This window comes from Cupriavidus sp. DB3 (assembly GCF_020418465.1).
GTDB classification, from domain to species: domain Bacteria; phylum Pseudomonadota; class Gammaproteobacteria; order Burkholderiales; family Burkholderiaceae; genus Cupriavidus; species Cupriavidus cauae.
In genome coordinates this window covers 283,675-341,058 of record NZ_JAIZPL010000005.1, presented here as the reverse complement: position 1 = coordinate 341,058, position 57,384 = coordinate 283,675, and the positions used below count along the sequence as shown (strand labels likewise).

Annotated in this window: 48 protein-coding genes, 1 tRNA gene and 2 pseudogenes (2 of these 51 cut by a window edge); 12 read left to right on the top strand and 39 right to left on the bottom strand. The window is 67.4% G+C overall.

Going from position 1 to position 57,384, the window contains the following annotated elements; translation table 11 throughout:
* Window positions 1-608 carry the 5' portion of an exopolysaccharide biosynthesis polyprenyl glycosylphosphotransferase gene (locus tag K7G19_RS17940; protein ID WP_223819792.1) on the bottom strand. It extends 709 nt beyond the left edge of the window, so 608 of the gene's 1,317 nt are visible here — the first part of the coding sequence; the start codon lies at window positions 606-608; its stop codon lies beyond the left edge, outside the window.
* Between the two features lie 10 nt (window positions 609-618).
* Window positions 619-1,830 (bottom strand): glycosyltransferase family 4 protein, encoded by a 1,212-nt coding sequence (locus K7G19_RS17935; RefSeq protein ID WP_226108394.1) that lies wholly within the window; start codon window positions 1,828-1,830, stop codon window positions 619-621.
* A 370-nt stretch (window positions 1,831-2,200) separates the two neighbouring features.
* Between K7G19_RS17935 and K7G19_RS17930 the strand changes: the two genes are divergently transcribed.
* From K7G19_RS17930 to K7G19_RS17915, 4 genes are all read left to right on the top strand, one after another.
* Window positions 2,201-3,586 (top strand): phosphomannomutase/phosphoglucomutase, encoded by a 1,386-nt coding sequence (locus K7G19_RS17930; protein WP_226108393.1) that lies wholly within the window; start codon window positions 2,201-2,203, stop codon window positions 3,584-3,586.
* A 70-nt stretch (window positions 3,587-3,656) separates the two neighbouring features.
* The gene (gene waaC, locus K7G19_RS17925; RefSeq protein WP_226108627.1) at window positions 3,657-4,697 is read left to right on the top strand and encodes a lipopolysaccharide heptosyltransferase I; all 1,041 of its coding nucleotides are present in this window, start codon (window positions 3,657-3,659) and stop codon (window positions 4,695-4,697) included.
* 2 nt (window positions 4,698-4,699) lie between these two features.
* Complete coding sequence (gene waaA / locus K7G19_RS17920; RefSeq protein WP_226108625.1) at window positions 4,700-6,082, top strand: lipid IV(A) 3-deoxy-D-manno-octulosonic acid transferase; 1,383 nt, start codon at window positions 4,700-4,702, stop codon at window positions 6,080-6,082.
* A gap of 175 nt (window positions 6,083-6,257) precedes the next feature.
* Window positions 6,258-7,133, top strand: a complete 876-nt coding sequence (locus tag K7G19_RS17915) for an META and DUF4377 domain-containing protein (protein ID WP_226108391.1) — start codon at window positions 6,258-6,260, stop codon at window positions 7,131-7,133.
* Between the two features lie 165 nt (window positions 7,134-7,298).
* Here K7G19_RS17915 and K7G19_RS17910 read toward each other — a convergent pair whose 3' ends face one another.
* The 6 genes and pseudogenes from K7G19_RS17910 to K7G19_RS17885 form a co-directional block, all read right to left on the bottom strand.
* Window positions 7,299-8,693, bottom strand: a complete 1,395-nt coding sequence (locus K7G19_RS17910; protein WP_226108623.1) for a TolC family outer membrane protein — start codon at window positions 8,691-8,693, stop codon at window positions 7,299-7,301.
* A 198-nt stretch (window positions 8,694-8,891) separates the two neighbouring features.
* Entirely contained in the window at window positions 8,892-9,218 is a 327-nt protein-coding gene (locus K7G19_RS17905; protein WP_149317758.1) for a rhodanese-like domain-containing protein, read from the bottom strand.
* A gap of 14 nt (window positions 9,219-9,232) precedes the next feature.
* Window positions 9,233-9,886: a protein-L-isoaspartate O-methyltransferase gene (locus K7G19_RS17900; protein ID WP_149317759.1), complete on the bottom strand. Its 654-nt coding sequence runs from the start codon at window positions 9,884-9,886 to the stop codon at window positions 9,233-9,235.
* 175 nt (window positions 9,887-10,061) lie between these two features.
* Window positions 10,062-13,337, bottom strand: a complete 3,276-nt coding sequence (locus K7G19_RS17895) for an efflux RND transporter permease subunit (protein ID WP_226108390.1) — start codon at window positions 13,335-13,337, stop codon at window positions 10,062-10,064.
* 18 nt (window positions 13,338-13,355) lie between these two features.
* Complete coding sequence (locus tag K7G19_RS17890) at window positions 13,356-14,408, bottom strand: efflux RND transporter periplasmic adaptor subunit (protein ID WP_226108621.1); 1,053 nt, start codon at window positions 14,406-14,408, stop codon at window positions 13,356-13,358.
* A 265-nt stretch (window positions 14,409-14,673) separates the two neighbouring features.
* Window positions 14,674-15,540: pseudogene (locus K7G19_RS17885) on the bottom strand (TetR/AcrR family transcriptional regulator); the annotation flags it as partial.
* Window positions 15,541-15,662: 122 nt separating this feature from the next.
* On the opposite strand from K7G19_RS17885, the gene K7G19_RS17880 reads away from it, so the two are divergent.
* The 3 genes from K7G19_RS17880 (at window position 15,663) to K7G19_RS17870 (ending at window position 17,613) form a co-directional block, all read left to right on the top strand.
* Complete coding sequence (locus K7G19_RS17880) at window positions 15,663-15,953, top strand: YkgJ family cysteine cluster protein (protein ID WP_149317761.1); 291 nt, start codon at window positions 15,663-15,665, stop codon at window positions 15,951-15,953.
* 20 nt (window positions 15,954-15,973) lie between these two features.
* Window positions 15,974-16,546, top strand: a complete 573-nt coding sequence (locus tag K7G19_RS17875) for a DUF1439 domain-containing protein (protein ID WP_149317762.1) — start codon at window positions 15,974-15,976, stop codon at window positions 16,544-16,546.
* A 185-nt stretch (window positions 16,547-16,731) separates the two neighbouring features.
* Window positions 16,732-17,613, top strand: a complete 882-nt coding sequence (locus K7G19_RS17870) for an undecaprenyl-diphosphate phosphatase (protein WP_150084329.1) — start codon at window positions 16,732-16,734, stop codon at window positions 17,611-17,613.
* 40 nt (window positions 17,614-17,653) lie between these two features.
* On the opposite strand, the gene trmB is transcribed toward K7G19_RS17870, so the two are convergent.
* Together trmB and K7G19_RS17860 are read right to left on the bottom strand one after the other, a co-directional pair.
* Entirely contained in the window at window positions 17,654-18,421 is a 768-nt protein-coding gene (gene trmB / locus K7G19_RS17865) for a tRNA (guanosine(46)-N7)-methyltransferase TrmB (protein ID WP_149317764.1), read from the bottom strand.
* 225 nt (window positions 18,422-18,646) lie between these two features.
* Window positions 18,647-19,135, bottom strand: a complete 489-nt coding sequence (locus tag K7G19_RS17860) for a cupin domain-containing protein (RefSeq protein WP_150084325.1) — start codon at window positions 19,133-19,135, stop codon at window positions 18,647-18,649.
* A gap of 133 nt (window positions 19,136-19,268) precedes the next feature.
* Between K7G19_RS17860 and K7G19_RS17855 the strand changes: the two genes are divergently transcribed.
* Window positions 19,269-20,201 (top strand): LysR family transcriptional regulator, encoded by a 933-nt coding sequence (locus tag K7G19_RS17855; protein ID WP_226108389.1) that lies wholly within the window; start codon window positions 19,269-19,271, stop codon window positions 20,199-20,201.
* A gap of 309 nt (window positions 20,202-20,510) precedes the next feature.
* Entirely contained in the window at window positions 20,511-21,650 is a 1,140-nt protein-coding gene (locus K7G19_RS17850) for an ISNCY family transposase (protein ID WP_226108388.1), read from the top strand.
* Window positions 21,651-21,853: 203 nt separating this feature from the next.
* Here the strand turns inward: K7G19_RS17850 and K7G19_RS17845 are convergent, their stop codons facing one another.
* The 10 genes from K7G19_RS17845 to K7G19_RS17795 form a co-directional block, all read right to left on the bottom strand.
* Entirely contained in the window at window positions 21,854-22,762 is a 909-nt protein-coding gene (locus K7G19_RS17845) for a LysR family transcriptional regulator (RefSeq protein ID WP_226108387.1), read from the bottom strand.
* A 232-nt stretch (window positions 22,763-22,994) separates the two neighbouring features.
* Complete coding sequence (locus tag K7G19_RS17840; RefSeq protein WP_226108386.1) at window positions 22,995-24,146, bottom strand: S1C family serine protease; 1,152 nt, start codon at window positions 24,144-24,146, stop codon at window positions 22,995-22,997.
* A gap of 24 nt (window positions 24,147-24,170) precedes the next feature.
* Window positions 24,171-25,124, bottom strand: a complete 954-nt coding sequence (locus tag K7G19_RS17835; RefSeq protein ID WP_226108385.1) for a zinc metalloprotease HtpX — start codon at window positions 25,122-25,124, stop codon at window positions 24,171-24,173.
* Window positions 25,102-25,602 carry a phosphate-starvation-inducible PsiE family protein gene (locus tag K7G19_RS17830; protein ID WP_226108384.1) on the bottom strand — a complete coding sequence of 167 codons (501 nt, stop codon included), beginning with the start codon at window positions 25,600-25,602 and terminating at the stop codon, window positions 25,102-25,104. The genes K7G19_RS17835 and K7G19_RS17830 overlap by 23 nt, the downstream gene beginning before the upstream one ends.
* Before the next feature lie 183 nt (window positions 25,603-25,785).
* A complete protein-coding gene (locus tag K7G19_RS17825; protein WP_304524170.1) occupies window positions 25,786-28,389 on the bottom strand; it encodes an EAL domain-containing protein in 2,604 nt (867 codons plus the stop codon).
* Window positions 28,386-30,269 (bottom strand): ATP-dependent zinc metalloprotease FtsH, encoded by a 1,884-nt coding sequence (ftsH, locus tag K7G19_RS17815; RefSeq protein WP_226108383.1) that lies wholly within the window; start codon window positions 30,267-30,269, stop codon window positions 28,386-28,388. Before ftsH ends, K7G19_RS17825 begins: the two co-directional genes overlap by 4 nt.
* A gap of 27 nt (window positions 30,270-30,296) precedes the next feature.
* Entirely contained in the window at window positions 30,297-31,727 is a 1,431-nt protein-coding gene (cls, locus tag K7G19_RS17810) for a cardiolipin synthase (RefSeq protein ID WP_226108381.1), read from the bottom strand.
* A gap of 16 nt (window positions 31,728-31,743) precedes the next feature.
* On the bottom strand, window positions 31,744-34,596 hold the full coding sequence (gene clpK, locus K7G19_RS17805) for a heat shock survival AAA family ATPase ClpK (RefSeq protein ID WP_226108379.1): 2,853 nt from the start codon (window positions 34,594-34,596) through the stop codon (window positions 31,744-31,746).
* Between the two features lie 96 nt (window positions 34,597-34,692).
* Window positions 34,693-35,262 carry an Hsp20/alpha crystallin family protein gene (locus tag K7G19_RS17800; protein WP_226108377.1) on the bottom strand — a complete coding sequence of 190 codons (570 nt, stop codon included), beginning with the start codon at window positions 35,260-35,262 and terminating at the stop codon, window positions 34,693-34,695.
* Window positions 35,263-35,364: 102 nt separating this feature from the next.
* Window positions 35,365-35,610, bottom strand: coding sequence for a helix-turn-helix domain-containing protein (locus tag K7G19_RS17795; protein ID WP_226108375.1), 246 nt, complete (start codon window positions 35,608-35,610; stop codon window positions 35,365-35,367).
* Between the two features lie 200 nt (window positions 35,611-35,810).
* Here K7G19_RS17795 and K7G19_RS17790 point away from each other — a divergent pair.
* Window positions 35,811-35,922 (top strand): annotated as a pseudogene (locus tag K7G19_RS17790) (IS5/IS1182 family transposase); the annotation flags it as partial.
* A gap of 116 nt (window positions 35,923-36,038) precedes the next feature.
* Entirely contained in the window at window positions 36,039-36,353 is a 315-nt protein-coding gene (locus K7G19_RS17785) for a DUF3085 domain-containing protein (protein ID WP_370639570.1), read from the top strand.
* 191 nt (window positions 36,354-36,544) lie between these two features.
* Here K7G19_RS17785 and K7G19_RS17780 read toward each other — a convergent pair whose 3' ends face one another.
* The 7 genes from K7G19_RS17780 to ubiD form a co-directional block, all read right to left on the bottom strand.
* Window positions 36,545-36,700 carry a hypothetical protein gene (locus K7G19_RS17780; RefSeq protein ID WP_226108373.1) on the bottom strand — a complete coding sequence of 52 codons (156 nt, stop codon included), beginning with the start codon at window positions 36,698-36,700 and terminating at the stop codon, window positions 36,545-36,547.
* A gap of 77 nt (window positions 36,701-36,777) precedes the next feature.
* Window positions 36,778-38,703 carry an integrase arm-type DNA-binding domain-containing protein gene (locus tag K7G19_RS17775; RefSeq protein ID WP_226108371.1) on the bottom strand — a complete coding sequence of 642 codons (1,926 nt, stop codon included), beginning with the start codon at window positions 38,701-38,703 and terminating at the stop codon, window positions 36,778-36,780.
* Window positions 38,704-38,941: 238 nt separating this feature from the next.
* Window positions 38,942-39,016 (bottom strand) — tRNA-Gly (locus K7G19_RS17770).
* Window positions 39,017-39,062: 46 nt separating this feature from the next.
* Complete coding sequence (locus tag K7G19_RS17765; RefSeq protein WP_226108369.1) at window positions 39,063-39,992, bottom strand: aldose epimerase; 930 nt, start codon at window positions 39,990-39,992, stop codon at window positions 39,063-39,065.
* A 157-nt stretch (window positions 39,993-40,149) separates the two neighbouring features.
* Window positions 40,150-42,240 carry an acetoacetate--CoA ligase gene (locus K7G19_RS17760; protein ID WP_226108367.1) on the bottom strand — a complete coding sequence of 697 codons (2,091 nt, stop codon included), beginning with the start codon at window positions 42,238-42,240 and terminating at the stop codon, window positions 40,150-40,152.
* A 112-nt stretch (window positions 42,241-42,352) separates the two neighbouring features.
* Window positions 42,353-43,834, bottom strand: coding sequence for an NAD-dependent succinate-semialdehyde dehydrogenase (locus K7G19_RS17755; protein WP_150084243.1), 1,482 nt, complete (start codon window positions 43,832-43,834; stop codon window positions 42,353-42,355).
* 177 nt (window positions 43,835-44,011) lie between these two features.
* A complete protein-coding gene (gene ubiD / locus K7G19_RS17750; RefSeq protein ID WP_226108365.1) occupies window positions 44,012-45,547 on the bottom strand; it encodes a 4-hydroxy-3-polyprenylbenzoate decarboxylase in 1,536 nt (511 codons plus the stop codon).
* A gap of 651 nt (window positions 45,548-46,198) precedes the next feature.
* Between ubiD and K7G19_RS17745 the strand changes: the two genes are divergently transcribed.
* Window positions 46,199-47,320: a lytic transglycosylase domain-containing protein gene (locus K7G19_RS17745; RefSeq protein WP_149317771.1), complete on the top strand. Its 1,122-nt coding sequence runs from the start codon at window positions 46,199-46,201 to the stop codon at window positions 47,318-47,320.
* A gap of 156 nt (window positions 47,321-47,476) precedes the next feature.
* Here K7G19_RS17745 and K7G19_RS17740 read toward each other — a convergent pair whose 3' ends face one another.
* From K7G19_RS17740 to K7G19_RS17685, 12 genes are all read right to left on the bottom strand, one after another.
* Window positions 47,477-48,661, bottom strand: coding sequence for a pyridoxal phosphate-dependent aminotransferase (locus K7G19_RS17740; protein ID WP_226108363.1), 1,185 nt, complete (start codon window positions 48,659-48,661; stop codon window positions 47,477-47,479).
* Window positions 48,662-48,819: 158 nt separating this feature from the next.
* Window positions 48,820-49,314, bottom strand: a complete 495-nt coding sequence (nusB, locus tag K7G19_RS17735) for a transcription antitermination factor NusB (protein ID WP_226108361.1) — start codon at window positions 49,312-49,314, stop codon at window positions 48,820-48,822.
* Entirely contained in the window at window positions 49,307-49,807 is a 501-nt protein-coding gene (ribH, locus tag K7G19_RS17730; protein WP_149317774.1) for a 6,7-dimethyl-8-ribityllumazine synthase, read from the bottom strand. Before ribH ends, nusB begins: the two co-directional genes overlap by 8 nt.
* Before the next feature lie 69 nt (window positions 49,808-49,876).
* The gene (gene ribBA / locus K7G19_RS17725; protein ID WP_226108359.1) at window positions 49,877-50,986 is read right to left on the bottom strand and encodes a bifunctional 3,4-dihydroxy-2-butanone-4-phosphate synthase/GTP cyclohydrolase II; all 1,110 of its coding nucleotides are present in this window, start codon (window positions 50,984-50,986) and stop codon (window positions 49,877-49,879) included.
* 282 nt (window positions 50,987-51,268) lie between these two features.
* Window positions 51,269-51,898, bottom strand: a complete 630-nt coding sequence (locus K7G19_RS17720) for a riboflavin synthase (RefSeq protein WP_226108357.1) — start codon at window positions 51,896-51,898, stop codon at window positions 51,269-51,271.
* A 92-nt stretch (window positions 51,899-51,990) separates the two neighbouring features.
* Window positions 51,991-53,109: a bifunctional diaminohydroxyphosphoribosylaminopyrimidine deaminase/5-amino-6-(5-phosphoribosylamino)uracil reductase RibD gene (ribD, locus tag K7G19_RS17715; RefSeq protein ID WP_149317777.1), complete on the bottom strand. Its 1,119-nt coding sequence runs from the start codon at window positions 53,107-53,109 to the stop codon at window positions 51,991-51,993.
* A 202-nt stretch (window positions 53,110-53,311) separates the two neighbouring features.
* Window positions 53,312-53,980, bottom strand: coding sequence for a pilus assembly protein (locus tag K7G19_RS17710; RefSeq protein WP_226108355.1), 669 nt, complete (start codon window positions 53,978-53,980; stop codon window positions 53,312-53,314).
* Window positions 53,962-54,420, bottom strand: coding sequence for a prepilin-type N-terminal cleavage/methylation domain-containing protein (locus K7G19_RS17705; RefSeq protein WP_226108353.1), 459 nt, complete (start codon window positions 54,418-54,420; stop codon window positions 53,962-53,964). Before K7G19_RS17705 ends, K7G19_RS17710 begins: the two co-directional genes overlap by 19 nt.
* Before the next feature lie 126 nt (window positions 54,421-54,546).
* Window positions 54,547-55,500, bottom strand: a complete 954-nt coding sequence (locus tag K7G19_RS17700) for a pilus assembly protein (protein WP_226108351.1) — start codon at window positions 55,498-55,500, stop codon at window positions 54,547-54,549.
* Window positions 55,494-56,630 (bottom strand): PilW family protein, encoded by a 1,137-nt coding sequence (locus tag K7G19_RS17695; protein WP_226108349.1) that lies wholly within the window; start codon window positions 56,628-56,630, stop codon window positions 55,494-55,496. Before K7G19_RS17695 ends, K7G19_RS17700 begins: the two co-directional genes overlap by 7 nt.
* Window positions 56,627-57,055, bottom strand: a complete 429-nt coding sequence (locus K7G19_RS17690) for a prepilin-type N-terminal cleavage/methylation domain-containing protein (protein WP_226108348.1) — start codon at window positions 57,053-57,055, stop codon at window positions 56,627-56,629. Before K7G19_RS17690 ends, K7G19_RS17695 begins: the two co-directional genes overlap by 4 nt.
* Window positions 57,048-57,384 carry the 3' portion of a hypothetical protein gene (locus K7G19_RS17685; protein ID WP_226108347.1) on the bottom strand. 59 nt of this gene lie beyond the right edge of the window, so only the last 337 of its 396 coding nucleotides appear in the window; the start codon falls outside the window, past its right edge — the gene reads right to left on this strand; its stop codon occupies window positions 57,048-57,050. Before K7G19_RS17685 ends, K7G19_RS17690 begins: the two co-directional genes overlap by 8 nt.

The following is a 57,384-nucleotide window of genomic DNA, read 5'->3' as shown; positions in this document are numbered from 1 at the left end:
AGCCGGGTCCGTTCCGGATCGGCCGCGGCACTGCGGTCGAGCATCAGGCCGTCGCAATGCACCGCTTCCTCGATCGAGCCGATCGGCTCGAAGCGGGTGCGTCCCGGCGGCAGTGCGCCCGGCATCGCCAGCAACTGCTGCAGTTGCGCCAGCGCGGCGGGATCGGTGTAGCCGAACACCGGCACGTAGTTCTGCACATAGCGCCGGTAGCCGGCCCAGATCCACGCCAGCGTGGTCAGATAGCCGAGCAGCAGCGCGCCGCGCGAGTAGGGAATCTGGAAGGCGGCGAAGGCGAACAGCAGCGCGACGAAGGGCAAGGTCGCCGCCAGGCCCACCAGGCTGTTGCCCTCCATCGCCGGCAGATGCAGCGAGCGGTGCAGCAGCACGAAGGCGAGCAGGTAAGGCGCGATCGACCACAGCAGCGTGCGCGGGAACACGTGGGTCACATAGCCGGCCTGATGGGCGGCCTCGGCCAGTCCCATGTTCAGCGCGAACGGCAGCAGGCCGAGCAGGGCCCAGCCGAGCATACGGCTGGCGCGGCGCATCGTTTCGGAGCCGCGGGCGCGGATGGCCAGGGCGGGGCGGGCGGTGCCCGATGCCTTGTTCATGCGCATCCCCTCAGGCCCGGTCCCGCGCGAGCGGGGCGTTGGCCGGCGCGGTGGCGGGCAGCTGCTCGCGGTAGATCGCCCAGGTCGCATCGGCCATCGCCGTCACGCCATATTGCAGCGCCCAGCGTTCGCGTGCGGCCGTGCCGAGCGACGTCCGCAGCGTGGCATCGCCGGCCAGGCGCGCCAGCGCATCGGCCAGCGCCGGCACGCTGCCCGGCGCGCACAGCAGCCCGCAACGGCCCTCGTCGAGTTGTTCGCGAATGCCGGGCAGATCGCTGGCGACGACCGGCAGGCCGGCGCGCATCGCCTCGAGAATGGACAGCGGAAAGCCTTCGTGGTCGGAGGCCAGCACGAAGGCCTGCGCCGATGCCAGCAGCGCGGGCACCGCGGCGACGTTGCCGGTGAACACCACGCGGCCGGGAGCGAGGCGTTGCGCGAGCGCGCGCATGGCCGGCAGTTGCGGGCCATCGCCGGCGATCACCAGCTCGCAGCGGGCCAGCGCGCCATCGCCAGGTTCGGCGCGTTCGGCGGACTCGGCCATCTCGGCGAGTTTGGCGAAGGCGCGGATCAGCAGATCGGGCCGTTTCGGGGCGGCAAAGCGCGCAACCATCACGATGCGATGCATCGGCGCGCCAGGCTCGGCCCGCTCGGGGACATCGCCAATGCCGTTGTGGATCACCGCGATCCGCCGCGCGGGCAGCGGCAGGCTGCGTGCCAGTTCGCGCTCGGCCTCGGACACGCAGATCAGCCGTGCGGTCAGCGGGGCCAGCAACCATTCCGCGACGCGGGCGGCGAGCCGTTGCCGGCGCGGCGCGGCCGGCTTGAAGCCGAAGCCGTGCACGGTATAGACGACCGGGATGCCGAGCAGCCAGCCGGCGATGCGGCCCAGGGCGCCGGCCTTGGCGCTGTGCGCGTGGATCAGATCCGGATCGGCCTGCCGCAGGGCCTGGATCAGCTCGCGCAAGGCCGCGATCGCGCGCAGCGGCGACAACGCGTTGTCGAGCCGGGAGAGCCGGACCGTGCGCGCGCCCAATGCCCCGGCGGCCGGCAGCAGCGGACCGTCGCCGCCGGCCAGCACGATCGCTTCCACGCGCTCGCCCAATGCCTCCAGCAGCGTGGCCACATGGGCCTGCGCGCCGCCGATCTCCGAATTGGTGATCAGGTAGGCGATGCGGGGCCGCTCGGCCTGTCCCAGGTCCGCCGCCGAGGCGGAGGCAGGCAAGCGCTCGGGTTCGGCGCAACGCGGGGACCAACGCAAGGACCAACGCAGGGACCAACGCAGGGACCGGCGCTGAGACCGGCGCGCCGGAGAATGGGGAAACGAGCGCGGCGACAGGGGCACGGTGGCAGGAGGGCGCGATATCGGAATGGCGGCGGGAATGGCGGCGGGCGGCGCAGCAAATCGTGCGTGCGATGGCGTGTGTCAGGACACCGAACTGCCCGGCCGAACCGATTATAACTGCCGTGCCTGATCGCAATCCGGCAAAATACAGGTTTTGGCGCGCCGTTCTGGGCACATGGCGGGATCACGAAGTCCCGCGGTTCCATGCCCCGCGGCGGGGCGCCCGCTCCCTTCACTTCCAGGAAGCTGCATGCAAATCGACTCCTCCATCTTCAAGGCTTACGACATCCGCGGCATCGTCGGCAAGACCCTGACTCGCGACGTCGCCCGTGCCATTGGCCTGTCCTTCGGTTCCGCTGCCGCCGAGGCCGGCGAGACCGCGGTAGTTGTCGGCCGCGACGGGCGCCTGTCCGGACCGGATCTGCTGTCGGCGCTGGTCGAGGGCCTGCGCGCCGCCGGCATGGACGTGATCGACCTCGGCATGGTCGCCACGCCGATGGTGTACTTCGGCACCAATATCGAACTCGCCGGCCGTCGCGCGACCTCGGGCATCATGGTCACCGGCAGCCATAACCCGCCCGACTACAACGGCTTCAAGATGGTGCTGGCCGGCAAGGCGATCTACGGCGAGCAGATCCAGGGGCTGCGCCAGCGCATCGTCGACGAGCGCTTTGCCAGCGGCGCGGGGGCCTATCAGCAGGTCGACATCCGCCAGCTGTATCTGGACCGCATCGCCAGCGACGTCAAGCTGGCGCGGCCGATGAAGATCGCGCTCGATGCGGGCAACGGCGTGGCCGGCGCCTGCGTCGGCGATCTGTTCCGCGCGCTGGGCTGCGAAGTGACCGAGCTGTTCTGCGACGTCGATGGCACCTTCCCCAACCACCATCCGGACCCCGCGCATCTTGAAAACCTGCAGGACCTGATGCGCTGCCTGCGCGAGACCGACAACGAGCTGGGCCTGGCCTTCGATGGCGACGGTGACCGGCTCGGCGTGGTCACCAAGGACGGCCAGGTCATCTTCCCCGACCGCCAGCTGATGCTGTTCGCGCAGGAGATCCTGTCGCGCCATCCGGGCCAGCAGATCATCTACGACGTCAAGTGCACCGGCAAGCTGGCCCCGTGGATCCGCGAGCATGGCGGCGAGCCGCTGATGTGGAAGACCGGCCATTCGCTGGTCAAGGCCAAGCTGAAGGAAACCGGCGCGCCGATCGCCGGCGAGATGAGCGGCCACGTGTTCTTCAAGGATCGCTGGTACGGCTTCGACGACGGCCTCTATACCGGCGCACGCCTGCTGGAGATCCTGTCGCGGCACGACGATCCCAGCGCGGTGCTGAACGCGCTGCCCAATTCGATCTGCACGCCCGAGCTGCAGCTCAAATGCGCCGAGGGCGAGCCCTTCACGCTGCTCGACAAGATCCGCGCCAATGCGAAGTTCGAGGGCGCGCGCGAGGTCATCACGATCGACGGCGTGCGCGTCGAATACCCCGACGGTTTCGGGCTGGCCCGCCCGTCGAACACCACGCCCGTGGTGGTGATGCGCTTCGAGGCCGATAACGACGCCGCGCTGGCCCGCATCCAGGCGGAGTTCAAGCGCGTGATCCTGGCCGAGAAGCCGGATGCCCAGCTGCCGTTCTGAGCGGATGCCGGTCGATCCGGCAGTACCGTTGCAGGACAGCGCCGCCCCCGAGGCGATCGAGACCGCCGGCATGCCGCGCCCGCTGGGCGTGCGCATGCCGGAGCGGCCGCGCATCCTGGTGGTCAAGGTGTCCTCCCTCGGCGACGTCGTGCACAACATGCCGCTGATCCACGATCTGCGCGCGCGCTGGCCCGGTTGCGAGATCGACTGGGTGGTCGAGGAGGGCTATGTCGAACTGGTGCGCCTGCTGCCGCAGGTGCGGCGCGTGATTCCGTTCGCGCTGCGGCGCTGGCGCAAGGGCCTGTTCTCGGGCGCGGTGTGGACCGAGCTGGGCGCGTTCCGCCGCGCGCTGCGCGAGGACGCCTACGACGCGGTGATCGAGACGCAGGGGCTGCTGAAGACCGCGGTGGTCTCGCGCATCGCGCGCCGCCATGCGGGCGCGCCGGTGATCGGACTCGCCAATGCGACGCAGGGCTCGGGGTACGAGCCGGCGGCGCGGCTGTTCTACACCGATCCGATCCAGGTCCCGCTGCAGACCCATTCCGTTCGTCGCTCGCGCCTGCTCGGGGCCGCGCTGACCGGCGTCGCCCCGGCCGAGCCGCCGCGTTTCTTCGGCGACGAGGCGCGCGTGCTGCATGCCAACGATCCGCTGTGGTCCGACCTGCCGACGCGCTACGCGGTCTGCTTCCATGCGACCGCCGGCGCGAAGAAGCGCTGGCCGCTGGAGCACTGGCATGAGCTGGGCCGGCGCCTGTTCGCCGAGGGGCTGGCGGTGATGCTGCCCTGGGGCAACGAGGCCGAACGGCATGCCGCCGAGCGCATCGCCGCGGGCGTGCCGGGCTCGCGCGTGCTGCCGCGCTTCACGGTGATGCAGGGCTTCGGCCTGATCAATCGCGCCGAACTGGTGGTCGGCGTCGACACGGGGCTCGTGCATATCGCCGCGGCGCTGTGCCGGCCGACCGTTGAAATCTATACCGCGACCTGGCGCTGGAAGACCGAGGGCTATTGGTCGCCGCGCATCGCCAATGTCGGCGACGACGGCGAGGCGCCGACTGTCGAGGAAGTCCACGCGGCGGCGCGCCGCGTGCGTGGGCTCGGACGGGAAGGCTGATGCTGTTGCGTGTTTTGTACAACCTGGCCTGGGGTTTGATCCTGCCGGCCGCGCTGGCGCGGCTGGCATGGCGCGCGCGCAAGGAGCCCGGCTATCTGCAGCATGTCGGCGAACGGCTCGGACGCTACGACGCGCTGCCGAGGCAAGGCCCCTGGATCTGGGTCCATGCGGTCTCCGTTGGCGAAACGCGCGCCGCGCAGCCGCTGATCGCGCGGCTGCTGGCCGCCTATCCCGGCCATCGCATCGTGCTGACCCATATGACCCCGACCGGCCGGCAGACCGGCGCCGAACTGTTCGGCAAGGAGCTGCGGCTGGTGCAGTGCTACCTGCCGTACGACGTGCCGGCGCTGGTGCGGCGTTTCCTGGCGCATTTCCGGCCGGAGGCCGGCATGCTGATGGAGACCGAGGTCTGGCCGAATCTTGTGCGCGGCGCGCGCCTGGCCGGCGTGCCGCTGTATCTGGTCAATGCCCGGCTGTCGCCGCGCAGCTTTCGCCGTACCGCCCGCTTCGGGCGCGCCGCGGCGGCGATGTATGCGGACTTCACCGAGGTACTGGCGCAGACCCAGGCCGATGCCGAGCGCTTTCGCGCGCTGGGCGTCGCGGCGGTGCGCGTGACCGGCAACCTGAAGTTCGACATGCAGCCATCGGACGAGCAGATCGAACGCGGACGACGGCTGCGCCGGGCCTTCGGCACGCGGCCGGTGCTGGCGGCGGCGAGCACGCGCGAGGGCGAGGAGGCGATGCTGCTCGACGCGCTGTCGCGCTGGCGCAAGCTGTGCGGCGAGGTGTGGGACCAGGGTTCGGACACGGCGCGTCCGCCGGCGCTGCTGCTGGTGCCGCGCCATCCGCAACGCTTCGATGCGGTGGCGGCGATGGTCACGCAGACGGGCTTCACATTGCAGCGCCGCAGTGCACTGGGCGAGGACGGGCTCGATCAGCCCATCGAGGCCGACGTGCTGCTGGGCGATTCGATGGGCGAAATGGCCATGTATTTTGCGGCATCGGATGTCGCCTTTATCGGCGGCAGCCTGCTGCCGCTGGGCGGCCAGAACCTGATCGAGGCCTGCGCCGTCGGCACGCCGGTGCTGATCGGCCCGCATACCTTCAACTTTGCCCAGGCCACCGACGATGCGATTGCCGCGGGCGCCTGCCTGCGCGTCGACAGCGCCGAGCAGCTGATGCATACCGCCGCGGTGCTGCTGTCCGATCGCGAACGGCTCGCCCGCATGCAGACGCAGGCCCGCGCCTTCGCCGGCGAGCATCGCGGCGCCACCGCACGCACGGTCGAGGCGCTGGTGCCCGCGCTGCCTGCGCCGGCCGCCCCGGGCAAGGCCGGCGACGCCGCCGATGGGCCGGCCCCGGCGGACAGCCCGGGCACTCGCTGATCCCGGCTGCGTCAAATCGATTGCGTACACTTGCCGGGCGTCCCCCTGTGGCGTCCCCTGTGGCGTCCTCCGTGGCGTCCTCCGTGGCGTCACCTTGTGGGTGCGTCCGGCACTCTCTTTGCTTCGGGACGCATCATCGTCGTCGATGCATCCCGCCAACTCGAGGAGCGAACCGATGTCCCTGTCCTTCCGCATGGGTACCGCAGCCGCGGCCGCAGCGCTGCTTGGTGCCGCGATGTCCGGCTGCGTCACCGCGCCGGCCCCCGATTCGCCGTCGGCGACGCCGACCCTGAGCGAGACCCGGCCCGGTGGCCCCAGCCGCTGGGAGCTGGTGCGCTGGCAGATGCCGGACGGCTCGCTGAAACAGATCCCGCATGGCGATAACGGCGAGCCGGTGCTGTTCGAGTTCAACGCCGGCATCGACGCGGCGCAGGGCACGGTCACCGGCAACACCGGCTGCAATCGCATGACGGGCAGCTATGGCAAGACCGACAGCGGCATGCGCTTCGATCGCGTCGCCAGCACGCGCCGCGCCTGTCCGCCGCCGTTGATGGAGGTGGAGAACAGCCTGCTGAAGGCGATGCAGTCGCCGTTTACGACGGTCGGCACGCAGCCGTCGGCAGGCTCCACGGGCCGCCAGATCATCTGGAAGACCGCCGATGGCGATCTGCTGCATTTCGTCGAACGCGAGGGCGTGGGCCGCCGCGGCGATCGGCTCGATGGGCAGCAAGGGCAGGGCCAGCAAGGCCAGTCGGGGCAGACGGGCCAGGGCCAAGGCCAGGCCGCCGCGTCGGGCGTCGAGAAGACCGTCTATGTGGATTCGCAGCGCGTCGAATGCACCGGCGTCGGCAAGCAGACCTGCTATCGCGTCCGCGACGATCCCAACGCCCCCTGGCAGCTGTGGTACGGGCCGATCGAAGGGCTCGATTTCGAGCCCGGCATCGCCTACACGCTGCGCGTGCGCGAGTACCGCGTGCCCAATCCCCCGGCCGATGCGTCCGCGATCCGCTGGGAGCTGCTGGAGGTACAGCGGCGTACGCGGGTGAATTGAAGGCAAGCAGGATTTACCGATGGGGAGAACCCCCTCTCCCCGGCGGCGCGCACGCCCATGGCGGATTGAATCGCGAGAGGGAGGGGATCGCCCCTTTGCCGATGCGGCGCGAACGGAAGGAGTTCGGCCATCGGCATTGCACCGATGGCCGTGGATCGATTGGCGCTAGCCGCGCTTTGCCATCCGCGCCGGCTTCGCCGCCGGCGCTGCGGCCTTCGGCGGCTCCGGCAGCTTGTACATCGAGCCCGGTGGCAAGGTCAGCAGCGTGTTGATCTGCACCAGGTCCTCTTCGCTCAGCGAGCCGGTGGCGGCCTTCAAACGCAGGCCGTTCATGATGGTGTCGTAGCGCGCGCGGGCGAGGTCGCGGCGGGTCGAGAACAGTTGGGCCTCGGCGTTCAGCACATCGATGTTGATGCGCACGCCGACCTCGTAGCCGAGCCGGTTCGATTCCACCGCGGTCTGCGCCGAGCGTTCGGCCGCCTCCAGCGCGCGCACCTGGGCCAGCCCGTTGGAGACGCCGGAGAAGGTCTGCCGCGCGTTCTGCGCGGCGGTGCGGCGCGCGAATTCGAGATCGCTGGCGGCGCGGTCGGCCAGCGCCAGCGTTTCGCGCGCACGGGACTGGATCTGGCCCCCGGCGTAGATCGGAATGGTCAGCTGCACGCCGATCTGCGCACTGTTGTAGCGGCTGGCGACGTTGACCTGCTGCTGGATCAGGCCCGACGAGTCCTGATAGCCGTAGGAGGCGACCAGGTCGACCGACGGCAGGTGGCCGGCGCGCGCCTTGTTGTATTCGCGCTGCGCCGTTTCCAGGTTGTAGCGGGCGAGGCTGACCTGCGGGTTGGTCTGTTCGGCCTGCTGGGCCCAGAGGTTGACGTCGGCCGGCTGCGGACCCGGGATATCGGCAGCGGGGCGCAGCCCCATCAGTTCGTCGACCGGCCTGCCGGTGATCTGCTGCAGCGTCGCGCGCCGGACTTCGAGCTCGTTCTGCGCGGCGATCTCGGTCGAGACCGCGAGGTCGTAGCGGGCCTGCGCGTCGTTGGTATCGGTGATGGTGGCGGTGCCGACCTCGAAATTGCGCTTGGCCTGTTCGAGCTGCTCGGCGATCGCGCGCTTCTGCGCGCCGGCCAGATACAGGTTGTCCTGCGCGGCCAGCACGTCGAAATATGCCTGCGCGGTGCGCGTGATCAGGTCCAGCTGCGCCTGGCTGAAGGTGACTTCCCCCGCCAGCGCGGCCAGTTCGCCCTGCTTGTAGGTTTCCCAGCGATCCCAGCGGAACAGCGGCTGGGTCAGCTGCAGCGCCCAGTTCTTGTTGTTCAGGAAGCGGTTGGCGTCGATCGGCGCGCTCTGGTCGATCTTGGTTCGGGTGACACCGGCCACGCCGTTGATCTGGGGCAGCAGGCCGGCGCGGCCCTGCGGCAGGCGTTCCTGCGAGGCGGCAAGCTGGGCGCGCGCGCTGGCGAACTGGGCGTCGTTGGACTGCGCTTCGCGATAGACCTGCAGCAGGTCGGCCGCGCTGGCCGGAAGCGGCAGCAGGGCGGCCAGGCACAGCGCCAGCGCCACGCCGGAGGCGGCGCGCGAAGGCGCGTGCGGAAGGCGGCCGCGCCGACCCTCGCTCAGAGCATCCGACACACCGATCGGCACACCATTCGACGCAACATTCGACGCAACAGCATGCGCGGCACTCCGCGCGGGACACAGCGCAAACCTCATGACGTCTCCAGCTTGTCGGACGCGGCGCGGCCGACGGTTAGCGTCCGCTCAGTACTTCGGCATCGCGGGATCGACCTGCTCGGCCCACGCATGCACGCCGCCGCTCAGGTTGTAGACCTTGCCGAAGCCATGCTGCCGTTCCAGGAAGTTGGCTACCTGCATGCTGCGGCCGCCGTGATGGCAGACGCAGACGACCTCGGCGTCCGGGTCCAGCTCGGCCGCGCGGGCGACGATCTGCCCCATCGGGATATGCGTGATGCCGGGCAGCGCGCAGGTCTGGACTTCCCAGTCCTCGCGCACGTCGAGCAGCACCGGCTTGGCGCGGCTGGCGTCGCCCAGCCATTGGGACAACTCGGTGGCGGTAATCTGCTGCATGGTGGTTTTCCGGCTCAGAACTGGAAGCGCGACGGCGCCTTGGCGCCGGTCAGCGGGGCGACCGCGGTCTCGAACAGATTGACGGTCTGGTATTCGGTGTCGGACACGCGCGTGATCAGCTGCGCCTCCATCACCGGCAGCGTGCCGACGAAGGCGGCGATGCGGCCGCCGACCTTGATCTGCGACAGGATCGCCTCGGGCACCACCGGCAGCGAGCCGGAGATGCAGATCACGTCGTAGGGGGCGCCGGCGGGCCAGCCTTCGGCGGCGTTGCCCTCGGCGACCTCGACATTGACGATGCCGGCCTTGGCGAGGTTATCGCGGGCCAGTGCGGCCAGCTCGGGGCGGATGTCGACCGTCAGCACGTGGCGGGCGCGATGGGCCAGCAGCGCGGCCATGTAGCCGGACCCTGCGCCGATCTCCAGCACGTTCTCGTGCTTGCGCACGCCCAGCTCCTGCAGCACGCGGGCCTCGACGCGCGGGGCCAGCATGTTCTGGCCGCCCGGCAGCGGGATTTCCGTATCGACGAAGGCCAGCGCCTGGTACGCCGTGGGCACGAATTGCTCGCGCTTGACCACGGCCAGCAGGTCGAGGATTTCCTGATCCAGCACGTCCCAGGGCCGGATCTGCTGTTCGATCATGTTGAATCGGGCTTTTTCGAGGTCCATCTTGCCTTCCTTGCTATGCCAACCGCTATCTGTTTCGTGTTCCGGCCGCGCGGTGCCAGGGGCCGGGGAATTCCGTCAAACCCGACATTTTAACTCCCCGGCGTGACGCCGGGGCATCCGACCGGAGCGGGGGCCGGGCGCCCGGCACCGCCGGGCCGGGCCGTCATTCCGCGCGTCATTCCGCGCTCGCCGGCCGCCCTGAGGCGGGCAGGGCGGGCTTGGTGGGCTCGTGGCCCTGGTCGTGGCCTCGCTCGTGGTCCTGCCGGGGGGCCGCCGGGGCCACTGCCTCGGCCCCGCCGTGCGTGCCCTCAGTTGCCGCCTTGCCGCGCCAGCGGCGGGCCAGCCAGCCGCCAAAGTCGTCCAGGTAGGTGTAGATCACCGGCACCACGACCAGCGTCAGGATCGACGAGGTGATGATGCCGCCGATCACCGTCTGCCCCATCGGCGCGCGCTGCTCGGCGCCCTCGCCGAGGCTGAAGGCCAGCGGGACCATGCCGAAGATCATCGCCAGCGTGGTCATCAGGATCGGGCGCAGCCGTACGCGCGCCGCCTCGACCAGCGCGGCCTCGCGCGACAGCGGGGCCTTGCCGTGCTCGCCGCGCCGCGCCTGGTTGGCGAAGTCGACCAGCAGGATCGCGTTCTTGGTCACCAGCCCCATCAGCATGATGAACCCGATGATCGAGAACATGTTCAGCGTCGAGCCGAACAGCAGCAGCGCCGCGAACACGCCGATCAGCGTCAGCGGCAGCGAGGTCATGATGGCGATCGGCTGGAAGAAGCTGGCGAACTGCGAGGCCAGGATCATGTAGATGAAGATCACCGCCAGCGCGAGCGCCGACACCGCATAGCCGAACGATTCGTTCATCGACTTGGTCGAGCCGCCGAAGCGGTACTTGTAGCCGACCGGCCACGTCATGCCGTCGAGCGCCTGCTTGATGTCGCGCGCGACCTCGCCCTGCGAGCGGCCCGCGGTATTGGCGGTCAGCTCGACCTCGCGGTTCAGGTCGCGGCGGCTGATCTGGTTCGCGCCGGTGGTGGGCACCAGCTCGGCGATCTGGCGCAGCGGCACCATCCGGGGCGAACCGTCGGGGTTGGTCTGCGTGCTGGCGATCATCAGCGCGGACAGGTCCGCCATGCCGGTGCGCGCGTCCTTCGGCAGCCGCACGCGCACGTCGTAGTTCTCGTCGTCCGGCGCGCGCCAGCTGCTGATGGCGTCGCCCGCCAGCAGCGGCCGCAGCGCGTTGCCGATCTGCGTGATGCCGATGCCCAGGTCGGAGGCCAGCTCGCGGCGGATGCGCACTTCCACCGTGGGGCGATCGTCCTTCATGCTCGAATCGAGATCGACCAGGCCGGGAATCGCCCGCATCCGGCGCGACGCTTCCTCCGACAGCCGCTTCAGTTCGCCCAGGTCATCGCCCTGCAGCGACACCTGGATCGCCTTCTGCCCGCCGGCGCCATCGGGCATGCCGACCATCGTCAGCGTGATGCCGGCGATGCGGTTCATCCGCTCGCGGATCAGCGGATTGAGCTGCGTGGTGGTTCGCTCGCGCTGCTTGCGGTCGACCAGCCGCACCGACACCAGCGCGTTGTTGCGGCCCGAGGTATTGCCGGCGTTGATGGTGGCGTAGGTGTAGGCCACTTCCGGGAATTCGCGCAGCGCGGCCTCGACCTGCCGCACCTTGGCCTCGGTGACCTCGAGCGCCGTGCCGACCGGCGTGGTGAAGCCGATCTGCGTCTCGCCCAGGTCCGCGTTGGGCACGAACTCGGTGCCGATCAGCGGCACCAGCGCGAAGCTGCCGAAGAAGGTCACCACGGCGATCAGCGCGGTGGCCAGCCGGTGTTTCAGCGCCCAGCCGAGCATCGCGCCATAGCCGTGGCCGAGCGCGTCCATCCGCGCCGAGAACCAGTCCAGCAGCCGGCCGATGCTGCGCCCGTACCAGCTGCGCTTGTTGCCGGTGCCGTGCAGGTCCGGATCGTGCCAGACCGACGACAGCATCGGGTCCAGCGTGAACGACACGAACATCGAGATCATCACCGCGGCCACCACGGTGATGCCGAACTGATGGAAGAAGCGGCCGATGATGCCGCCCATGAAGCCGACCGGCAGGAACACCGCGACGATCGAGAACGTCGTTGCCAGCACCGCCAGGCCGATTTCCTCGGTGCCGTCCAGCGCCGCCGCGCGGTGGTTCTTGCCCATCAGGTTGTGCCGCACGATGTTCTCGCGCACGACGATCGCGTCGTCGATCAGCAGGCCGACGCACAGCGACAGCGCCATCAGCGTGATCACGTTCAGCGTGAAGCCGAACAGGTACATCACGCCGAAGGTGCCGATCAGCGCGATCGGCAGCGTCAGGCCGGTGATCACCGTGCTGCGCCACGAGCCGAGGAACAGGAAGACGATCGCCACCGTCAGGAAGGCGCCTTCGAGCAGCGTCGAGCGGACCTCGTCGACGCTGCGCCGGATGCCGCGCGCGCTGTCGTTGATCACGGTCAGCTGCACGCCGGCCGGCACCAGCTTGCGCACCTCGTCGGTCATGCGGACCAGGCCGTCCACCGTATCGACGGTGTTCTGCCCCTGCGCCTTGACCACCGACAGGAACAGCGCGCGCTTGCCGCCGAGCAGGGCCAGGCTCTCCTGCTCCTGCTCGCCGTCGCGCACCTCGGCCACCTGCTCGAGCGTGACCGGCTGATTGCCGCGCCGCGCGACGATGATCTGCCTGAAGGCGGCCGGATCGACCACGCGGCCCTTGATCTGCACCACGGTCTCGGTCGCCGAGGAACGCAGCTCGCCCGCCGGCAGTTCCTGGTTCTCGTTGCGGATCGCGGTCATCACCTGGTCGACGCCGATGCCCAGCGCCTCGAGCTGGGCCGGCCGGATGCGGATCTCGATCTCGCGCTTGGTGCCGCCGACGATGCTGATCGCGCCGACGCCGCGCACCGTCTCCAGCCGCTTGCGCACGATCTGGTCGGCGATGGTGGTCAGCTCGCGCTGGCTGCGCGCGGAGCCGGGGGCGTTCGATACCGACAGATGGAAGATCGGCGCGTCGGAGGGGTCGTAGCGCAGCACGCGCGGTTCCTCGACCTCGTCGCGGAATTGCGGCCGGATCAGCGCGATCTTGTCGCGCACGTCCTGCGCGGCCTGGGCCACGTCGACGCTCAGGTCGAACTTGATCACGACCACCGAGGTGCCCTGGTACGAGTGCGAGAAGATCTCGTCGATGCCGGAGATCGTATTGACGATCTCCTCGACCTTGCGCGTGACATCGGACTCGACCGACTCGGGCGGCGCGCCCGGGTACTCGGTCTGCACCACGACGATGGGGAACGTGATGTCGGGAAACTGGTCGACCGGCAGCCGCTGGTACGAGAACAGCCCGATCACGATGAAGGCCATCATCATCATGGTGGCCATCACCGGGTTGCGGATCGACAGACGCGTGAACCACATATCGGGCGCTCCGCTCGTTCAGGCCTTGACCAGGCGAACCTGACTGCCGACCCGCAAGGTGCCGAGATTGCTGCGCACGACCTGCGCGCCGCTGGCAAGGCCCCCGGCGATCTCGACCAGCCCGGCGCTGTCGTCGCGAATGCCGAGCTCCACCGGCCGCTCGGCCAGCATGCCGTTCTCGATCACATAGACGAAGGCGCGCTCGCCTTCGGTGCGCACCGCGGTGATCGGCACCGACACCACGCCGGCGCGCTGTCCCAGCACCAGTCCGCCTTGCGCGAACATGCCGGCGCGCAGCCGGTGCTCGGGGTTGTCGACGCGGACATAGACCATGATGCTGCGCGTGCCCTGCGTGACGGCGGGATTGATCCGCACCAGCTTGCCCTCGAATTGGCCCGCGCCCTCGACGTCGAGCTGCACCGGCTGGCCGATCGCCACGCGGCCAACATCGGCCATCGGCACCGGCGCCTCCAGCTCGAGGATGCGCAGGTCCACCACCTCCAGCAGCGCGGTGTCGGGTGAAACCTTCTCGCCGGGCTGCACCGAGCGCACAGCGACCATGCCGTCCAGCGGCGACTTGACCACGGTGTCGGCCAGCGCCTTCTGCGCGACCGCCAGCCCGCCCTCGGCCGCATCGAGGTTGGCCTTGGCCACGTCGAGCTCGGACTGGAACTTGTCGAAGGCGGTCTTCGAGATGAAGCCGCGGCCAACCAGGTCGCGATTGCGCTCCCAGGTCTGGCGCGCGTTCTCGTACTGGCCGCGCTGCGCCAGCATCTGCCCGCGGGCCTGCGTGACCTTGGCCTGGTATTCGGTCGGATCGATGCGCACGATCACCTGGCCGGCGCGCACCGGTTCGCCCTCGCGCACCAGCACGTCGCGCACCTCGCCCGAAACCTTGGCCTTGACGGCGGCCTGGTTCAGCGCGCGCAGGCTGCGGGACAAGGGCAGGGTTACGCGCAGGTCGTACGCCGCGGCGGCGACCACATCGGTCTGCAGCAGCTCGATGACGTTGGCCGCCGGGGCAGCGGCCACCGCGGCGGGCTGCTTGCTGCCGCTGGCCTTGCGCACCATCGCGCCGGCGCCGGCCAGTACGGCCAGGCCCAGCACCACGAGCAGCAGCTTGTTACGCGAGATCTTCATCGTCAGGGGCGCGGCCGGTGCGGCGGCGCTTCGGTTTCGGTTCGGGAGTGGCCGCCGGAGCAGGGCGGCCGTTTGCGCGTGCGGTGGGCCGGGGGTGGGTGCGTACCTTGGCGCTGGCTTTGGTGCCGGCTTTGGTGCTGACTTTGCTTCGTACGGTGCTGTGACCGGCGGTACGTCCGGCGCCATGTACCGTGATGGGCGTCGTGCCGTCGGCGGGCGCGTCGCCCTGCAAGCGGGCTTGCTGCTGCATCTCGTCGCGGATCTGTTCCCAGACGTAGGGACCGGCCTGCGGCGGCAGCGGGGTATCGCGCGCGGCCCCGGCGGTCAGGCCGAACAGCAGCACCTGCAGCAGGTTGTCGAGAAACGCCTCGGGGTCGATGTCGACGTCAGAGCCGATGCGGAACGCACGCTGCCACAGCATCAGGAAGACCAGCGGGGCGCAGATCAGCGTGGTGGTCGGATTGGCCGGCAGCGCGCGGAACTCGCCCCGTGCGACGCCGCGCGCCAGCACGCGCGCGAACAGCTCGTCGCCGGGCACCATCACTTCCTCGTGGTAGAAGCGCGCGATATCGGGGAAGTTGGCCGATTCGGCCATGATCAGCTTGGTCAGGCCCGCCACCGGCGTCGCGCCGATCAGGCCCCACCAGCCGCGCAGCAGTTCGCGCAGCAGCTCAGGGGTCGAACCCTCGTAGCTGTCGACCAGATCGGTGCCGCGCACCAGCGCCGGCACCAGGTTCTCGCGCACCACGGTCTTGAACAGTTCCTTCTTGTTGGCGAAGTACAGATAGACCGTGCCCTTCGACACGCCGGCCGCCGCGGCGACGTCCTCCAGCCGCGTGGCCGCGTAGCCGCGCTCGACGAAGAGGTCGAGCGCGCCCGCCACCAGCTCCTGCGGGCGGGCGGACTTGCGGCGCGACCAGCGTCGCGCTTCGGGGGCGCCGTCGTTGGCACCGTCGTTCGCACCTTCGTTGGCGCCAACGCGGGCATCGAGGCGTGGGACTTGGGGTGGATTCACTGCAGGGGGAGCGCCGGGCCAGGACGGGCGGCGAAATAAATAACCGATGGGTCAGTAATGTAGTGTGCGCCTCCGGAGCGGTCAAGCGCGCCGCCCGGATGTGGGCGGGAACACAGGCCATGGCGGTGCGGTGGTGCACAATGGCGCCAAAGCCGTTCTGAACCATTGCGATGTCCTGCCAGTCTGACGTTTCCTGCCGTGCCGGTTGCGGCGCTTGCTGTATCGCGCCGTCGATCGCCTCGCCGCTGCCGGGCATGCCGCACGGCAAGCCGGCCGGCGTGCCGTGCGCGCAGTTGCTGCCCGACATGCGCTGCGCGGTGTTCGGCCGCCCCGAGCGGCCCGCCTTCTGCGGCGGCCTGCGGCCGTCGGCCGAGATGTGCGGCGAATCGCGCGAGGCGGCGCTGCACTGGCTGACGCAACTTGAGGTCGCGACCGCGCCGGCATCGGCCCGCGGCGCCTGACCGAATCTGGAGACCTGTGGATGGCCACGATTTCTCGCCGGCGCTGGCTGGCGGCCTGCGGCACCGCCGCACTCACCGTGTCCGTGACGGCCTGGCTGGCCGGCTGCGGCTGGGTGGGCAATGAATACACCTTTTCGCAGAGCCAGCTGCAGGCGGCGCTCGAGCGCAAGTTCCCGTTCAGCCAGCGCTACATGCAGCTGTTCGACATCCAGCTGGCCAACCCGCAGCTGCTGCTCGATCCGCAGCGCAATCGCGTCAGCATCACGTTCGACGCCACACTGGACAACCGGCTGTTCTTCCGCGAGGCGATGAAGGGACGGTTCGCGCTGGACAGCGCGCTGCGCTACGACCCGTCGACCCGTTCGCTGGTGCTGCAGGACCCCGAGGTCAAGCAGTTCGACGTGGCCGGTCTGCCGCAGCAGTACTCGCGCCAGTTGAACGCGCTCGGCGGCATTCTGGCCGAGCAGCTGCTGCAGGACTATCCGCTCTACACGTTCAAGCCCGACGAGCTGAAGTTCGGGGGCACGCGTGTCGAGCCCGGTACAATCACCGTGCTGCCGGACGGCATCAACGTCAAGATCAATCGTCCGTAGCAGCGCAGAACAATCCATGGCGAGGCCGGCGTTCGCCCGGCCATCGCGGGGCGGCATGGTCGTGCCGCCCAGGGTCGTCCCCCGGTATCAACGCAATTTGCCAATTACGCGTGCTCGTGTGGCTGCGCCAATGCGCCGGCCGGCGAGCGCCTTGTCCCTGAATCGCTCCAATCGTCCGCCATCGCATGGATATTGCCATCGCCCTCAAAGCCCTGATCCTCGGCATCGTCGAAGGACTGACCGAGTTTCTCCCGATCTCCAGCACCGGACACCTGATCCTGGCTGGCGAGTTGCTGAACTTCAACGACGAGAAGGGCAAGATCTTCGAGATCGTGATCCAGTTCGGCGCGATCCTGGCCGTCTGCTGGGAATTCCGCCGGCGCATCGTCGACGTGGTTGGCGGGCTCGCCACCGAGCCGCGCGCGCAGCGTTTCGCGATGAACGTGATCATCGCCACGGTGCCGGCGATCGTGCTCGCCTTCCTGCTCGGCCCCTGGATCAAGGCCTATCTGTTCAACCCGATCACCGTGGCGACCGCATTTATCGTCGGCGGGCTGGTGATCCTGCTGGCCGAATGGCGCGAGAGCCGGCGCGGGCAGGTCTCGCATCCGCAGGGCAATGCGCTGCTGGAAGCGGCCAAGGCGAGCGCTCCGCGCATCGAATCGGTCGACGACATGAACTGGCGCGACGCGCTGAAGGTCGGCATCGCGCAGTGTTTCGCGCTGGTGCCGGGCACTTCGCGCTCGGGCGCCACCATCATCGGCGGCATGCTGTTCGGCCTGTCGCGCCAGGTGGCGACCGAATTCTCGTTCTTCCTGGCGATCCCGGTGATCTTCGGCGCCAGCGTCTACGAACTGTACAAGGCGCGCAACCTGCTGTCGGCCGACGACATCGGCGTGTTCGCGGTCGGCTTCGTGTTCGCCTTCCTGTCGGCCTTCCTGTGCGTGCGCTGGCTGCTGCGATTCGTGGCGACGCACGACTTCAAGCCGTTCGCCTGGTATCGGATCGTGTTCGGGGTGCTGGTGCTGGCGACGGCGCAGCTGGGCATCGTGGCCTGGCACGGTTGAAGATTCTCCCCTCTCGCTTGCGAGAGAGGGGAGTGCAATCTCATCCCCGCTTGCGGAACACCACGTCCCACACGCCGTGCCCGAGCCGCAGCCCGCGCCGCTCGAACTTGGTCACCGGCCGGTAGTCCGGCCGCTGCGCGAAGCCGCCGGGCGCCTCCGAGGTATTGGCCAGCGTCGGCTCGCCCGACAGCACCTCGACCATCTGGTGCGCGTATTCCTCCCAGTCGGTCGCACAGTGCAGATAGCCGCCGGGCTTGAGCCGGCTCGCCAGCAGCTTGACCAGAGGCGGCTGCACCAGCCGGCGCTTGTTGTGGCGCTTCTTGTGCCAGGGATCGGGGAAGAAGATATGCACCCCATCCAGGCTTTCCTCGGTCAGCATGTGGGCGACCACTTCGACCGCGTCGTGCTGCAGGATGCGGATATTGTCGATGCCCCGTTCGCCGATCAGCTTCAGCAGCGCGCCCACGCCGGGCTCGTGCACCTCGCAGCCCAGGAAGTTGTCCTGCGGCCGCAGCTGCGCGATATGCGCCGTCGTCTCCCCCATGCCGAAGCCGATCTCCAGGATCGACGGCGCCGCGCGCCCGAACGCGGCCTGCCAGTCCAGCGGCTGGCCGGTGTAGGGCAGCACGAAGCGGGGCCCGAGCTCGTCGATGGCGCGCTGCTGGCCGGTCGAGGTCCGTCCCGCACGGCGCACGAAGGAACGGATGCGGCGGGGATGGGCGACGTTGGCGGCGGGATCGCCAGCCGTGCCGGCCGGCTCGTCGTCGGGCACGGTGGCCTCGGTCGGAATGGGATCGTCGGGAAACATGGCAACAAAAAGGCTGCCGGGCGATTCACCGTTCGGAATGACCCGGTGTCGGAGGGGCGGCCAGAGAATGATGGGTTCCGTGGGCCAGTGGCCGGTGCCTGGTGGTGCCGGGCGGCCAGCGGCAAGCGCGTATTCTAGCGCAGTGCCTCCCCATACGGAGCCGCGCCGCGGGTCGCCACTAGTAGTGACGATATGGGCGCTTCCACGCAGGCAACGCCCAATACCTTAGCGGCCCTGGTATTGCGCATCGCTGACCTTCTCCATCCACTCGACGTTCTTGCCGTCCCTGGTGCCGCTGACCGCAAGATGCGTCATCGCGGTCGTCGGGGACGCGCCGTGCCAGTGCTTGACCCCGGGCGGGCACCAGACCACGTCGCCGGGCCGGATCTCCTGCACCGGCTTGCCCCACTCCTGCGTCAGCCCGACACCCGAGACCACCACCAGGCGCTGCCCGGCCGGATGCGTGTGCCAGGCCGAGCGCGCGCCGGGCTCGAAGGTCACCATTGCGCCGGAGGCATGGATGTCGTCGCCGGCTGGCCATAGCGGGTCGATACGCGCGCGCCCCGTGAAGTACTCGGCCGGACCGGCGGCCGAGGCCTGGCTGCCGACGCGGGTGATGCGCTGCCCGTCCGCCGCCTTCGGCTCGGCCGCGCCGGCGACCGCGGCCTGAAGCGCGGCGGCGCACAGGGCCGTTCGTGTCAGGGATCTCTTCATTGCGATGCTCCTCGGTCATTGATCGACGGGCGCCACCGCTCAGGCGTCCGCCACCGTCCGCGCCGACTTTACGCGCCTGCCGTTGACCGAAAAAGATGCTAGATTCGCACGCGGTTATAAGGAGGGCTTATCAATGCCGCGCACGACCTTCGACGATCTCGCCGCCTTTATCGCCGTCGCGCGGGCGCGCAGCTTTACCCGTGCGGCGGCGCAACTGGGCGTATCGCAGTCCGCCTTGAGCCAGGCGGTCCGCGGTCTGGAGACGCGGCTCGGCGTCCGTTTGCTGACGCGCACGACGCGCAGCGTCTCGGCCACCGAGGCCGGCGAGCGCCTGCTGGCGACCGTGGCGCCTCGCCTCGAGGAGGTCGAGGCCGAGCTGGGCGCCATCGCGGAATTGCGCGACCAGCCGCGCGGGACCATTCGCATCACCGCCACCGAGCACGCCGCCAATTCGGTGCTGTGGCCGCGTCTGGGTGATTTCATGCGGACGTATCCCGATGTCCGCGTCGAACTGATCCTCGATAACGGGCTGTCGGACATCGCCGCCGACCGCTATGACATGGGCGTGCGATTGGGCGACCTGGTCGCGCAAGACATGGTCGCGGTGCGCATCGGTCCCGACGTGCGCTTCGCCGTCGTCGGCTCGCCCGCCTACCTTGCCGGCAAGCCACACCCCAGGACGCCGCAGGAGCTGACCGGGCATCGCTGCATCAATCTGTATTTGCCGACCTACGGCGGGCTGTACGCGTGGGAGTTCAGGAAGGGCAAGCGCGAACTGAATATCCGCGTGGATGGGCAATTCGTGGCCAACGACAGCGACCAGATGGTGACCGCCGCCCTGGCCGGCATGGGACTGGCCTTCGTTCCGGAAAACATGATCCTGCCCCACGTCGAGCGGGGCGACCTGGTGCCATTGCTCGAGGACTGGTGCCCGGTTTTTCCTGGCTACCATCTCTACTACCCGAGCCGCCGGCATTCGTCGCGGGCGATGACCTTGCTGATCGAGACGCTGCGTTATTCGGGGAAGCCGCCCGCGGACCGTAGCGCAAGACGAGCGCGGCCTTGACCGTTCGCATGCTTACGGACAGCGCTTTCGGATCGGACCAGGGGATGGACTGCAGGGGAGGGTGGAGCGGGCGATGGGAACATCATCGTGTTCCCAACTCGTTGATTGATAACGAGTTTTCCGCACTCAGCGAACCGAGATGGACATAATTATGGACTGAAAAACCACGCTTGGTCAACGTGCGCTCCGAGCAAGTGTCGCGAGTTCTTGAGTTGTCCGGATTTGTAGCACGCGATCTGTCCGGTCGTCATAGTTGCCTCAGGGAGGTGACTGATGAGGCCGACGGAGCTGCTACAGGAGATCCGGAAGATGAGGTTTGGAGAGGCTTATGAGGGATGGAACGCTGGCCGGCTGACGCAAGCGGAGGCGGCCCGGCTGCTGGGGATGTGCGAGCGCAGTTTCCGCCGCTACCTGGTGCGATTCGAATCCGAGGGGTTGGATGGCTTGATTGATCGGCGCCTGGAGCAGGTGTCGAACCGGCGCGCTCCGGTGGATGAAGTGGTGGCGCTGACCGATCGGTACCGCAGCCGCCATCGTGGCTGGAACGTTCGGCACTTTCACGCCTGGTACCGGCGCGAGGGCGGCACGCGCAGCTACAGCTGGGTCAAAAAGCGCCTGCAGGAGGCGGGGCTGGTCGAGGTGGGCAAGCGTAAAGGCGCGCACCGCAAGAAGCGCGAACGCATGCCGCTGGCGGGCATGATGATCCATCAGGACGGCAGCCGGCATGAATGGGTGGCCGGGCACCTGTGGGATCTGATCGTGACGATGGATGATGCGACCAACGAGCACTACTCGATGTTCTTCGTCGAGGAGGAAGGCACGGCAAGCAGCTTTCGCGGGGTGGGCGAGGTCATCGGCGCCCGGGGGCTGTTCTGCTCGTTCTACAGTGACCGGGGCAGTCATTATTGGACCACCCCCGAGGCGGGCGGCAAGGTCGACAAAGATCACCCCACGCAGTTCGGGCGGGCGATGAAGCAATTGGGCATCGAGATGATTGCGGCCTATTCGCCCGAGGCGCGGGGACGCTCCGAGCGCGCCTTCGCCACCCATCAGGACCGGCTGCCCAAGGAGTTGGCCTTGGCGGGCATCACCGACATGGCGCAGGCCAACCGCTACCTGGCTGAGGTCTATCTGCCGGCGTTCAATGCCGAGTTTGCCGTGCCGGCCCGCGAGGAAGGCAGCGCATTCGTACCCTGGATCGGCGCCAATCTGCAGGACATTCTATGCGAGCAGATCGAGCGCACCGTAGGCAACGATAACTGCGTGCGCCTGGACAACCTGTCATTGCAGATTCCCGCCGACCGGCACCGGTGCAACTACGTCAAGGCGAGAGTACGGGTGCATCGTTATGCCGATCGCAATCTGGCGGTGTTTCACGGGCCGCGCAAGCTCGCCGCGTATTCCCCCGACGGCAAGCTGATCGCCAAGGAGCTGAAACAGGCCGCCTGAACCGTCCGCCAGGCGCGCCGCCGGGTGGCGGGAACCGGCTCCGGGCTACGCCCTCCGCCGCTCCCCGCCACCCGGCAAAAAAGCGGACAATTCATGTGCTACAAAACCGGACAGATCTAAAAACCCGCGACACGTGCGCTCCGAGCAAGTCCAGTGCGAGCCATGGACAGCCAGCAGTAGCCAATGTACCCGAGCGCTCAACGTCACGAGGCCGGTTCATCTCCCTTTGGCAGGAACTCCTCGCGGGCGCGCTGCAGAAACCGCTTCATGGGCTCAGAGGGTTCGGCGCTGCGGCGCAGCAGGTAGGTGGACAGCATGGGCGGCGTGCCGGCCAAGGGGCGAACGGTTATGTCGGGGCGGTTCAGGGTCTGCACCTGCGAGGCAATGGCGAAACCTAGGCCATAACCGGCACCGACCAGAGTCAGCATCACGCCTAGGCTCGTCACCTGATCTACCAGCTTGAGCGGCTCGGACGCACCTTGAAGCACCGCCTGGATCTGGTGGTGGCAGCCCGATCCCGCGTCCGGATGGCACAGTACCAACGGAAACTTCAAGGCTTCATCCAATGGCACTTCCGCGTGCGCCAACAAGGGGTGGCGCACGGGCACGATCACCGACAGAGGATCGGTCCACACGGGCTCGGCGACAAGGCCTTCGCTCACCGCGTCCGACAGCGCAAAGCCGATGTCCAGCAGATCGTTGTGCAGGCCCTTGAGCTGCTGCGCGAAAGGCAGCTCGAAGACGCGAATCTCCAGTTCGGGCTCTTCCTCGCGGCTGCGCGCCAGCAAGGTGGCAATGTGGGGCTGCGCCAAGCTGGCGCAGATGGCGATGCGCAGATAACCCTGATAGCCCTGCGCCGCCGCCTTTGCGGCACTCACCGCCTGCTCCACGGTGGCCAGCACACGCCGGCACTCACCGAGGAACACTTGACCGGCCCAGGTCAGTCGCGTCTGGTGCGCGCTGCGGTCGAACAACTGCACGCCGAGCGTGGCTTCGAGATTGCGCATTGCGCGCGACACAGGCGATTGTTCTACGCCAAGGCGCTCGGCCGCTCGCGCGAAATGCAGTTCTTCCGCGACCGCAACGAAATAGCGCAGTAGTCTGAGTTCCAATGCGGCCTCCTGTTTGCCTCGTTCCTGGCCTGCGTCCACCTCATGCGGATTGCGCCTCGCTTTCTCCTTCGATGATTGGCAAGAGGTTCCGGCGTTGCATGCTTGCCTATTCGGATAGGCAGATCGCATCCGAAAATTACGGAGGTTGAGGCGGAACGCTACCTGGCCGAAGACCTGAGAACCTCAATCGCCGCGACGCTGCACTACCGCCTGATCCACAGGTTCAGTTCAATCAATTCCCGGGTTGCAGCTCCACACGCACCTCGCGCGATTTGCCGGCCCGTTCCACTGACAAGACCACCACATCGCCGACCTTCCTGTCGTCTAGCCGCGCGAGCAGCTTGGCCACATCGTCCGTCGCCTTGCCATCAACATCGATGATGCGGTCGCCCGGCACGATGCCTTGCGGCGTGACTTCGACACCCGCGAGCCCGGCTTTGTGCGCTGCAGAGCCGGGGGTGACACGCAGCACGAACACGCCCTTGCTTCCGGTCAGTGCAAGCAGGCGCTGATTGAGCTGTTCGTCCACCTCGATGCCAAGCGCCGGGCGGATGTATTTGCCGGACTTGATGAGTTGCGGCACTACCCGCATGACGGTGTCCACCGGCACGGCAAAACCGATCCCGGCCGAGGCGCCGGAGGGACTGTAGATCGCCGTGTTGATGCCGATAAGCCGCCCGGCCGAATCGAGCAGGGGGCCGCCCGAGTTGCCGGGGTTAATGGCGGCGTCGGTCTGGACCAGGTGATCAATTGTCGGGCCGCCCGCTTCTCCCGGTAACGAGCGGTCGAGCGCGGAGACGATGCCGGTGGTGAGCGTCCAGTCCAGGCCAAAGGGGTTGCCGATAGCAAACACCTTCTGTCCCACCTTGAGGTCGGTGCTGGTGCCGACAGGCACAGTAGGCGGGCGTTTGAAGCCGACGCCGATCTTGAGTACGGCGATGTCGTGCGCTGGGCTCGCCCCCACCAGCGCGGCCTGGTAGTCGCGGCCGTCGGCAAGCTTGACGGTGGCTTCGGACGCGCCCTGGATGACGTGGAAGTTGGTGACGACATGGCCGGCGTCGTCCCAAATGAAGCCCGATCCCGTGCCACGGGGCACGGAGAAGACATTGCGCGTCCAGACGTCGCGCACCAGCTGCGCGGTGGTTATGTAGACCACCGAGGCGCGTGATTTTTCGAACAGTTCGATGGTGGCCTTTTCGTCCGCCGCCAAGTCGCCGCGCGCCGTCACGGTGCGCTCTGCCGCCTCGCGCGGACTGAACCATGCCTCGATGGCGGGCAGGAACTGCCACAGCAGCATGAGCGCAGCAATGCAGGCGGTGATGAAGAGCCACCGCCGGATGAAGGGATCCGGTGCGGGGCGTGGATACGGGTTAGGGTAGGCCATGAGAAGTCTCCTGTTGATAGGCAATCAGCGCCATAGCCCGCTCGGGCGCCAGCGCGGCGGGCGCGGCGTCACAGCGGATTCCGGCAAGAAATGGGGCGCGTGAAACGGCAAGGCTGTTGCTGGTCCAGGCGCCAACGTCAGCAGGCGTGAGATGCGATCTTGCGTTGCCGGATGCGTGCGCAACCAGGAAGGCTCGGGATTGCCCCATCCCGGCCACAGCCAGGCACGCCAGGAGCGGCTGACCCGCTCGATCTTCGCCAGTGCGGACGCCAGCCCTTGCGGGTCGCCGGTCAGTTCCGCCGCGAGGCGGTCGGCGTCGAACTCACGCACGCGAGACAAACCGAGCTGTGCGAGCAGGGCCAGCTGGGGCGAGGCGGCCAGCAGAAGCAGTCCAGGCCAGTTGACCGCCACCGCGCCGGCCAGCAGTGCGGGCAAGCTGAACACAATAGCGATCTGTCCGACCATCGCCAGCAGGCTCGTGAGGCGACTGACGGAATCCGCCATCCCCATGACACGCAGATCCTCATTAGCGATGTGCGCGAGCACACCCGCCAGTTCGCGCGGACTCAGGTTGCGCAGCAGGCCATCGGTGAGGGCGATCGATGCATGCTGCTTCGAGCCGATAGCGAAGGCGTTGACGACGGCACTGGGCACGTAGTGCGGCACCGGCGTGGCGGACAAACCGGCACGGGCGGACAGTTCGCGCAACATGGCCCAAATCTTGGGCGCTTCGTGCGGGTGCAGGGCCCGCGCGCGGTACAGGCGCAAGGTCAGCGCCGACGCGGCTGTCGGCTCCAGCAGCAGCGCGCCAGCAACGGCAAACAGCGCGAGCCAAAAGCCGCCTTCGCCGAACAACAGGCTCCCCGCAGCGGTCGCAATCCCGACCAGGGTCAGGACCAGCAACCCCGTCTGCAGGCGGTTGAGCCGGCGATGTTGCAACAACGCAGCACGCAGGTCACTGGGATGATGACGGTTCATGCCCAGATGTCTCGGCTGCGCGGTTGTCGCGATCGCGCAGCAGCCAGTAAGTGATACTAAGCGCCAGCGTGGCGCCTGCCAGCGCGGCGATTTTGGCGGGACTCGTGTCGGGGTCGAGGACCACGAACTTGCGTGCCAGCGCGATCAGGCCGATGACGATCACGGTCTTGACCTGGATGATGCTGTCCCGACGCAGCGCCACGCGCACGATGGAATGCTTGAACTCCATCGCGATCAAGAGCGTCATGATCATGCCAAACACGCTCTGGAATACCTTGTGGTCCATGGGATTGAAGGCATCGAGGATCAGCAGTGTGAAGACTATAGAGATGAGCTGGAGAAGCGACACCACGATGATGACGGCAATCACCGCCGACAGAACGAGGGCGACGACCTGCTCGAAGCGCTCGTAAACCGTCATCAACCGCCACTGGGAGCGCATCTCGTCAAGGGCCGTGTGGCCAGATTCTTTATGCATAAGCGTTGCTCTCTCTTTCAATGAAACGTTAATGGAACGGGGAGTCCGAGAAGACGACTCGATTACACCTGGATTGCCGAGGCAATTGCGAAGCCACCCAGCGCATAATGTCCTGCGCGCCCGTGGCGCCGCCGATGGGTGGATCAGCCTCTTGCACGTCAACCCTTTGTCCCATGCATGGCATCAATCCGGCTTCTGGTCTGGCGGCAGCAATCCCAGCAGATCCGCCTGCAAATGTTGCAACCTGTCGATGCCAGCCCTCAATGCCTCGACACGGCCGGCATTTTTCATTTCACTCAGGGTGTGAGCCAACTGCTGGATGCTCTGATGCAGGACATCGACCTGATCATTGGGATCCTTGCCGAAGAACGTAGGGCGACCACTTTGATCCCGCCAGTATTGGAGTGTTTCGGATTGAGGAGGCACTTGGGTCTTGCCTGACAGATAGTCGATCATCTGGGAAATCCAGACCCGGTGGTCGGCGTATGTGAACGGCACGGGCAGCGCGGCGCGACTGTCAGGTTTGAAACCCATCCAGGATACGGGTACCTGCCAGGTGTGTAGCCATTGCTCGAATTCATGCACCGGCATCGGATGCCCGATGGCATAACCCTGGCCCCACTCGCATCCCAGACGCAGCAGAATTTCACCATGCTTAATGGATTCGACTCCCTCCGCGATGCAGTTCCTGCCAAACGACCTTGCCAGTGCCAGTAGCGCATCCAGGATGGCGATATCGTCCGGATCCTCGAGCATGTCGCGTATAAAACCTTGGTCGATCTTGAGCAGGTACGCGGGCAGGCGCTTCAGATAGGTCAGCGATGAATAGCCGCTGCCGAAATCGTCGATGGCAAAACGCAATCCCATCCTCTCGCACAGCGCCATCAACTGAGACACTTGAACGAAGTCCTCCACGGCGCTGGTTTCGAGGATTTCCAGTTCAAGGTCTTGCGGCTGGGCGCCGGGATGTCGTGACAACATACCCCGTAGATGCATGATGAAGTCCGGTTGCAGCAAGTGCTCGGCACCGATATTCACGCTGATCGGGACATGTAGGCCGGCCTTGCGCCAAATTTCGATCTGGGTCAGCGCAGCCTCGATGGTCCATTTCCCCACGTCAATCCCGAGCGGATGATTCTCAATGAGGGGTATGAAGGAGGCAGGAGATAACAAGCCACGCGCCGGATGTTGCCAGCGGATCAAGGCTTCGGCGCCCAGCACCTCACCGGTGCGCATGTTGACCTTAGGTTGGAAGTAAAGCAGAAACTGCCCATTGGCAAGTGCATTCTTTATGCTGTCCAATCCTTCGTGACGGGTGCGCAGCGTACGATCCTTCTCCGTATCGAAAACGTGATACCGATTCTTGCCAGCTTGCTTGGCGAAATGCATGGCCTGATCTGCCTGCCGCAGTAGTTGGTCGGCGTCGATGTCTTCGACTTGCGGGTAGTAGCTCACACCGATACTCGCGCTCACCTCGCACAGTGCGTCACCAATCGGTACGGGCTGCGCAGCTACCTCGATCAGGCGATCAAGAATCGGTACGCTGATGGAAATATCCGGCAGGTCGACCAGAACAGCGACAAACTCATCACCACCAAGACGGGCCAAGGTATCGCCTTCGCGCAACACTTGCGTCATACGCCTGGACAGGACGGACAGCAATTTGTCGCCGACTGCGTGGCCGTGCTGGTCGTTGACCTTCTTGAATCCATCCAGATCGATGAAGACAACCGCCAGGTGCATGCCACGCCGACGTGTCTGACGAATGGCCTGCTTAAGGCGGTCTCCAAGCAATAGTCGGTTGGGCAAGCCGGTGAGCAGGTCGTAATGAGCAACGCGTTCAAGCTGTTGCTGGTTCTCCTTCAGCGCTGTGATGTCGGAGAACATGGCTGCGTAATGCTCGATATGGCCCTGCATATCCGGGACTGCACTGATCGTCAGCAGCGCGGCAAACTGGCTGCCGTTCTTGCGTCGGCACCAGAGCTCTCCGTGCCAGTAGTCGTGCTCACGCAGAGCCTGCCAAACGGTCTGATAGAACTCATCGTCATAGCGATCGGACTGGAGCAGACGGGGTGTCTGGCCCAATACTTCCTCCCGCGCATAACCAGTGATCACGGTAAACGCCCGGTTGACGTTGACAATGTGGGCCTGAGCGTCGGTAACGAGGATGCCCTCTCCTGCGTGCGCAAAAACTTTAGCCGCAAGGCGAAGCTCTTCCGCGGATCTTCTGCGTGAGGTGACATCATGGATATAGCCGTGCCAGAGGATGCTCCCATCAGGCATGGCTTCAGGCGACGCCTCGCCTTCGACCCAGATCACCCGACCGTCTGGAAACTGCACCCGGTACTCGTCATGCCAAAGCGCGAGTGACCTCCCCGACGCCTGTATGGTTTCATGCACACGGTTGCGGTCTTCAGGATGGAGCGCCGCGAACACAGGAGTGGCATCTTCGACAACATCCTCCGGTGCAACCCCGTATATTTCCCGTATCTTCGCGCTGGCATAAGGGAAGTGCGAGCTGCCGTCCGGACGAAGACGGTATTGGTAAAGCATACCGGGAACGTGGCTGGCCAACTCTTCTCGCTGTAGGCGCATAGAGTTCAGCGCCTGCTCGACCCTCTTGAGATCGGTGATGTCCTCTACCGTCGCTGTGGTCAGCTCGATGGGTTCTCCGGCGAACAGCGGGTACTGGCACCGCCCGCAATTGGGCTGCTCAGCCAGTTTGTTGGCTGGAACGCGATTGATGGATTGGCAGTGTGGGCAGACGATATGAAGGCTGTCACTCATGAGGTGGCTCTTTGGGACACAGAGGAAGTAATGGCTCCGGCAGTTGGGCCGCTGTGACATGGGGATTCGAGCAGTAGCCCTTGCGTCAGTTGTCGGATGCTGTGTTCATCCAGCGTTTCCCGTGCGAGCAGTTCGCGCGCGCACCGCTCCAGCACTTCTCGGTTAATTTCGAGAATTCGGTATGCACGATCAAACACACCCATCACGATGTCACGGATGGCTTGGTCGATGCGTGCCTGAGTCGATTCGGCTACCCGGCAGCCACCCTGTACCAGTTCAGGCGCATCAAGAAAACGCGGCCTCTGTGCCTCAAAAGCGACGTACCCCAAGCCCTCATCCATGCCGAAGCGCGTAATCATGTCGCGGGCGATGTCGGTGGCCCGCGCGAGATCGTCTGCCGCGCCCGTGGACAGTTCGCCGAACACCAGTTTCTCGGCGGCGCGCCCGCCCAGCAGCACGGCGATCTTGTGCTCCAGGTCGGCCCGTGTCATCAGGAAACGGTCTTCGGTTGGGCGTTGCAGCGTGTAGCCGAGCGCGCCGATGCCACGCGGAACGATCGACACCTTGTGCACGGGATCGGTCCCCGGCAGGGCCAGTGCCACCAGCGCATGGCCCATTTCGTGGTAGGCCACGGTTTCCCGCTCCTTCGTGCTGAGCACGCGGCTCTTCTTTTCGAGCCCGGCCACAATGCGTTCGATGGCGGCGGTGAAGTCCTGCAATTCCACCGCCTGCGCGCGGCGCCGTGTCGCGGCCAGCGCCGCCTCATTCACCAGATTGGCCAGGTCGGCGCCGGAAAAGCCGGTGGTCAGCGCCGCGACCTGCTCCAGGTCCACATCGCGCGCGAGGGTGACCTTCTTGACATGGACCTTCAGGATGTCGAGACGCCCTTTCTTGTCGGGCCGGTCCACCAGCACCTGGCGATCGAAACGGCCGGCGCGCAGCAGCGCCTGGTCGAGAATTTCCGGGCGATTGGTGGCAGCCAAGATGATGAGTCCCACCGAACTGTCGAAGCCATCCATCTCGGTGAGCAACTGGTTGAGCGTCTGCTCGCGCTCGTCGTGGCCGCCGATCGGCCCACCCGCACCGCGCGCGCGGCCGAGAGCGTCGAGTTCGTCGATGAAGATAATGGCGGGCGCCTGGGTGCGGGCCTGCTCGAACAAGTCGCGCACGCGCGCGGCCCCCACGCCGACGAACATCTCGACGAACTCCGAGCCGGAGATGGAAAAGAACGGCACCCCGGCTTCGCCGGCCACCGCCTTGGCCAGCAAGGTCTTGCCCGTGCCCGGCGGGCCCACCAACAGCACGCCTTTGGGGATGTGCGCACCGAGGCGGCCATAGTCCTGCGGGTTCTTCAGGAAATCGACGATCTCGACGAGTTCAGCCTTGGCCTCGTCCACGCCCGCCACATCCGCGAAGGTCACGCCCGTGTTTTTCTCCATGAACACTTTGGCGCGGCTCTTGCCAATGCTCAGGAAACCGCCCATGCCCTGCTTCTCGGCAAAGCGGCGGAAGAGGAAAAACCAGACGCCAAAGAATGCCACTGCCGGCAGAATCCATGACAGCAGATCGCGCAGCCAGGTGCTTTCCACCACCCGTGCATAAGGAACCTCGTATTTGGACAGGCGCTCCGCCAGATCAGGTTCGACGCGGGTCGCAACGATGGTGGTCTTGCCACGGGCGTCCGGTGATTTAAGGCGCCCGGTGACGGTACGGTCCGATACCAGGACTTCGGCAACACGGCCCTCGGCCAGCGCCTTCTCGAATTCGCTGTACGGCACCGGCTCGACGGTCTGCGCCGCTTGCCAGTAGTTCTGGAGCATCAGCAGCATCAGGCCGGCAACGATCCAGTAGCCGACGTTCCATTGATCTTTCTTTTCCATCAGCGTTGTTCTCCGAAAGTCGTTTCTCTATAGAACCGGTGTGAACAGGCGGGCGACACCGTCGCGCACCTTTACGGCAAGCGGACGCATGCGCACGGCCGTGGGTGTGACAAGGGCCGACGCGTCGCGTGTGGTATCGAAAAGTGCTTCGAGACGGTCACACAGAGCAGCGTCGTAGACCTCGACGTTGAACTCGAAGTTGAGCCGCAGGCTGCGTGCGTCCCAGTTGGCCGACCCCAGGCAGCACCAGGCGCCATCGACCAGCATCAGCTTGGTGTGGTCGAAGGGGCCGGGCCGCTCGAAGATCCGTACGCCATGCTCCATCACCTGCCAGTAATGGGCGCGGGCCGCCCATTGCACGGACGGGTGATCGCCGTTGGCAGGCGTGAGCACCTCGATCCGTACGCCGCGCAAGGCGGCCGTGCTCAGCGCGGCGATCATCGGTTGATCGGGCACGAAGTAGGGCGTCCAGATGCGAACCGACTGCCGTGCCGCACTCAAGGCCCCCATGAATGTCCAACGCATCCGGTCCAGGGTTTCGTCAGGGCCGGCCTCAATGCCTCTGGCCCAGCTTGTACCCAGCTCGGCAGCCGGCGCAGGCCGCCCACCCCAGAAGCGCTCGTCGAGCCGCTCGTCCGAGGTGTCACACCAATCCTCGGTGAAGCAACGCTTGAGATCGGCGACGACCGGGCCCTGCAGGCGGAAATGCAAGTCATGGCAGGCCTGCTCGGGCGCATCCGGCCGCCAGTAGGGGCTGAAGATGTTCATGCCGCCGGTAAAGCCTGTTTCGCCGTCGACCACCAGCAGCTTGCGGTGATTGCGCAGGTGCGCGGCATGCAGCCGTGCGGGGATCAGCGTCGGATTGAACGGCGCCACCATTAATCCGCTGCGCTTCAGCCGTCGATAGGCGCTCTGGCGTACCCATCGTGCGGAGACATCGTCGATCAGCACCCGCACCTGCACGCCGCGCGCATGGGCACGCTGCAGGGCTTCGACAAACTGCGTACCGATGCCCTGGCCATCGAAGATGTAGGATGTCAGGGCAACGCTGTGACGGGCCGAGTCGATCGCGGCGAGCATGGCCGGGTAGGCCTGCTCGCCATCGACCAGTGGCTCGATGCGATTGCCACCGGTCAGCGGCTGACCGGTGGCTCGCCCCACCAGATGCGCTAGGCCGGCGAACGCCGAGGGCAGCGTGGCGGGGACCTCCATACAGTCTGTGGTCGGCGATGCGCGACCAGCGCCCGGGTACAGCCTCCGCGCCCGCCGCTGATAGCGGTTGATACCGAACAACAGGTACAGCAGCGAACCGCCAAGCGGTAGCAGGGCGATCAGCAGCACCCAAAGCGCGGCCGATCGCGGGTCACGCTTGTAGACGACCGCGTGCCCCGCAGCGGCGAGCGCCGCCGCGAGTGAGACCAGGGTGGCTGCCGATGCCAGGCCATGGGAAGCAGACATGACAGCCCCCGATGCATCAGGATGGATCGCTCGCCGGTTTCTTCTTCCGGGAACCCTTGCCGTCGTCGCTCTTCGGCGCATCGGTTGACTTGGCTTCGGCCGGCTTGTCGGCCTCGACCTCGCTCTTGGGCGGCTCCGTGCGCTCGAAGCCGACCCGATCCGCCTTGTCGTCCCAGCGGGCGACGACGTGATCGCCCTTGCCGATGCCGCCGCCCAGCATCTCGCGCGCCAGCGCCGTTTCCAGCTCGCTGCGGATCACGCGCTTGAGCGCACGGGCGCCGAACTCGGGCTTGTAGCCTTCTTCGGCAAAGTGGTCGATCAAGGTCTGGTCGAAGGTCAGCGTCACGCCCTGGCTGGCCGCGTTACGCGCCACGCGATCGAGTTGCAGCCCGACGATGTGACGGATCTCCTCCTTGCCCAGGGCATGGAAGACGATGATTTCTTCGATCCGGTTGAGGAACTCGGGCCGGAAGTGCCCGCGCAGCACGTCCATGACCTCGTTTTTTGTCTTCTCGTACTCCTCGCCAGCCGCACCGCGCGCCTTCAGGCGCCGCTGGATGATGTCCGAGCCCAGGTTGGACGTGGCGATGATGATGGTGTTGGTGAAGTCCACCACGCGCCCCTTGCCGTCGGTCAGGCGGCCGTCGTCGAATACCTGCAGCAGGATGTTGTAGACGTCGGGGTGGGCCTTCTCGATCTCGTCGAGCAGCAGCACGCTGTAGGGCTTGCGACGCACTTTCTCGGTCAGCTGACCGCCCTCGTCGTAGCCGACGTAGCCCGGGGGCGCGCCCACCAGTCTCGCCACGGTGTGGCGTTCGCCATACTCCGACATGTCGATGCGCAACAGTGCGCCCTCGTCGCCGTAGATGGCTTCGGCCAGGGCCTTGGCCAGCTCAGTCTTGCCGACGCCGGTGGGCCCGAGGAACAGGAACGTGGCTACCGGCTTGCTGCCCTCGCGCAGGCCGGCGCGCGACAGCCGCACCGCATCGGCGACGGCGCGCACCGCTTCGTCCTGCCCGACCAGGCGCTCGTGCAGACGCTGCTCCAGGTGCAGCAGCTTCTCGCGCTCCTCCACCGTCAGCTCGTTCACCGGAATGCCGGTCAGGCGCGAGACGATCTGGGCCACGTGCTCGGCCTTGACCTCGGCGCTGCCCGAGGCGCGCTCGCGCTCCCATTCCTCGACGCGCTTCTTGAGCTCGGCCTCCTTGGCTTCGATCCGCTTGCCGATCTCTGCCGCCTTGTCGTATTGCTTGCGGGCTGCCACGTAGTCCTGCTCACGGCGCAGCTGGTGCAGTTCCGCCTCCAGCTCCTGCACGGCGATCGGACGTGCCGTCGCAGACAGCTTCACCCGGGCGGCGGCCTGATCAAGCAGGTCGATGGCCTTGTCCGGCAAGAAGCGCGCGGTGATGTAACGGTCGGAGAGCTCGGCGGCGGCGATGATCGCTTCCTCCGAGATGCTGACCTTGTGGTGCGCCTCGAAGGTGTCGCGCAGGCCGCGCAGGATCATGATGGCCTGCGCAACGGTCGGCTCCGGCACCGTCACCGGCTGGAAGCGGCGCTCCAGCGCGGCGTCCTTCTCGATGTATTTCTGGTATTCGTTGAGCGTGGTGGCGCCGATCAGGTTCAGCTCGCCACGCGCCATCATGGGCTTGAACACGTTGGCCACGTCCAGGCCGCCTTCGCCGCCCCCCTGACCCGCACCGACGATGGTGTGCACCTCGTCGATGAACAGGATCAGCTCACCCTGGTGCTCGGAGATCTCCTTGAGCACCTTCTGCACGCGCTCCTCGAACTCGCCCCGGTACTTGGCACCCGCGACCATCGCATTGATGTTCAGCTCCACCAGGCGCTTGTCGCGCAACGTCTCGGGCACCTCGCCGGCCACCATGCGCTGTGCCAGCCCCTCGACGATGGCGGTCTTGCCCACGCCGGGCTCGCCGATCAGCACCGGGTTGTTCTTCTTGCGCCGCGCCAGCACCTCGATCGTGGTCTCGATCTCCTGGGCCCGGCCGATGACCGGGTCCAGCTTGCCGTCACGCGCCATCTTCGTCAGGTCGCGGGAGTACTTGTCGAGCTCGGGGGTGTTGGTGGGCGTCTCGGCGCGGCCGTCCTCGGCGCCCTTGCCGACCACCTTGTTGACCTGCTGGCGCAGCGCCTGCGGCGTGAGGCCATAGCGGCGCAGCAGGTTGGCCGCCAACCCTTCGCCTTCTTCGGCCAGTCCCACCAGAAAATGCTCGGGGCCGACATAGGAATGACCAAGTTCGTTGGAGGCCACGAAGGCGCGGCTGAGTGCGTCCTTGACGCGCGGCGACACACCGATTTCGCCCTCGAAGGGCTTGTCGCCCCGCTTGGCCTCGGATTCGATCTGGCGCTTGAGGTCGTCGACCTTGATCTTGAACTGACCCAGAATGGTCTTGACCACGTCACTGTCAGTCAGCGACAGCAGCAGGTGTTCGGTATCCACCTCGGGACGGCCAAACTCGGCGGCGTGCTTGGCGGCCTCCTGCAGCAGGGTCTCTGATTGTTCGCTGATGCGGCTGGCCAGCCCGCCACCGCGACGGCGCGGTGCTCCGGCCCCTGCGGACGCCGGTTCGCCGAACGAGGCATCGACCACTTCATCGTCGGCATCGGCTGTCACCGGCGCCGAGTCGTCACCGAGGCGGAAGAAGTCGCTGCCCAGGAAATCCTCGAACAGCCCGCTGCGCGAGCCGAACAAGGCTTCCAGCGGGGAAACGGTACGCTTTTGCTGGCGTACCAGCTGGCGGTAGTGGTCGTCGCACAGCAGCATGGTGCTGTGGCGACCATTCAGATTGGCTTCTACCCGCACGGTGGCGGGCTGGCCGCAGACTTGGCATTGTTTTCTGGCCATGCTGGCACTCCTGGAGTGATTGGGACGACGAGGTGCCGCGTGTCATGGCACCTCGTCTGCGAGTTGATTCATCAAGTACGCAAGCGGCAGTCGATTTCAGCTGTTGATGGGAATGGAGCGCCCCTGCTTCGGTGCACTGGCCTCGCGCTTGTCGATCGTGATGGTGAGCACACCGTTCTTGAAATTGGCCTTGATGGAGTCCTGATTGGCATCGCCGGGCAGGTTCAGCGCACGCTGAAAACTGCCGTAGGACCGCTCGATCCGATGGAAGCCACCCTCCTTCTTCTCCTGCTCCTGCCGCTTTTCACCGCGCACCACCAGCACGTCGTTGTCGAGCGTGATCTGAATGTCCTTCTCCTCGACACCTGGAACTTCCACAGCAATCCTGTACTGCGTATCGGTTTCCTGGATGTCCACGGCCGGCTTCAGCATGCCTGGCCACTCTGCCGGCCAACGCGGCATGGCCAAAGCCGGAACACCAAACCCGCGAAATGCGTCATCAAAGAGGCGGTCGATCTCGCGATGCAATTGCAGGATCGGACTGACTGCACCGCCTGCCACAGGCTGGTCATTGCGCTGCACAGGCAGCGAGGCCGCCGCCTGTTGCTCTTCCTGTTCGTTCTTGAACCAGTTCCAGGGAGCCAATTTTTTCAGATCGAAACTCATGTCACACCTCCAGAAATAGTCAGGGAATCTCTCAATCCGTTTGCCTGCTGATCCAGGCCAAGGCACACAGGCCATACGGCGTACGTGTCGGAGTCAAGCTGTTCACCTTCGCGCATCACCTCCTTTCCGTGCCTCGGTTGGCGATCGATCTTCAATCCAGCGATCGATGTCGCTTCGCCGAAACCGCCATGTCCCACCCACTTTGAACGCCGGGATATCCTCTTGCGCGGCCAGTCGGTATAGCGTGCGCTTGCCAACCTTCAAGTACGCCGCCAGCTCGTCGAGCGTGAAGATTTCATCCGGACCAGCTTTCATGGTTCCACCACGCAACTCTTTGGCCTTGTTCATCAATTGCCGATTCTTGCAACCATTTGCAATGGTGCGCGCTTTCTTGCAAATTTCGAGGGGAATAGCACGTAACATTGATCTATGTCAATGGCGCCCGCCGTTTTTGCCTAGGGTCTGTTGCCGTTTCGATCTAAGCCATTGATATATAAGAGCAATCGCGTGTCGTTGTAGCTCTCACACAACACCAATACGAGCTTGCAATGCCCCGATTACTGCTCAGTGACGAGCACTGGTCGAAGCTGCGGGAAATTCTGCTGCACAAGGCCATCTACTGATCTACGAATGACCGTGGAAGGCATGCTGTACCGCATGCTCCCAGCGGCTTCCCGCCCTCGCGGCGGGAAGCCTCTCTTCCTGCCTCTCTGGAGATCACACCCATGTCTGTGTGATTCAAAGGTACCGACCTGCGGCCCGTACCTGCCGAGGCCGTGGTCAACCAATGCCGCATCATCCTGGTCAAGGATCAGGGCGTGTACTTCCTGGCCGAGCGCGGCGAGCGCCGACCCGATGGTCGTCTGAAGACCATCGCCTATGCCGCCGGCTGCAACCCGGATGTCGATGCGTTCGATGACTGGTGGGAGCTGGCGCGCGCCGCGTTCGGTGGCGACGACTTCGGCGAGTTCTTCGATCCGCAGGAGAGCGTGTTTGCGCGCATCCTGCACAGCGAGGACGACCTCGACGTGTCCACCACCGCGACACACCTGTCGCTGCAGGCGGTTCCTTCCACGCCCAGCGGCAACTGACTGCCCATCCCTGGCCCCCGCTCCGGGGGCCTCTTTCTTCCCGGCAATGCGGACAGCCGCGAGTGCCGATTGCCGCTCGCCTGCGCGCTGCCCTGGCGCCACGCTTCCGGCCATGTTCCGCTGACGTCCGTCAGCGACATGCCCAGGCAGCCACGATCTTCAAGGCTGCGACGCGGTTCCGACCGCGTTGATCACTCCAGTTCGCACCGGCATCCATGCGCGAACGGCCATCGGTTCTCGATGGCGATGCCACCAAGCTGTTCCATCAACCCACGCGGGGGGTTCACACCTTCCCCGCCTTGGGTCGGGTGTGTCTCCGCCTCTTTTTTCTTCAGGAGATTCACCATGACCACTTCCACCGAAAAGTCCTACTTCGATCTGCCAGGCAAGCGCCTGACCGAACCTCGGCGCGACCCTGGCTTGATCAATCTCCGGCCGTCGCTTCGGCGGCATCGGCAGCGACGGCTTCGCGCACCAGCCGCTGCACGCTTTGCCGGACCGGCTCAGGGAACTCGGTCGTCACGACTGGCTCGCTCGCCTGCGTGCACTGTGCGGCCACCAGCCGCGCGGCAAGGTGCAGGTTCGTTGGGTTGACGGCTTCGATGGCCGGCCGTGTCCCGAGCGCCTCGTACGAGCGCAGGAGTGCGTGGTAGATGTCCCAGGTGTCGATGCCCCGTGGCAGTTGCTTCAGGACGGACTGGACCAGCCTGCGCTTGAGCGGATCGAGTTGCCAGTCCGGCACCCGCTGCCCGCGATGCCCCATGTGGATCGACAGCAGGTTGCCGGCCTGGATCTCGTAGGTGATCCAGCGGCGCGACTTGCCCGCGAGCTTGGCGTAGTCCGCCACCGAGAGGTTGTGTGGTGCCTCGAAGGTCTCCAGCACTTGCAGGCGTTCGCGCTGCGCCTCCGACAGGCGCGGCCGTGCGTACTCGGGCATGCGCACGGCCGACAGCCGCTGCACCGATGCCGGCGCTTCAAGTTGGTCGGGCGTTGGCGCGGTCACGATCAGTTGCGGCGCAGTGAGGTCGACCACCGGAGGCTGCACGGCCGCCTGGCCGGCGATGGTCGGCAGGCCCTGAAGCGTGATGGTCAGATGCCGGCTGGCAACCTCGACCTGGTTCTGCTCGAACAGGTCCAGGCGATCGGCCCAGTCCTGCATCATGACGCGGCGCTGCTCGACGTATTCGGCATGGTTGTAGGTCGCGCTGATCCTGTCTGGATCGGCATGCGAGAGCTGGGCGTCCACCCACTTCTTCGGGTAGCCGAGTTCGTTCAGCGCCGTCGAGATCGTTGCCCGGATGCCATGCCCCGTGAGTTGGTCCTCGTAGCCCATGCGCTTGAGCGCGGCGTTGAGCGTGTTCTCGCTGATCGGGTTCTTCAGACACCAGTCGCCGGGGATGAGATAAACCTGGGCCGGCTTGAAGTTGTCGAGCAGGTGGCGAACGATCTCCTGCGCCTGCACCGACAGCGGCACGATGTAGGGTGGGATGTCGATCAGGCGCTTGCGCTTCTTCCTGGTGAGCAGCTTGCGCTGTTTGAGCCTGGCTACGGGGATGATCCACAGGCCCCGGTCGAGATCGAGCTGATCGGGCGTGGCGAAGCGCAACTCGCCAGTGCGCACACCGGTGAGCATCAGCAGCCGCAAGCCCAATTGCGTGTTCAGGCGACCGCGGTACTTGCGCAGCGTCTGCAGCATGACCGGCAACTCGTGCATGCGCAGGAACGGGTTGTGTTCGACCGGCGGCAAGGGCAGTGCGACCACTTCCAGGTCCCTGGACGGGTTCTCGCCCATGTTGGGAATCGCCACCGTGGCGTAGGTGAACAACTGGGTGAACCAGGTCCGCAGCTTCTCGGCCACCGACAGCGAGCCGCGCTTTTCCACCTTGCCGATGATGTCCAGCAGGTGCGCGCGGGTGATCTCGTAGATGGTCAGGTGCCGCAGCGACGGGAACACGTCCTTCTTGAAGACGCGCCCGATCTGCTCCAGGCTGGTCTGCCGTCCTTCCTCCAGCGAGAGACGGCGATGGGCCAGCCATTGCTCGTAGACGGCCATGAAGGTGTGCTCGCCGGCCAGGACGATCGCGTGCCGCTTGCGCTTGCGTTCGCTGTGGGGATTGACGCCCTTGGCGAGCAGCGAGCGGGCTTCATCGCGCAGCGCGCGGGCGTCCTTCAGGGAAAGCGCCGGGTAGTTACCGAGGGTGATGCGCTCGCGCTTGCCAAACCACGAATAGCGGAAGTGCCAGGCCTTGGTGCCGATGGCGGAAACGTAGAGATAGAGGCCGTCGAAGTCGGCCAGCGCGTATGGCTTGCCGGTGCACTTGGCCTGCCGTGCCATGAGGTCCGAAAGCATGATCCCAACTCCTTGAAAGCGAGTTGAGTGCCATGTTTCCCGTCGGGTCCCGGCTCCTCCAGCAACAATGCGGCAAGGGAAGCTCGCGCATTGTTTGGGCCACTTTTTGTACCAGTTTGGACCGGCTGTCAGTGGATTTCGCTGGACGTCACTGGATCGAAGATTCTGAAAAAGTCGAATAGTGACAATGACTTGCAACACTCCATGGACGTCCTTGGAACGCCCTGGAAAGTCGAGGTGGAGCGGGCGATGGGAATCGAACCCACGTCTTTAGCTTGGGAAGCTAAGGTAATAGCCATTATACGACGCCCGCGTGAGGCGGCCATTTTATGCGCGATCCGGCTGCGCGCGCAAGGCGGCTAGGTCGGAAGCAGCCGGCAAACGGCTTCGGTGCTGTCGCCAGGCGCGACCCATCGCGTTTCTCCTGGCCGATGAATCGCATCGGGCAGGGCCAGCCACGGCTCGACGCAATAGAAGTCCGAATCCTCGCGTTCGCTCCAGGTCGTGACGGCCTGCCAGGGGACGGCCCCACGGTTGGCCTCGAGATCGATGCGGATCGTGCGGCCCGTGCCGCTGCCCTCGGCCGATGGAATCGCCAGCTCGCACGTTCCGGCAACGGGCGCATGCAAGCGGTGGAAGGTGTCCTGCAAGCGCGGGTCGTCGAGCGCGTAGACCCCTTCGCCGGGCTCGGTCGCGGTCAGGCTGCCGTCGGCGCGCTGGCGCAACCGTTCGGCCGGCGGCATCGTCAATCGGCACCGGCCTCGCAGGGCGTGCGGCACGGCGAAATAGAAGTGGTGACCCGCATAGACGGGCAGCGGCTCGGTGCCGGTATTGCGCACTACCAGCGCGACCTCGAGTCCGTCTTCCAGCAGCCGGTAGCTCGCTTCAAACCGGAACGAAAACGGATAGGCGTCGCGGGTCGCGTCCGAATCTGTCAACGCCATCGTGATCGAACGCGCCGGATCGCACGCTGCGATCTCGAACGGCAGGTCGCGCGCGAAGCCGTGCTGCGGCATGGCACGGACCACGCCGTTGCGATCGCGCCATTGGCCCGGTTGGCCGTCGACGAAATGGCGGCCGATAAAGGGAAACAGCAGCGGATTGCCGCCACGGATCTTCGCCGGGCGCGACCAGTCGGCGTCGTCGGGCCAGTACAGGATGTCGGTGCCGCGATGGATCCAGCGCACCAGGCGGCCGCCGGCCCAAGGCGCGAGCAGCAGGGCGTTGTGCTCGTCGCCGATGCGGATCAGGTCCTGGTCCTGGAAGCGAAACCTCGGAGTGCTGGGCATGGTCGTGCGATAAAACGGGCGGGGCGATGGCGCATGATACCGGCACGGCAGGGCACGGCCACGAAAGGGCTCGGCGCTGCAGGCGCGGCGCGGCGGGGCTGGCCAGGGCAGGGTGCGGGAGGGCGCGGCAAGGCACGGCCCGCCCGCCCTCGATGCGCTATGCCGTCGCCGCGCTGGCCTCGCGCAGATAACGCCGCGCGTAATCGAAGTACCAGTCCAGCGTGTCCGGATTGGCCATCGCGTCGCGGTTGGCGATCCTGTCCGGGTCGTGGCCGAGCAGCAGCTTCTTGATCGGCACCTCCATCTTCTTGCCCGACAGCGTGCGCGGAATGCCCGGCACCTGCAGGATCGCGTTGGGCACGTGCCGCGACGACAGCGCCTCGCGGATGCGCGCGCGGATCGTGTCGACCAGCCTGTCGTCGAGCGCGATGCCTTCGCGCAGCACGACGAACAGCGGCATGTACGAATCGCGGCCGAGATATTCAAGGTCGACCACCATGCTGTCGAGCACCTCGGGCAGTTCCTCGACCACGCGGTACAGCTCGCTGGTGCCCATGCGGATGCCGTGCCGGTTGATGGTCGCATCCGAGCGGCCGTAGATGATGGCGCCGCCGCGCGAGGTGATCTTGATCCAGTCGCCGTGGCGCCAGATGCCGGGGTAGGTATCGAAATAGCTGTCGCGGTAGCGCTTGCCGTCGGTGTCGCCCCACAGGTAGAGCGGCATCGAGGGCATCGGCTCGGTGCAGACCAGTTCGCCGACCTCGTCGATCCGCGCCTGGCCGGCCTCGTCGAAGGCCTCGACCTTGGCGCCGAGGCAGCGGCATTGCATCTCGCCGGCGTAGACCGGCAGCAGCGGGCAGCCGGCGACGAAGGAGCCCGCGAAGTCGGTGCCGCCGGACATCGGCGCCAGCCAGATGTCGTCGCGAACGTTGCGGTAGATCCAGTCGTAGGCTTCCGCGGGCAGCGGCGAGCCGGTCGAGCCGATGCCGCGCAGGCGGCTCAGGTCGGCCTCGCGCGACGGCACCACGCCGGCCTTGATGCCGCCCGTGAAGAACGCCGCGCCGGCGCCGAAGACCGTGATGCCGGCGGCTTCCGCAAAGCGCCACAGCATGCCGGCGTCGGGCCAGGCCGGATTGCCGTCATAGATCGCGATGGTGCTGCCGAGCAGCAGCCCGGCCACCTGCGCATTCCACATGATCCAGCCGCTGCTGCTGTACCAGTGGAAGACATCGTCCGGGCCGAGGTCGTTGTGGAACGCCATCAGCTTGAGCTGCTCGATCACGATGCCGCCGTGGCCGTGCACGATGGGTTTGGGCATGCCGGTGGTGCCCGACGAATAGACGATCCACAGCGGATGGTCGAACGGCACGCTGTCGACCTGCAGCGGCACCTGATGCGCCAGCGCGTCCTGCCAGCGATGGCGGCGCAGCGCGCCCGCCTTGCCCGGGGCGCTTTCCGGCGCAGTTTCCAGCGCAGTTTCCAGCGTAGTTGCCCGCGCAGTTTCCAGCGCGGTGGGCGGTATCTCGTCCGGCGTTCCCAGCAGCGGCACCACGATCAGGTCGGTCAGCGACGGCAGCGCGTCGACCAGCTGCGCCACCACCGGCGCGCGGTCGTAGGCCTTGCCGCCGTAGCGGTAGCCGTCCACGGCGATCAGCACCTTCGGTTCGATCTGGCGGAAGCGGTCGGCCACCGCGACCTGTCCCATGTCCGGCGCGCAGCCGGACCAGACCGCGCCGACGCTGGCGGTGGCGAGGAAGGCGACGATGGTCTGCGGGATGTTGGGCAGATAGCCCGCCACGCGGTCGCCGCGGCCGACGCCCAGCCGACGCAGCGTATGCGCCAATGCCGCGACCTGCGACTCCAGCGCGTCCCAGCTCAGTTCGGCCAGCGGCTGCGCTTCGCCGGCATGGCGGATCGCGGCGCGCTGGCGCGCCGCGCCTTCGCCCGCATGGCGGAAGACCTGCTGCACATAGTTCAGGCTGGCGCCCTCGAACCAGCGCGCGCCCGGCATCTCGCGGCGCGCCAGCACCTGGCGGGCCGGCGTGTCGAAGCGGACATCGAAGTAGGCGCGGATCGCGTCCCAGAAGGCCTCGATGTCGGTGACCGACCAGCGCCACAGGCTGTCGTAATCGTCGAACGCGAGGCCGCGCGTTTCGCGCAGCCATCGCATGAAGGCCGTCAGCCGCGCGCGCTCGCGCACCGCCGGCGACGGCGTCCAGACCAGCTTGCCTTCTTCCAGCGTCGTCATGTCTCCTCCTCTGCCTTGTTGTTTGCGCCCGCGTGCCGATGGCTGCGCGGGACCTGGATGGCTCAAGGGGTGGGGGCGGGCGCCGTCGGCGCCCGCGAGGCGGTCGGACGGGTCAGATGCCGCCGAGGCAAAGGTACTTCAGTTCCAGGTACTCGTCGATGCCGTAGGTCGAGCCCTCGCGGCCGAGGCCCGACTGCTTGACGCCGCCGAACGGGGCCACCTCGTTCGAGATCAGGCCGGTGTTGATGCCGACCATGCCGTATTCGAGCTGCTCGGCCACGCGCCAGACGCGGCCGATATCGCGGCTGTAGAAATACGAGGCGAGGCCGAACTCGCTGGCGTTGGCCAGCGCCACGGCTTCCTGCTCGTCGCGGAACTTGAACACGGCCGCCACGGGGCCGAAGGTTTCCTCGCGCGAGATCAGCATCTCGGGGGTGGCGTCGGCCAGCACGGTCGGCGCGATGAAGCGGCCCGAGCCCAGGCCTTCCACCAGCTTGCCGCCGGTCAGCAGGCGGGCGCCGCGCGAGGTCGCGTCGTCGATATGCTGGCGCACCTTCTGCACCGCCTGGTCGTCGATCAGCGGACCCTGTGCCACGCCGGCGTCGAAGCCGTTGCCCACGCGCAGGCCTTCGGCCTGCCGCGCCAGCTTGGCGACGAACTCGTCGTAGATCGACTCGTGCGCATAGAAGCGGTTGGTGCAGACGCAGGTCTGGCCGGCATTGCGGTACTTGGACGCGATCGCGCCTTCGACAGCGGCATCGATATCGGCATCGTCGAACACGATGAAGGGCGCGTGGCCGCCGAGCTCCAGTGCGATCTTCTTGACCGTCGGCGCGCATTGCTCCATCAGGATGCGGCCCACCGGCGTCGAGCCGGTGAAGGACAGATGGCGCACCACCGGCGACGCGCACAGCGTCTTGCCGATCGCGATCGACTGGTCGGCATCGCCGGTGACGATATTGATCACGCCGGCCGGGATGCCGGCGCGGTGCGCCAGTTCGGCCATCGCCAGCGCGCACAGCGGCGTCTGCTCGGCCGGCTTGACCACGATGGTGCAGCCGGCGGCCAGCGCGGGCGCGCACTTGCGCGTGATCATCGCGATCGGGAAGTTCCACGGCGTGATCGACGCGCACACGCCGATCGGCTGCTTCAGCACCACCATCCGCTTGTCTGCCCAGGTCGAGGCCGGCACGTCGCCGCTGACGCGCTTGGCTTCCTCGGCGAACCACTCGATAAAGGACGCGCCGTAGACGACCTCGCCCTTCGATTCGGCCAGCGGCTTGCCCTGTTCGGCGGTCATCAGCGCGGCCAGGTCGTCGGCGTGGGCGATCAGCAGATCGAACCAGCGGCGCATCAGGTTGGCACGCTCCTTGGCGGTCTTCGCGCGCCAGGCCGGCCAGGCGGCCTCGGCGGCGGCGATCGCGCGCTCGGTTTCGGCGGCGCCCAGGTTGGCGACCTGCAGCAGTTCCTGGTTGTTGGCCGGGTCGATCACCGGGAAGGTGGTGCCGTTGTCGGCCCCGACCCATTCGCCGTTGACATAGGACTGGCTGCGGACCAGGGCACGGTCCTGGATTCGGTCTAGCGCATTGGCCATCGTGGTCTCCTGTAATCAGTTCTGGTTGCAGATGATAGCTGGGGATGGCGGCGGCCGCGTCCAGGACGCCCGAGGGCGCCGGACGCTCAGGGTCTCGGGCACCTCAAGCCCTCAAGCCCTGAAGCCCCCAAGCCCTCAGCCCTCAGCCCTCAGCCCTCGGCCCTCGGCCCTCGGCCCTCAACCGCCGGCCGGCCGTTCGAACAGCGTCTCCCACATGCCGTCGACACGGGTCTTGATCGCCGCATCCATCTGAATGGGACGTCCCCATTCGCGCGTGGTTTCGCCGGGCCACTTGTCGGTGGCGTCGATGCCCATCTTGGAGCCGAGCCCCGACACCGGCGAGGCGAAGTCCAGGTAGTCGATCGGCGTGTTGTCGACCAGCACCGTATCGCGCGTCGGGTCGACCCGCGTGGTGATCGCCCAGATCACCTCCTTCCAGTCGCGCACGTCGACGTCGTCGTCGACCACCACGATGAACTTCGTATACATGAACTGCCGCAGGAAGCTCCAGACGCCGAACATCACCCGCTTGGCGTGGCCGGCGTACTGCTTCTTCATGCGCACCACCGCCATCCGGTAGCTGCAGCCCTCGGGCGGCAGATAGAAGTCGGTGATCTCGGGAAACTGCTTCTGCAGCAGCGGCACGAACACCTCGTTCAGCGCGACGCCGAGCACGGCTGGCTCGTCGGGCGGCTTGCCGGTGTAGGTCGAGTGATAGATCGGATCGCGCCGCATCGTGATGCGGTCGATGGTGAAGACGGGGAACCAGTCCTGCTCGTTGTAGTAGCCGGTGTGGTCGCCGAACGGACCTTCCAGCGCGTGCTGGTAGCCGGACGGATGCGTCGGGTCGGGCTGGATATGGCCTTCGAGCACGATTTCGGCCGAGGCCGGCACGCTCAGCTCGGACAGCGTCGGCGTCAGGCAGCCGGCCAGCGCGGTACGGCTGCCGCGCAGCAGGCCCGCGAACTGGTATTCGGACAGCGTATCGGGCACCGGCGTCACCGCGCCGAGCATCGTGGCCGGATCCGCGCCCAGCGCGACCGCGATCGGAAACGGCTTGCCCGGATTGGCCAATGCGTGCTCGCGGAAGTCCAGCGCGCCGCCGCGGTGCGCCAGCCAGCGCATGATGACCTGGTTGCGGCCGATCACCTGCTGGCGGTAGATGCCCAGGTTCTGCCGCTTCTTGTGCGGGCCCTTGGTCACCACCAGGCCCCAGGTGATCAGCGGCGCGGCGTCGCCGGGCCAGCACTTCTGGATCGGCAGGCGCGCCAGGTCGACGTCATTGCCCTCCCAGACGATCTCCTGGCAGGCCGGGCTCGACACCTTCTTCGGCGCCATGTCCCAGACCGACTTGACCAGCGTGAACAGCTTGCCGGCCTCGCGCAGGCCGCGCGGCGGCTCGGGCTCCTTGAGCGCCGACAGCACGCGCCCGATGTCGCGCAGATCGGCCAGCGATTCCGCGCCCATGCCCAACGCGACCCTGCGTGGCGTGCCGAACAGATTGGCCAGCACCGGCATGTCGAAAATCGCCTCACCGGCTGCCGTGGCCCCGCGCGCGGGCTTCTCGAACAGCACGGCGGGCCCTTCGGCACGCAGCAGGCGATCGCAGATCTCGGTCATTTCGAGGTCGGGCGACACCGGCGCCGCGATGCGCCGCAACTCGCCCTGCTGTTCGAGTTGACCGATGAAATCGCGCAAGTCTTTGTATTGCATCAGGAATTTGTGGTTGGGCGAGGGGCGCGGCGAGAGCGCCACGCTCGTCGGAGCGTCAATCTGAGTGAGGTGCGGTCCATATTCGACCGCTTCGGAAGAAAATTTTTGCGGCACAGCGTACCGGCAAATTGTAAGTTTTTTTGAAAGACAGGCGGACGAGCAGGGCCGGACATCCTAGGCCAGCACTACGATTGCGGCCAGCTGAGTGATTCTTTCACCCCACCGTAGCGGGGATTCGTTATAACGAAAAGGAATTGTTTTGCGTTCTTTAATTCTTGACTCGATATAAAACGGTTTTTACAATCGCGTCTGCTCAAAGGTGTGCTGCGTTGCAACAACGAACTTTTCGATCCTGTCAAGGGGTGTAACGCAGATCACCACGTTGGATCAACCAGAGCGGACCGCTACAAGGGAGGTCCCTCCGATCACCGCCGGCAATGACCGGCGCGTCTTGAGTCTTCGCAGCAGGGCAGGCTACCCCAAGAGCCTCCTCTGCTAATCGCTGGGCGCTTGGGGAGCGCCCACCAACAACAGATGCCGATCGCCCCTGCAAGGCGGTGCGACATCCTTACTTGACTACGTTGCCAGTGGACGGCCATGCGTGGGCGAATGCCCTGCAGGACCGGGAGCCGGCGGCGCATGGAGGTAAGCATGAGTGGTTGGAAAACCCTTCATCTTCCCGGTGTCGGGCGGGCGTTGCAGGTCCGCTTCAGGCAACCGGTTCCCGGTGTGCGGCGTGCCCTGCAGGTTCGTCTCGCGCATCCGGTCGCGGGCCGCGCACTGCGCAGCGGTCGCGCAACGTTGAAATACGCGCTGAACAGCGCGGGTCTGATCGCGGTAGTGGCCGGTATTTCGCTGTCGGTCAGCCAGGAATGGCGCACCGCGCTGGCCGGCATGCTGGCCGGCAACGAGGCGCCCGCCATCCTGCTGGAGGCGGCGACCGCGTCGGCGCCGGTGCATGCCAGCACGGCCGACGTGGCGGCCGCCAAGCTGCTGCCGGCGGTGAAGGTGCCAGCGGTGCCGGCAGGCGGCGCCGCAGTGCCGGCCGTGGCGGGGGTGGGTCTGCCGAGCGTGTCGGGCGTCGGCGAGTGGGCCAATGCCAGCCAGTCGAAGGTGCCGTCGGTCGCCCATCTGGCGGCCCGTATCCCGGCCCAGCGCGTGGCCCTGGACGCGCGCTACAGCAGCGCGCTGGCCAGCGCGCGCGAACAGGCCGCGGTGGCGGAGTACATCGCGCGCAAGTACCGCGTGGCCGCGCAGGCGACCGCGCAACTGGTCAAGGCCGCCTATCTGACCGGCCGCGAGGTCGGTATCGATCCGCTGCTGATCCTGGGCGTGATCGCGATCGAGTCCAGCTTCAATCCGTACGCGGAGAGCGGCGTGGGCGCGCAGGGCCTGATGCAGGTCATGACCAAGGTCCACCAGGACAAGTACGAGCACGTCGGCGGCGTCGCGGCCGCGCTCAATCCTTACGCCAACATCAAGATCGGTGCGCTGGTGCTGAAGGATTGCATCGCCCGCGCCGGTTCGATCGAAGGCGGCCTGAAGTACTACGTGGGCGCCACCACGGCCACCGATGGCGGCTACGGCGCCAAGGTGCTGGCCGAGCGCGCGAAGCTGCGCCAGGTGCTGGGCATCCGCGGCAACGCGCCGGCGGCGACGCCGGACGCGACCGAGTCGCTGCCGGGTCCGTCGTCGACCAAGACGCAGGCCGAGCATACGCCCGAGCCGGAGAAGTTCGAGCTGGAGGCGGCGCAGACGCCCCGCAAGGCCTGATGCGGGCGCGGCGGGTCCGCGCATGGTAGATGGCGCGCGGTCGAAAGCGCGCGGTCAAGAAAAGCGGCGCAGCCTGGTTGGCTGCGCCGCTTTCGTTTTGGCGGGCTGTTTTGGCGGGCTCGATGGCCCGCCGTCGCGATTGCCCTATCGCTATCTCTATTTCCCGAACAGCTTGCCGAGCCGCCGCATCGCTTCCTCGATGTGGGCCATCGATGTCGCGTACGAGATGCGGATGTACTCGCGCGCGGTATGCGGGCCGAAGTCCAGGCCGGGTACCAGCACCACGCCGGCATCGTGCAGCATCGCCTGCGTCAGCCGGTCCGAATCGCCGGCGGCCGGGTGCTGGACGCCGCGGCAGTCGGCGTAGACATAGAAGGCGCCATCGGGCTTGACCGGCACGCCGAAGCCCAGCGTTTCGAGCGCGGGCACGATGGCGTCGCGCCGGCGCTGGAACTCGGCCTTGCGCTCGTCGTAGATCGCCAGCGCCTCGGGCGTGAAGCAGGCCAGCGCCGCGTGCTGGGCCACCGCGGACGCGCAGATGAACAGGTTCTGCGCGACTTTCTCGAAGTCGGCCACCAGCGCGTCCGGCACCACCAGCCAGCCGAGCCGCCAGCCGGTCATGTTGAAGTACTTGGAGAAGCTGTTGACCGTGACGACATTGTCGTCGAGCGACAGCGCCGACACCGGCCGACCGTCGTACGACAGCCCCTGATAGATCTCGTCGACGATGGCGAAGCCCCGGCGCTGCCGCACCTCGGCGAGGATGCGATCCAGCTCGTCGGGCAGGATCGAAGTGCCGGTCGGGTTCGACGGCGAGGCCAGCAGCACGCCGCGGGTCGATTCGGTCCAGTGTTCGCGCACCTGGTCGGCGGTCAGCTGGAAACGCGCCGCGGGGCCGCTGGGGATCATGCGGGCGACGCCGTCGAAGGCCGCGACGAAATGCCGGTTGCAGGGATAGCTCGGGTCCGGCATCAGCACCTCGGCGCCGATCTCCACCAGCACCGCACAGGCGAGCAGCAGCGCGCCCGAGGCGCCGGCGGTGACGATCACCCGGCGGGCCGGGATATCGAGCCCGTAGGCGGTCTTGTAGTAGCCCGCGATTGCCTCGCGCAGCGCGTGGATGCCCAGCGCGCCGGTGTATTGCGTCACGCCGCGACGCATCGCCGCTTCCGCCGCCCGTATCACCGGCTCGGCCGCGGTGAAGTCGGGCTCGCCGATGCCCATATGGATGATGTGCCGGCCGGCACGTTCGAGCTCGGCGGCCTGCTTGGCCAGTTCCATCACGTGGAAGGCGCGGATGTTGGCGAGGCGGGAGGCAGTGGCGAGGCGCTGTGGGTCCATGGCGGTAACTTGGAATCGGTGGGTAAGGCGGTGCGCCGTCGTGGCGCGGGGCGGTGCGGTCCGGCGCGGTGTGGCGCACTCCCGCGATCATCGCCGGAAATGAAAACACCCGCCTGGGCGGGTGTCGGTCCGGCGCATGCCGCGGGGCGGGGCGCCGGTCAGCGTCGGGCGGCGACCTCGCTGGCGCGCACCTGCGCGGCAACCTTGTCGAGCACGCCGTTGACGTACTTGTAGCCCTCGACGCCGCCGAAGGTCTTGGTCAGCTCGACGGCCTCGTTGATGACGACCTTGTACGGGATGTCGATGCAATGCACCAGCTCGTAGCTGCCGATCAGCAGCGCGGCGCGTTCGACCGGCGACAGTTCCTCGACGGTGCGGTCCAGGAACGGCGAGAATGCGGCGGTCAGCCGCTCTTCCTCGCGCACGGCGCCATTGAGCAGCGCGTCGAAATGCTCGCGGTCGGCCTTGTTGAAGCCCTGGGCGTCGTGCAGATGGGCCTGGATCGCGCCGATGTCGTTGCGGTTCAGCAGCCACTGGTACAGGCCCTGCAGCGCCAGTTCGCGCGAACGGCGGCGCGCGCTCTTGGGCGGCGCCTTGGCGTCGGAGCGGCCGGACTTGGCGGCAGGCTTGCCGCCCTGTGCTGCGTCACTCATCGTCGTCCTCGTCCTCGTCGTCCTGGCCGCGCAGCGAATCGAGCGCCGCCACCAGGTTCGCCATCTCGACCGCGGCACGGGCGCAGTCGCGGCCCTTCTCGCGGGTGCGTGCATGGGCCTGGGCGTCGGTATCGACGGTCAGGATGCCGTTGGCGATCGGCAGGTTGAAGTCCAGGCCGACGCGGGTGATGCCCGCGCCCGACTCGTTCGAAACCAGCTCGAAGTGGTAGGTTTCGCCGCGCACCACGGCGCCCAGCGCGATCAGCGCATCGAACTGGCCGCTCTCGGCCATCTTCTGCAGCGCCAGCGGGATTTCCAGTGCGCCGGGCACCGTCACCACCAGCGTGTCTTCGCCTTCGATGCCCAGCTTTTCCAGCTCGGCCACGCAGGCCTCGCGCAGCTCGTCGCAGACCGGCTCGTTGAAACGCGCCTGCACGATGCCGATGCGCAGGCCTTCGCCGTCCAGGTTGCTCGGGTAGAAACCGTGATCCATATCGTTCTCCAGGGTTCGGTGGGCGGCCGCGCCCGGGATGGGCCGGCCGCCGGTATTGGGGGGGGACGCTCAGTCGTCGTCGCCGTTCATCGGCTGGTAGCCGGCCACTTCGAGATCGTAGCCCGTCATGCTGGGCATCTTGCGCGGCGAGGCCAGCACGCGCATCTTGCCGACGCCGACATCGCGCAGGATCTGCGCGCCGATGCCGTAGGTGCGCAGGTCGGGCTTGCGCGGGGCGCGGGTCTGCGGCTCGTCCAGCGCGCTGAATTGCGCGAACAGCCGCTCGGCGCTGTCGCCGCAGTTCAGCAGCACCATCACGCCGCTGTCGGCCGCGCCGATCGCCTCCAGCGAGGCCGGCACGGTCCACGAGTGGGTGGTGCGGGAGACTTCGAGCAGGTCCAGCACCGACAGCGGCTCGTGCACGCGCACCAGGGTCTCGCGGTCGCGCTGCGGGTCGCCCTTGATCAGCGCCAGATGGGCGTGGCCGCTGGGCTTGTCGCGGTAGGCGATGCTGCGGAAGGTGCCGTACGGGGTCTGCATGGTGCGCTCGCCGACGCGGTCGACGATGCATTCGGTGCGGCTGCGGTAGTGGATCAGGTCGGCGATGGTGCCGATCTTCAGGCCGTGCAGCTCGGCGAATTCGATCAGGTCCGGCAGGCGCGCCATGGTGCCGTCGTCCTTCATGATTTCGCAGATCACCGCGGCCGGGGTCACGCCGGCCAGCGCGGCCAGGTCGCAGCCCGCCTCGGTATGGCCGGCGCGCATCAGCACGCCGCCGGGCTGGGCCGTCAGCGGGAAGATGTGGCCCGGCTGGACCAGATCGCTCGGCTTGGCGTCGCGGGCGACGGCTGCCTGCACGGTACGGGCGCGGTCGGCCGCCGAAATGCCGGTGGTCACGCCCTCGGCCGCCTCGATCGACACCGTGAAGGCGGTGCCGTGCGGGGTGCCGTTGCGGCTGACCATCGGATGCAGTTCCAGCTGGCGGCAGCGCTCGGGCGTCAGCGTCAGGCAGATCAGGCCGCGGCCGTACTTGGCCATGAAGTTGATGGCCTCGGGCGTGACGAAATCGGCCGCCAGCACCAGATCCCCCTCGTTCTCGCGGTCTTCCTCGTCGACCAGGATAACCATGCGGCCGGCACGGATCTCGGCAATGATGTCTTCGGTTGGGGCGATCGTCATGAGGTAGGCAAAGGAAAGTCTGGCGGGGCGGCCCCGGGCGAGGCCCGTGGGGCGACTGCGGCGCGCCGGGGCGGCGCGCGGTTTAACCCGGCATTGTACGCGATGCGGGCCGGGGGCAAGGGGCGCCGGGGGCTGCGTTCGCCCGAGGCGCCCGGTCGGAGCCGGCCCGGGAATGGCCCTCGGGGATGGCCCGGGGGATAGCCAGGAGATGGACGAGGGATGGGCCCGCCGATGGACGGGGCAATCCGGCCCCGGCAGCCCTGCGTGCCCGCCAGCGGGCGTTCAGCCCAGCTTGCCGTCGGCGCTCAGCATCCGCTCCACATAGCGGGCGATCAGGTCGATCTCCAGATTGACCTTGGCGCCGGGCCGCAGGTCCTGCAGCGTGGTGACCTCGATCGTATGGGGAATCAGATTGATCGAGAATTCGCAGCCGTCGGCGTGGTCGGTCACGCGATTGACCGTCAGCGAGACGCCGTTGACCACCACCGAGCCCTTGTAGGCCAGATAGCGCGCCAGCTCGCGCGGCGCGCGCACGCGCAGCTCGTGCGATTCGCCGACCGGCGCGAAATGGGTGACTTCGCCCAGGCCGTCGACATGGCCGGAGACCAGGTGGCCGCCGAGCCGGTCGGCCAGGCGCAGCGCCTTTTCCAGATTGACCCGGCCGGGCTGCGCGAGGCCGGTGGTCTTGTCCAGCGACTCGCGCGAGACCTCGACATCGAACCGGCCCGGCTGCAGCGCCACCACGGTCATGCAGGCGCCCTGGATGGCGATGCTGTCGCCGATCTGCACGTCGGACAGGTCGAGGCCCCCGGCGTCGATCTGCAGGCGGACGCCGGCGTTGTCGGTGTTCTGGTCGCCCAGCGGCGTCACGGAGTCGATGCGGCCGACGGCCGCCACAATGCCAGTAAACATGGTCTGGTCAGCAGGGAGGGAAAGCGAAGGGGAAAGCAAGGAGAGAGCAAGGACAAAGCGGCATGCTAGCAGCCCGCAGCGAGACGTGCCGTTCAGCCCGCAGGATGGCGGCGCGCGATCAGCCGCAAATCGTCGCCGATCTGCCGCACATCGTGCCAGCGGAAGGCCGGCGCGTCCTGCAGGCGGGCGAGCGGCGGCAGGTTGAACATGCCCTGCGCGTCGCCGAGTAGGCGGGGCGCCAGATAGACCAGCAACTCGTCGGCGCAGCCTTCGCGGATCAGCGAACCGTTGAGCTTGAAGCCCGCCTCGACATGGAGCTCGTTGATGCCGCGCCGGCCCAGCTCCTCGAGCATGCGGCGCAGCTCGACCTTGCCGTGCGCGTTGGGCAGCACCACCACTTCGGCGCCGCGCGCCTCCAGCGCGGTGCGGCGCGCGCGATCGTCGATCGCACAGAACACCAGCACGGGCTTGGCGAATTCGCCGGTGTCAGGCGTCAGCATGCGCGCGTCCAGCGGCACCTCCAGGCGCGAGTCGATCAGCACGCGCTGCGGCTGGCGCGGCGTGTCGATGGCGCGCACGGTCAGCTGGGGGTCGTCGTCGCGCACGGTGCCGATGCCGGTCAGGATCGCGCAGGCGCGTGCGCGCCAGGCATGGCCGTCGTCGCGCGCGGCCTGGCCGGTGATCCACTGGCTGGTGCCGTCATGCAGCGCGGTGCCGCCATCGAGCGAGGCCGCGACCTTGACGCGGACCCACGGCAGGCCGCGGGTCATGCGCGAGACGAAGCCGATGTTCAGGTCGCGCGCCTCCTTCTCCAGCAGGCCGCAGCGCACGTCGATGCCGGCATCGCGCAGCCGCTGCAGGCCCCGTCCCGATACCGTGGGGTTCGGATCTTCCATCGCCGCGACCACGCGCTTGACGCCGGCGCGCACCAGCGCATCGGCGCACGGCGGCGTGCGGCCGAAATGGCTGCAGGGCTCCAGCGTGACGTAGGCGGTCGCGCCGGCGGGATCGATGCCGCGCGCGGCGGCGTTCTTCAGCGCCTGGATCTCCGCGTGGTCCTGGCCCGCGGGCTGCGTGTAGCCTTCGCCGATCACCTTGCCGCCCTTGGTCAGCACACAGCCCACGCGCGGATTCGGCGTGGTGATGAACATGCCGCGCGCGGCGAGCGCGAGGGCCTGCTGCATGGCGGCGTGATCGGTTTCGGAGAACATGAGTAAGCGGTTTTCCTGCCGGTTGTCTTGACTGGCGTGGCTGGCGTGGTCGGGCTGGCTGACTCGGTTGGGACCAAGTCGGCCGGGCCAAGTCGGTCGGGCCAAGTCGGTCGGGCCAAGTCGGTCGGCCAAGTCGGTCGGCCAAGTCGGTCGGGCTAAATCGGCCCGGCATGCCGGGCCAAGGTCGTGGCCGGTCTGCGGCTCAGGGCTCGCTGTCGATGCGGCTGTCGCAGTCGGCGTCGTGCCCGGGCGTACAGATGCGCAAGCGGCCCAGCGCGCCGAGCCTGACCTGACGCTGCGCATGGCCGCAGCGCAGGGTAAAGGTGGCCGCATAGAAGCCGCCACGTTCCGACCGAGAGTATCCCACAGGAGCCAGCCGCAGCGCGCGGCCGCCGTCGGTGGCGCGCAGCGCGACGCGCAGGCAGGCGGCGGCCAGGCCCACCGATGACAGCACCGGGGCGTCGGGGGCTTGGCTGGTCCTTGTGGCCTCGCTGGCCCTGGTGGCTCCGATGGCCCTGGTGGCTCCGATGGCCCCGGTGGCCCCGGTGGCCCCGTCCGCCACCCGGGCCTCCCTCGCGACGATATGCCATCCGCGCGAGAAGTCGGAGAAGCCGGGCTGCGGCGCCAGCAGAACCGTGCTGCGCCTGGCCAGCGCGAATTCGTGCGCCATCTCGATCGAGGCGGCCAGCAGGTCGGCGGCCAGGCGCACCTGCTGCCGCTCCAGCGCGTCGCGATAGGACGGGTAGCCGGCAGCGGCCAGCGTTGCCGTGATCGCCATCGCGGCGAGCCATTCGATCAGTGTGGCGCCCGCCGAGCGTGCGGGGTGCCGCCCGCGCTCGCCGCCGCGGACGCTCAGCAGCCCTCCGGCCATGGTACGGGTCCCGCCTGGTCCTGCGATTCCACCAGCCACTCGCCGCTGCCGCGCAGGATCAGCGTGCCGCAAGTGACGTCGGGCCATTGCGGGAAGGCGTGCAGTTCGATGCAGCGGTCGAGGTCGGCGTCGCGCTGGCCGGCGGCGGTGCAGGGCAGCGCCGCCAGCCGGTAGTGCGGACGCGCAGGCGGCGGCGGGACCCACTGTGGCCAGCGTCCCGCGGGACCGCGACCGCTGTCGTCGGCGAAGCTGCCGCGGGCCATCGCGTGGCGCTGCAGGTCCAGCATCGCCGCGATCATCGCGGTGCGCGCCTGCGCGCGCCAGCTGCGCTGCAGGTGCCGATGCCAGCTGGTGGCCGCGATGCCGGCGACGATGGCGACGATGACGATCACGACCAGCAGCTCGATCAGCGTGAAGGCGGCGGTGCGGTTGGCGGTCATGGACGGTGGCGGCGGGGTCACGGAGGGTCATCGCGAGTGACGGCGCTCCCTGGAGGGTCACGGCACCTCATGGAGGGGTCATGGGCTTCATGGCGCCTCATGGCGGCCTCATGACGCGGCATGACGTCATGACGGATATGGCGGGACGAGTTCGCGCCAACCGATTCGCCGGACGCGGCCGCCTTCCGGCTGGCTTGCCGCTCCACGCCGTGAAGGCGGATCGATCCGTTCCGGTTCGATCCATTCGGTCTGCAGCACGACGCGCGCGGCCGGATCGCGTCCCTGACCGAGCGCGGTGATGCGATAGCGCTGCGCCGGCACGCCGGCGGGCGCCGATCCGCCGGCGCTTTTCGGCGGCAGCCGTTCGATCAGATAGCGCGGCACGGTGGTCGCGCCGGCCATCTCCGGCGGGATGAGCGGCAGGATTGCACCGGTTACGTTTCCGATCGGCACTCCGATGCCGTCCGCGGGCAGGGCCTGGTCCATCCAAGCCCGCCACGGCGGGGGCTGCCCGGGGGCAGGGCTGCACAGGCCGCGCTGCGCCTGCGTGCCGCAATGGCCGGGCGCAGGCCATGAGGCGAGGCGATCGTTGTGGCCGGCGAGCGCTTGGTTGGCGGTAGTGGCGGTAGTCGCAGCTGTGGCACCAGTCGCACCAGTCGCAGCAGTTGCAGTAGTCGCAGCAGTCGCAGCAGTCGCAGCAGTCGCAGCAGTCGCAGCAGTCGCAGCAGTCGCAGCAGTCGCAGCAGGCGCAGCAGTCGCAGCAGGCGCAGCAGTCGCAGCAGTCGCAGCAGTCGCAGCAGTCGCAGCAGTCGCAGCAGTCGCGGTAGTCGCAGCAGTCCCAGCAATGGCGGCAGTTGCGCTGCGCAGATCGCGCTCGCCATCGCGCAGCGCGACCTCCGCGCCGCGGAACGCGATCTCGCGCTCGAGCCGCTGGCCGATCGCCTGATGTCCGGCCAGGAGCAGCACGAACAGCGCGCCGGCCAGCGCGAGGGTCATCGTCGACAGCACGACTACGGAAATGAGCGTGATGGCGCCGCGTGCGGCTTGCGGCGGCATCGCATCGTCTTCGAATCTCAGCATGTCGACTCCGCACAGAACGGCGCATTGCGCAGCCACACCGTGGTGGCGAACACTCGCCGCGAAGCGGTGGGCCGGGAGCGGGGCATAAACGCGATATCGTCGCCTTGCTCGCCGGTCGTGCGTGGCGGCAGCAGTGGCAAGGGCGTCGCGGCCGTGCCCGGCATGCCAGCCCCGCTGCGCAGCACCAGGGCGATCTGCACGGCCAACACCTTGCGCCACGCATCCGGTCCGCCGATGGCAAGTTCGCTGGCGCGCAGGAAGGTATCGACGCGGCCGTCGCCGTCGCGGTCGACGCCATAGCGCAGCTGCAGGGTCTCGACACCGCGGGCCAGTGCGCCCGTGCTCCACGTCGTGCCGCCGCTGCCCCCAATGCCGCCACTGACACCACCACCGCCACCACCGCCACCACCGCTACCACCGCCACCACCGCCACCACCGCCACCACCGCCACCGCCACCGCCACCGCCACCGCTACTACTGCTGCCACTGCCACCATCGCGGCGCCCGGGATAGCGGCACAGCAATTGCGGCTCGCCGTCGGCGCCGTTGGCCACGTACAGCAGGTTGGCGGTCAGGTAGCCGGCCGCCTGCGGCGACGAGGCCCCTGCGGTTTCCGTAGCGGCCACCGCGATGGAGACCGGGTAACCGCTGCAGTCGGACAGGTAGCGGTCGGGCACCGCCGGATCGCCAAACGGATGGTCGCCGCCGAAGCGGATCAGCAGCGCATCGCTGCCGGCGACGCCGGCTTTGCCGCAGCTCAGGGCGTCGCCGAGCGTCGGCTGGCCGCAGTCGTCGCGGCCGATCAGCGGCGGAGGCAGGGCGGCGGTCGGAGCCGGATGCCAGCCCGCATGGCGCAGCAGCCCGGCAATCGCCTCCAGCAGGGCGCCGCCGCGCTGCTCCAGTTCGCGTTGCTCGGCGGCCAGGACATAGGCGGATCGCATGGTGAGCCAAGCCGTCACCGCCGCGCTGCTCGCCAGCGCGCCCAGCAGCAGGCCGACCATCACCTCGACCAGCGACCATCCGGCCGTCGCCGCGGACTGCCATGGCGTACCGGCGCTGCCGCGCACGCTCGATCCGATTGCACACGGGGCGACGACCGCCGCGCTCATGGTTGCAGCCGTCGTGCTCATGGCCGCAACCGCAGCGCGATGGCGCGCAACGCGGTCCGGGGCTGGGCGGCATCGGCCCGGCTGCCTATGCGGGGCTCCGGCGGCAAGGGACCGACCACGACGACGCGGTGGCCGGCCGGACAGCTCGATTGCGCCGCGTCGGCCGGCACCGAGGCGCACCAGCGTGGCGGCGGCAGGCCCGGTGTCCGCGCGAGCGCGGGGAGCCGGGCGGGATCCGGCAGGGCATCCGGTCCCGCCAGCCCCGCCAGTTCGGCGCCCTCGGCGGCGAGGCGCAGGGCCTGGCCGATCCGCAAGGGCTCGCGCCACCATTGCAGCGCCGTCGGGGCGAGCCCGGCCAGCGGCAGCAGGCCGATGCCGAGCACGGCGAGCGCGACCAGCGCTTCGAGCAGCAGGTAGCCGCGGTGGCAGCGCCGGCGGTCAGTCAAACAAGGGCAAGAAGGGGGGCGGCAATTGGGGCGCCATGGAAGGGCGCCGACAGCTGCGGTGCCGGAAGGCGCCGAAGCGGTCGATAGCCGGGAAACGGCGGACAACGCCGAAGCCGTCGATAACTCGGAATCGGCGGACAACGCCGAAGCCGTCGAACACGCCGAAGCGCTCGATAACGCGGAAGCCGCCGACAACGCTGAAGCGGTCGGCAACGCCGAAGTCGCCGAAGGGATCGCAACCATCGCTCTGGTCCTGTGCGTGACAAGCGGGGACCAGATTAATCGTCAGCGAGCGGGGATAAGGTTTCGAACCGTGGAGGATTCGACAA

Bases quoted from the DNA above. Each gene is read 5' to 3' on its own strand.
- K7G19_RS17700 (WP_226108351.1), bottom strand. From the start codon at position 55,500: ATGCTGAGATTCGAAGACGATGCGATGCCGCCGCAAGCCGCACGCGGC.
- waaC (WP_226108627.1), top strand. From the start codon at position 3,657: ATGCCGCGCCCGCTGGGCGTGCGCATGCCGGAGCGGCCGCGCATCCTG.
- K7G19_RS17855 (WP_226108389.1), top strand. From the start codon at position 19,269: ATGCCGCGCACGACCTTCGACGATCTCGCCGCCTTTATCGCCGTCGCG.
- K7G19_RS17915 (WP_226108391.1), top strand. From the start codon at position 6,258: ATGTCCCTGTCCTTCCGCATGGGTACCGCAGCCGCGGCCGCAGCGCTG.
- trmB (WP_149317764.1), bottom strand. From the start codon at position 18,421: ATGTTTCCCGACGATCCCATTCCGACCGAGGCCACCGTGCCCGACGAC.
- K7G19_RS17710 (WP_226108355.1), bottom strand. From the start codon at position 53,980: ATGGCCGGAGGGCTGCTGAGCGTCCGCGGCGGCGAGCGCGGGCGGCAC.
- cls (WP_226108381.1), bottom strand. From the start codon at position 31,727: ATGTCTGCTTCCCATGGCCTGGCATCGGCAGCCACCCTGGTCTCACTC.
- K7G19_RS17890 (WP_226108621.1), bottom strand. From the start codon at position 14,408: ATGGTGCGCAAGGCCAGCGGCAGCAAGCAGCCCGCCGCGGTGGCCGCT.
- K7G19_RS17795 (WP_226108375.1), bottom strand. From the start codon at position 35,610: ATGAACAAGGCCAAAGAGTTGCGTGGTGGAACCATGAAAGCTGGTCCG.
- K7G19_RS17825 (WP_304524170.1), bottom strand. From the start codon at position 28,389: ATGAGTGACAGCCTTCATATCGTCTGCCCACACTGCCAATCCATCAAT.
- clpK (WP_226108379.1), bottom strand. From the start codon at position 34,596: ATGGCCAGAAAACAATGCCAAGTCTGCGGCCAGCCCGCCACCGTGCGG.
- K7G19_RS17930 (WP_226108393.1), top strand. From the start codon at position 2,201: ATGCAAATCGACTCCTCCATCTTCAAGGCTTACGACATCCGCGGCATC.
- K7G19_RS17830 (WP_226108384.1), bottom strand. From the start codon at position 25,602: ATGCATAAAGAATCTGGCCACACGGCCCTTGACGAGATGCGCTCCCAG.
- K7G19_RS17860 (WP_150084325.1), bottom strand. From the start codon at position 19,135: ATGAAGAGATCCCTGACACGAACGGCCCTGTGCGCCGCCGCGCTTCAG.
- K7G19_RS17745 (WP_149317771.1), top strand. From the start codon at position 46,199: ATGAGTGGTTGGAAAACCCTTCATCTTCCCGGTGTCGGGCGGGCGTTG.
- K7G19_RS17875 (WP_149317762.1), top strand. From the start codon at position 15,974: ATGGCCACGATTTCTCGCCGGCGCTGGCTGGCGGCCTGCGGCACCGCC.
- K7G19_RS17835 (WP_226108385.1), bottom strand. From the start codon at position 25,124: ATGAACCGTCATCATCCCAGTGACCTGCGTGCTGCGTTGTTGCAACAT.
- K7G19_RS17850 (WP_226108388.1), top strand. From the start codon at position 20,511: ATGAGGTTTGGAGAGGCTTATGAGGGATGGAACGCTGGCCGGCTGACG.
- K7G19_RS17905 (WP_149317758.1), bottom strand. From the start codon at position 9,218: ATGCAGCAGATTACCGCCACCGAGTTGTCCCAATGGCTGGGCGACGCC.
- K7G19_RS17880 (WP_149317761.1), top strand. From the start codon at position 15,663: ATGTCCTGCCAGTCTGACGTTTCCTGCCGTGCCGGTTGCGGCGCTTGC.
- K7G19_RS17740 (WP_226108363.1), bottom strand. From the start codon at position 48,661: ATGGACCCACAGCGCCTCGCCACTGCCTCCCGCCTCGCCAACATCCGC.
- nusB (WP_226108361.1), bottom strand. From the start codon at position 49,314: ATGAGTGACGCAGCACAGGGCGGCAAGCCTGCCGCCAAGTCCGGCCGC.
- K7G19_RS17900 (WP_149317759.1), bottom strand. From the start codon at position 9,886: ATGGACCTCGAAAAAGCCCGATTCAACATGATCGAACAGCAGATCCGG.
- K7G19_RS17775 (WP_226108371.1), bottom strand. From the start codon at position 38,703: ATGCTTTCGGACCTCATGGCACGGCAGGCCAAGTGCACCGGCAAGCCA.
- K7G19_RS17705 (WP_226108353.1), bottom strand. From the start codon at position 54,420: ATGACCGCCAACCGCACCGCCGCCTTCACGCTGATCGAGCTGCTGGTC.
- ftsH (WP_226108383.1), bottom strand. From the start codon at position 30,269: ATGGAAAAGAAAGATCAATGGAACGTCGGCTACTGGATCGTTGCCGGC.
- ribH (WP_149317774.1), bottom strand. From the start codon at position 49,807: ATGGATCACGGTTTCTACCCGAGCAACCTGGACGGCGAAGGCCTGCGC.
- K7G19_RS17720 (WP_226108357.1), bottom strand. From the start codon at position 51,898: ATGTTTACTGGCATTGTGGCGGCCGTCGGCCGCATCGACTCCGTGACG.
- K7G19_RS17800 (WP_226108377.1), bottom strand. From the start codon at position 35,262: ATGAGTTTCGATCTGAAAAAATTGGCTCCCTGGAACTGGTTCAAGAAC.
- ribBA (WP_226108359.1), bottom strand. From the start codon at position 50,986: ATGACGATCGCCCCAACCGAAGACATCATTGCCGAGATCCGTGCCGGC.
- K7G19_RS17695 (WP_226108349.1), bottom strand. From the start codon at position 56,630: ATGAGCACGACGGCTGCAACCATGAGCGCGGCGGTCGTCGCCCCGTGT.
- K7G19_RS17760 (WP_226108367.1), bottom strand. From the start codon at position 42,240: ATGACGACGCTGGAAGAAGGCAAGCTGGTCTGGACGCCGTCGCCGGCG.
- K7G19_RS17765 (WP_226108369.1), bottom strand. From the start codon at position 39,992: ATGCCCAGCACTCCGAGGTTTCGCTTCCAGGACCAGGACCTGATCCGC.
- K7G19_RS17870 (WP_150084329.1), top strand. From the start codon at position 16,732: ATGGATATTGCCATCGCCCTCAAAGCCCTGATCCTCGGCATCGTCGAA.
- K7G19_RS17780 (WP_226108373.1), bottom strand. From the start codon at position 36,700: ATGGTGAATCTCCTGAAGAAAAAAGAGGCGGAGACACACCCGACCCAA.
- K7G19_RS17895 (WP_226108390.1), bottom strand. From the start codon at position 13,337: ATGTGGTTCACGCGTCTGTCGATCCGCAACCCGGTGATGGCCACCATG.
- ribD (WP_149317777.1), bottom strand. From the start codon at position 53,109: ATGTTCTCCGAAACCGATCACGCCGCCATGCAGCAGGCCCTCGCGCTC.
- ubiD (WP_226108365.1), bottom strand. From the start codon at position 45,547: ATGCAATACAAAGACTTGCGCGATTTCATCGGTCAACTCGAACAGCAG.
- K7G19_RS17755 (WP_150084243.1), bottom strand. From the start codon at position 43,834: ATGGCCAATGCGCTAGACCGAATCCAGGACCGTGCCCTGGTCCGCAGC.
- K7G19_RS17840 (WP_226108386.1), bottom strand. From the start codon at position 24,146: ATGGCCTACCCTAACCCGTATCCACGCCCCGCACCGGATCCCTTCATC.